Source organism: Streptomyces sp. NPDC049879, from assembly GCF_044461265.1.
Classification (GTDB): Bacteria; Actinomycetota; Actinomycetes; order Streptomycetales; family Streptomycetaceae; genus Streptomyces.
Genome location: NZ_JBITKT010000005.1, coordinates 110,351 through 167,085, shown reverse-complemented (window position 1 = coordinate 167,085; position 56,735 = coordinate 110,351). Strand labels below are relative to the sequence as shown.

At 73.2% G+C, this 56,735-nt stretch carries 53 protein-coding genes and 2 tRNA genes (2 of these 55 running past the window's edge); 17 read left to right on the top strand and 38 right to left on the bottom strand.

Features of this window, described 5'->3' with window-relative positions; genetic code table 11:
- From ACIBPC_RS18705 to ACIBPC_RS18665, 9 genes are all read right to left on the bottom strand, one after another.
- A protein-coding gene (locus tag ACIBPC_RS18705; protein ID WP_398846568.1) for a putative RNA methyltransferase crosses the window boundary here: on the bottom strand, positions 1-806 show its 5' portion. Its footprint begins 25 nt before the window's first position; only the first 806 of its 831 coding nucleotides appear in the window; it begins with the start codon at positions 804-806; its stop codon lies off the left edge, out of view.
- Between the two features lie 254 nt (positions 807-1,060).
- The gene (locus ACIBPC_RS18700) at positions 1,061-1,759 is read right to left on the bottom strand and encodes a VanZ family protein (RefSeq protein ID WP_362958524.1); all 699 of its coding nucleotides are present in this window, start codon (positions 1,757-1,759) and stop codon (positions 1,061-1,063) included.
- 324 nt (positions 1,760-2,083) lie between these two features.
- Positions 2,084-2,767: a pyridoxal 5'-phosphate synthase gene (locus tag ACIBPC_RS18695; RefSeq protein WP_362958521.1), complete on the bottom strand. Its 684-nt coding sequence runs from the start codon at positions 2,765-2,767 to the stop codon at positions 2,084-2,086.
- Positions 2,757-3,440, bottom strand: a complete 684-nt coding sequence (locus ACIBPC_RS18690) for a response regulator (RefSeq protein WP_398845958.1) — start codon at positions 3,438-3,440, stop codon at positions 2,757-2,759. Before ACIBPC_RS18690 ends, ACIBPC_RS18695 begins: the two co-directional genes overlap by 11 nt.
- Complete coding sequence (locus tag ACIBPC_RS18685) at positions 3,437-4,546, bottom strand: sensor histidine kinase (RefSeq protein ID WP_398845955.1); 1,110 nt, start codon at positions 4,544-4,546, stop codon at positions 3,437-3,439. Before ACIBPC_RS18685 ends, ACIBPC_RS18690 begins: the two co-directional genes overlap by 4 nt.
- 246 nt (positions 4,547-4,792) lie before the next feature.
- Positions 4,793-5,698 (bottom strand): endonuclease/exonuclease/phosphatase family protein, encoded by a 906-nt coding sequence (locus ACIBPC_RS18680; RefSeq protein ID WP_398845952.1) that lies wholly within the window; start codon positions 5,696-5,698, stop codon positions 4,793-4,795.
- Between the two features lie 251 nt (positions 5,699-5,949).
- Positions 5,950-6,600, bottom strand: a complete 651-nt coding sequence (locus ACIBPC_RS18675; protein ID WP_398845949.1) for a hypothetical protein — start codon at positions 6,598-6,600, stop codon at positions 5,950-5,952.
- A 299-nt stretch (positions 6,601-6,899) separates the two neighbouring features.
- Complete coding sequence (locus tag ACIBPC_RS18670; RefSeq protein WP_398845946.1) at positions 6,900-8,213, bottom strand: SGNH/GDSL hydrolase family protein; 1,314 nt, start codon at positions 8,211-8,213, stop codon at positions 6,900-6,902.
- Between the two features lie 69 nt (positions 8,214-8,282).
- Positions 8,283-9,611, bottom strand: a complete 1,329-nt coding sequence (locus tag ACIBPC_RS18665; RefSeq protein ID WP_398845944.1) for an SGNH/GDSL hydrolase family protein — start codon at positions 9,609-9,611, stop codon at positions 8,283-8,285.
- A 305-nt stretch (positions 9,612-9,916) separates the two neighbouring features.
- Here ACIBPC_RS18665 and ACIBPC_RS18660 point away from each other — a divergent pair, with 305 nt between their 5' ends.
- Positions 9,917-10,861 carry an alpha/beta hydrolase gene (locus ACIBPC_RS18660; RefSeq protein ID WP_398845941.1) on the top strand — a complete coding sequence of 315 codons (945 nt, stop codon included), beginning with the start codon at positions 9,917-9,919 and terminating at the stop codon, positions 10,859-10,861.
- A gap of 7 nt (positions 10,862-10,868) precedes the next feature.
- Here ACIBPC_RS18660 and ACIBPC_RS18655 read toward each other — a convergent pair whose 3' ends face one another.
- The gene (locus ACIBPC_RS18655; protein WP_398845939.1) at positions 10,869-12,005 is read right to left on the bottom strand and encodes a PucR family transcriptional regulator; all 1,137 of its coding nucleotides are present in this window, start codon (positions 12,003-12,005) and stop codon (positions 10,869-10,871) included.
- A 27-nt stretch (positions 12,006-12,032) separates the two neighbouring features.
- Here ACIBPC_RS18655 and ACIBPC_RS18650 point away from each other — a divergent pair, with 27 nt between their 5' ends.
- Positions 12,033-13,364 carry a PHB depolymerase family esterase gene (locus ACIBPC_RS18650; RefSeq protein WP_398845936.1) on the top strand — a complete coding sequence of 444 codons (1,332 nt, stop codon included), beginning with the start codon at positions 12,033-12,035 and terminating at the stop codon, positions 13,362-13,364.
- Positions 13,365-13,412: 48 nt separating this feature from the next.
- Here the strand turns inward: ACIBPC_RS18650 and ACIBPC_RS18645 are convergent, their stop codons facing one another.
- The 13 genes from ACIBPC_RS18645 to galU all read right to left on the bottom strand — a co-directional run bounded on the left by ACIBPC_RS18645 (position 13,413) and on the right by galU (position 24,472).
- A complete protein-coding gene (locus ACIBPC_RS18645; RefSeq protein WP_398845934.1) occupies positions 13,413-14,873 on the bottom strand; it encodes a DHA2 family efflux MFS transporter permease subunit in 1,461 nt (486 codons plus the stop codon).
- Between the two features lie 28 nt (positions 14,874-14,901).
- A complete protein-coding gene (locus ACIBPC_RS18640) occupies positions 14,902-15,750 on the bottom strand; it encodes a DsbA family oxidoreductase (protein ID WP_398845932.1) in 849 nt (282 codons plus the stop codon).
- Between the two features lie 636 nt (positions 15,751-16,386).
- Positions 16,387-16,878 carry a DUF4411 family protein gene (locus ACIBPC_RS18635; protein WP_398845930.1) on the bottom strand — a complete coding sequence of 164 codons (492 nt, stop codon included), beginning with the start codon at positions 16,876-16,878 and terminating at the stop codon, positions 16,387-16,389.
- Positions 16,878-18,032: an ImmA/IrrE family metallo-endopeptidase gene (locus ACIBPC_RS18630; RefSeq protein ID WP_398845927.1), complete on the bottom strand. Its 1,155-nt coding sequence runs from the start codon at positions 18,030-18,032 to the stop codon at positions 16,878-16,880. The genes ACIBPC_RS18635 and ACIBPC_RS18630 overlap by 1 nt, the downstream gene beginning before the upstream one ends.
- 827 nt (positions 18,033-18,859) lie before the next feature.
- Positions 18,860-19,195, bottom strand: coding sequence for a hypothetical protein (locus tag ACIBPC_RS18625; protein WP_398845924.1), 336 nt, complete (start codon positions 19,193-19,195; stop codon positions 18,860-18,862).
- The gene (locus ACIBPC_RS18620; protein WP_398845922.1) at positions 19,192-19,329 is read right to left on the bottom strand and encodes a hypothetical protein; all 138 of its coding nucleotides are present in this window, start codon (positions 19,327-19,329) and stop codon (positions 19,192-19,194) included. The genes ACIBPC_RS18625 and ACIBPC_RS18620 overlap by 4 nt, the downstream gene beginning before the upstream one ends.
- 168 nt (positions 19,330-19,497) lie before the next feature.
- Positions 19,498-19,571, bottom strand: a tRNA-Ala gene (locus ACIBPC_RS18615).
- A 48-nt stretch (positions 19,572-19,619) separates the two neighbouring features.
- Positions 19,620-20,546 (bottom strand): hypothetical protein, encoded by a 927-nt coding sequence (locus ACIBPC_RS18610; protein ID WP_362958482.1) that lies wholly within the window; start codon positions 20,544-20,546, stop codon positions 19,620-19,622.
- Between the two features lie 139 nt (positions 20,547-20,685).
- Entirely contained in the window at positions 20,686-21,309 is a 624-nt protein-coding gene (locus tag ACIBPC_RS18605) for a GNAT family protein (RefSeq protein WP_362958479.1), read from the bottom strand.
- Positions 21,306-21,794, bottom strand: coding sequence for a MogA/MoaB family molybdenum cofactor biosynthesis protein (locus ACIBPC_RS18600; protein ID WP_362958477.1), 489 nt, complete (start codon positions 21,792-21,794; stop codon positions 21,306-21,308). Before ACIBPC_RS18600 ends, ACIBPC_RS18605 begins: the two co-directional genes overlap by 4 nt.
- Positions 21,791-22,270 (bottom strand): cyclic pyranopterin monophosphate synthase MoaC, encoded by a 480-nt coding sequence (gene moaC / locus ACIBPC_RS18595; RefSeq protein WP_398845918.1) that lies wholly within the window; start codon positions 22,268-22,270, stop codon positions 21,791-21,793. The genes ACIBPC_RS18600 and moaC overlap by 4 nt, the downstream gene beginning before the upstream one ends.
- A 23-nt stretch (positions 22,271-22,293) precedes the next feature.
- Complete coding sequence (glp, locus tag ACIBPC_RS18590; protein ID WP_398845916.1) at positions 22,294-23,568, bottom strand: gephyrin-like molybdotransferase Glp; 1,275 nt, start codon at positions 23,566-23,568, stop codon at positions 22,294-22,296.
- Entirely contained in the window at positions 23,561-24,472 is a 912-nt protein-coding gene (gene galU / locus ACIBPC_RS18585; RefSeq protein ID WP_362958468.1) for a UTP--glucose-1-phosphate uridylyltransferase GalU, read from the bottom strand. The genes glp and galU overlap by 8 nt, the downstream gene beginning before the upstream one ends.
- 131 nt (positions 24,473-24,603) lie before the next feature.
- On the opposite strand from galU, the gene ACIBPC_RS18580 reads away from it, so the two are divergent.
- The gene (locus ACIBPC_RS18580) at positions 24,604-25,233 is read left to right on the top strand and encodes a 5-formyltetrahydrofolate cyclo-ligase (protein WP_362958465.1); all 630 of its coding nucleotides are present in this window, start codon (positions 24,604-24,606) and stop codon (positions 25,231-25,233) included.
- A 56-nt stretch (positions 25,234-25,289) separates the two neighbouring features.
- On the opposite strand, the gene ACIBPC_RS18575 is transcribed toward ACIBPC_RS18580, so the two are convergent.
- Complete coding sequence (locus tag ACIBPC_RS18575) at positions 25,290-27,998, bottom strand: penicillin acylase family protein (protein ID WP_362958462.1); 2,709 nt, start codon at positions 27,996-27,998, stop codon at positions 25,290-25,292.
- A 149-nt stretch (positions 27,999-28,147) separates the two neighbouring features.
- Between ACIBPC_RS18575 and ACIBPC_RS18570 the strand changes: the two genes are divergently transcribed.
- From ACIBPC_RS18570 to mscL, 5 genes are all read left to right on the top strand, one after another.
- Complete coding sequence (locus ACIBPC_RS18570) at positions 28,148-29,701, top strand: potassium/proton antiporter (protein ID WP_398846567.1); 1,554 nt, start codon at positions 28,148-28,150, stop codon at positions 29,699-29,701.
- 111 nt (positions 29,702-29,812) lie between these two features.
- Complete coding sequence (locus ACIBPC_RS18565; protein WP_362958459.1) at positions 29,813-30,157, top strand: FmdB family zinc ribbon protein; 345 nt, start codon at positions 29,813-29,815, stop codon at positions 30,155-30,157.
- Complete coding sequence (locus ACIBPC_RS18560; protein WP_362958456.1) at positions 30,154-30,993, top strand: S-methyl-5'-thioadenosine phosphorylase; 840 nt, start codon at positions 30,154-30,156, stop codon at positions 30,991-30,993. The genes ACIBPC_RS18565 and ACIBPC_RS18560 overlap by 4 nt, the downstream gene beginning before the upstream one ends.
- Positions 30,994-31,161: 168 nt before the next feature.
- On the top strand, positions 31,162-31,800 hold the full coding sequence (locus ACIBPC_RS18555; protein ID WP_398845912.1) for an RcpC/CpaB family pilus assembly protein: 639 nt from the start codon (positions 31,162-31,164) through the stop codon (positions 31,798-31,800).
- Between the two features lie 135 nt (positions 31,801-31,935).
- Positions 31,936-32,439, top strand: coding sequence for a large conductance mechanosensitive channel protein MscL (mscL, locus tag ACIBPC_RS18550; RefSeq protein WP_362958671.1), 504 nt, complete (start codon positions 31,936-31,938; stop codon positions 32,437-32,439).
- Between the two features lie 97 nt (positions 32,440-32,536).
- On the opposite strand, the gene ACIBPC_RS18545 is transcribed toward mscL, so the two are convergent.
- The 4 genes from ACIBPC_RS18545 to ACIBPC_RS18530 all read right to left on the bottom strand — a co-directional run bounded on the left by ACIBPC_RS18545 (position 32,537) and on the right by ACIBPC_RS18530 (position 36,997).
- Positions 32,537-33,214 (bottom strand): AMP-binding protein, encoded by a 678-nt coding sequence (locus ACIBPC_RS18545; protein ID WP_398845909.1) that lies wholly within the window; start codon positions 33,212-33,214, stop codon positions 32,537-32,539.
- Between the two features lie 199 nt (positions 33,215-33,413).
- Positions 33,414-34,940: an MFS transporter gene (locus ACIBPC_RS18540; protein WP_398845907.1), complete on the bottom strand. Its 1,527-nt coding sequence runs from the start codon at positions 34,938-34,940 to the stop codon at positions 33,414-33,416.
- A 176-nt stretch (positions 34,941-35,116) separates the two neighbouring features.
- Positions 35,117-35,782: a TetR/AcrR family transcriptional regulator gene (locus ACIBPC_RS18535; RefSeq protein WP_398845904.1), complete on the bottom strand. Its 666-nt coding sequence runs from the start codon at positions 35,780-35,782 to the stop codon at positions 35,117-35,119.
- 204 nt (positions 35,783-35,986) lie between these two features.
- Positions 35,987-36,997 carry a sigma-70 family RNA polymerase sigma factor gene (locus ACIBPC_RS18530; RefSeq protein WP_362958444.1) on the bottom strand — a complete coding sequence of 337 codons (1,011 nt, stop codon included), beginning with the start codon at positions 36,995-36,997 and terminating at the stop codon, positions 35,987-35,989.
- A gap of 472 nt (positions 36,998-37,469) precedes the next feature.
- Here ACIBPC_RS18530 and ACIBPC_RS18525 point away from each other — a divergent pair, with 472 nt between their 5' ends.
- The 7 genes from ACIBPC_RS18525 (at position 37,470) to ACIBPC_RS18495 (ending at position 45,643) form a co-directional block, all read left to right on the top strand.
- Positions 37,470-38,927 carry an FtsW/RodA/SpoVE family cell cycle protein gene (locus ACIBPC_RS18525; RefSeq protein ID WP_398845902.1) on the top strand — a complete coding sequence of 486 codons (1,458 nt, stop codon included), beginning with the start codon at positions 37,470-37,472 and terminating at the stop codon, positions 38,925-38,927.
- Positions 38,928-38,994: 67 nt separating this feature from the next.
- Positions 38,995-40,191: a M20 family metallopeptidase gene (locus tag ACIBPC_RS18520; protein WP_398845900.1), complete on the top strand. Its 1,197-nt coding sequence runs from the start codon at positions 38,995-38,997 to the stop codon at positions 40,189-40,191.
- A 153-nt stretch (positions 40,192-40,344) separates the two neighbouring features.
- A complete protein-coding gene (gene egtA, locus ACIBPC_RS18515) occupies positions 40,345-41,676 on the top strand; it encodes an ergothioneine biosynthesis glutamate--cysteine ligase EgtA (protein WP_398845897.1) in 1,332 nt (443 codons plus the stop codon).
- 72 nt (positions 41,677-41,748) lie between these two features.
- Positions 41,749-43,134: an ergothioneine biosynthesis protein EgtB gene (gene egtB, locus ACIBPC_RS18510; RefSeq protein ID WP_398845894.1), complete on the top strand. Its 1,386-nt coding sequence runs from the start codon at positions 41,749-41,751 to the stop codon at positions 43,132-43,134.
- Positions 43,134-43,880, top strand: coding sequence for an ergothioneine biosynthesis protein EgtC (egtC, locus tag ACIBPC_RS18505; RefSeq protein WP_398845892.1), 747 nt, complete (start codon positions 43,134-43,136; stop codon positions 43,878-43,880). Before egtB ends, egtC begins: the two co-directional genes overlap by 1 nt.
- Before the next feature lie 10 nt (positions 43,881-43,890).
- Positions 43,891-44,874, top strand: coding sequence for an L-histidine N(alpha)-methyltransferase (gene egtD / locus ACIBPC_RS18500; RefSeq protein WP_362958430.1), 984 nt, complete (start codon positions 43,891-43,893; stop codon positions 44,872-44,874).
- A gap of 67 nt (positions 44,875-44,941) precedes the next feature.
- The gene (locus ACIBPC_RS18495; RefSeq protein ID WP_398845888.1) at positions 44,942-45,643 is read left to right on the top strand and encodes a dienelactone hydrolase family protein; all 702 of its coding nucleotides are present in this window, start codon (positions 44,942-44,944) and stop codon (positions 45,641-45,643) included.
- On the opposite strand, the gene ACIBPC_RS18490 is transcribed toward ACIBPC_RS18495, so the two are convergent.
- The 7 genes from ACIBPC_RS18490 to ACIBPC_RS18460 form a co-directional block, all read right to left on the bottom strand.
- Complete coding sequence (locus ACIBPC_RS18490; protein WP_398846565.1) at positions 45,584-46,486, bottom strand: ABC transporter ATP-binding protein; 903 nt, start codon at positions 46,484-46,486, stop codon at positions 45,584-45,586. The two genes, ACIBPC_RS18495 and ACIBPC_RS18490, sit on opposite strands and share 60 nt — an antisense overlap.
- A gap of 11 nt (positions 46,487-46,497) precedes the next feature.
- A complete protein-coding gene (locus tag ACIBPC_RS18485; RefSeq protein WP_398845885.1) occupies positions 46,498-47,610 on the bottom strand; it encodes a FecCD family ABC transporter permease in 1,113 nt (370 codons plus the stop codon).
- Between the two features lies 1 nt (position 47,611).
- A complete protein-coding gene (locus tag ACIBPC_RS18480; RefSeq protein WP_398845883.1) occupies positions 47,612-48,640 on the bottom strand; it encodes a FecCD family ABC transporter permease in 1,029 nt (342 codons plus the stop codon).
- 145 nt (positions 48,641-48,785) lie between these two features.
- Positions 48,786-49,880, bottom strand: coding sequence for an iron-siderophore ABC transporter substrate-binding protein (locus tag ACIBPC_RS18475; protein WP_398845880.1), 1,095 nt, complete (start codon positions 49,878-49,880; stop codon positions 48,786-48,788).
- Between the two features lie 67 nt (positions 49,881-49,947).
- Complete coding sequence (locus ACIBPC_RS18470; RefSeq protein ID WP_398846563.1) at positions 49,948-51,687, bottom strand: ABC transporter ATP-binding protein; 1,740 nt, start codon at positions 51,685-51,687, stop codon at positions 49,948-49,950.
- Positions 51,688-51,692: 5 nt separating this feature from the next.
- Positions 51,693-53,249 carry an ABC transporter transmembrane domain-containing protein gene (locus tag ACIBPC_RS18465; RefSeq protein WP_398846561.1) on the bottom strand — a complete coding sequence of 519 codons (1,557 nt, stop codon included), beginning with the start codon at positions 53,247-53,249 and terminating at the stop codon, positions 51,693-51,695.
- A gap of 220 nt (positions 53,250-53,469) precedes the next feature.
- Positions 53,470-54,384 carry an AraC family transcriptional regulator gene (locus ACIBPC_RS18460; RefSeq protein ID WP_398845877.1) on the bottom strand — a complete coding sequence of 305 codons (915 nt, stop codon included), beginning with the start codon at positions 54,382-54,384 and terminating at the stop codon, positions 53,470-53,472.
- 142 nt (positions 54,385-54,526) lie between these two features.
- Between ACIBPC_RS18460 and ACIBPC_RS18455 the strand changes: the two genes are divergently transcribed.
- Positions 54,527-54,937 carry an organic hydroperoxide resistance protein gene (locus tag ACIBPC_RS18455; RefSeq protein ID WP_398845875.1) on the top strand — a complete coding sequence of 137 codons (411 nt, stop codon included), beginning with the start codon at positions 54,527-54,529 and terminating at the stop codon, positions 54,935-54,937.
- Positions 54,938-55,061: 124 nt separating this feature from the next.
- Here the strand turns inward: ACIBPC_RS18455 and ACIBPC_RS18450 are convergent.
- A tRNA-Arg gene (locus ACIBPC_RS18450) sits at positions 55,062-55,134 on the bottom strand.
- 29 nt (positions 55,135-55,163) lie between these two features.
- Entirely contained in the window at positions 55,164-56,183 is a 1,020-nt protein-coding gene (locus ACIBPC_RS18445) for an LLM class flavin-dependent oxidoreductase (protein WP_398845873.1), read from the bottom strand.
- A 232-nt stretch (positions 56,184-56,415) separates the two neighbouring features.
- Here ACIBPC_RS18445 and ACIBPC_RS18440 point away from each other — a divergent pair, with 232 nt between their 5' ends.
- Positions 56,416-56,544, top strand: a complete 129-nt coding sequence (locus ACIBPC_RS18440) for an LPFR motif small protein (RefSeq protein WP_362958407.1) — start codon at positions 56,416-56,418, stop codon at positions 56,542-56,544.
- An 89-nt stretch (positions 56,545-56,633) separates the two neighbouring features.
- Here the strand turns inward: ACIBPC_RS18440 and ACIBPC_RS18435 are convergent, their stop codons facing one another.
- Positions 56,634-56,735 carry the 3' end of a GNAT family N-acetyltransferase gene (locus ACIBPC_RS18435; protein WP_362958404.1) on the bottom strand. The gene runs 471 nt beyond the window's last position, so only the last 102 of its 573 coding nucleotides appear in the window; its start codon lies off the right edge, out of view; it ends in the stop codon at positions 56,634-56,636.

The window sequence follows — 56,735 nt, the reverse complement described above, 5'->3', positions numbered from 1 at the left end:
ATGCGGAACGACACGGTGACCCGGCACGGCTCGCCCAGCCCGGCCACGCGCGCCCGCAACTCGTCCGCGCCGACATGCCGGGCGGTCGGGCCCATCCCCACCAGCTGCGCCACCTCCTCCGCGCCCAGGTCGAGCACGTGGTCGTGCTCCTCGTGGCCCTCCCGCGCGAAGTGGGCCCCCAGGGAGTGCCGCAGCCGCTCGTCCTTGGCGCCGTCCACCGACAGCAGGCCGAGCGAACGCCGCAGGTCGGCGAGGTGACGCCCCGTCGGCGTGACGACGACCAGGGCCCCGCCGGGCGACAGCACGCGGCGGAACTCCGGCCCGTTGCGCGGCGCGAACACGTTCAGCACCACGTCCACCGCGCCCGTACGCACCGGCAGCGGCTGCCACACGTCCCAGCTCGCCGCCACCGCGCGCGGGTGCGCGCGCGCCGCGCGGCGCAGCGCCGGGACCGACGTGTCCAGCCCCAGGCCCGCCGTGCCGTCCGGCAGGGCGCGCAGCACGGCGGCGAGGTGGTGCCCGGTCCCGGCGCCCGCGTCCAGCAGGACGCCGCCCGGCGGGCAGAGGGCGGCCGTGCGGGCGGCCAGCGCGTCGGTGAGCGGCGCGAAGTGGCGCGCGCCGAGGAAGCGTTCGCGCGCCGCCACCATGTCCGCCGTGTCGGCGGTCGCGGCGGGTCTGCCGCCCGCAAGCAGCGGCGCGTAGCCCTGCCGGGCAAGGTCGAACGTGTGCTGCCGCGCGCAGCGCAGGGTGCGGCCGGTCAGCGTGAGGGCCCCACCGCAGGGCGGGCAGCACAGGACGCGCAGCATCCGCTGCCACGGCGGCGGCACGGGGGCGACGGGATGGGCAGGGGAGACGGGGGAGCCACTGAGGGGTACGTCGGACATGCGGGGTCCTCGGCAGCCGTGACGGCCGCGGGTCGGGATCGGTGGAACCGCTCGGGTGCGCACGCCGAGAACAGCGACGGCCTCCTGGAGGTCACGCCGCTGTTCCCGTCCTCCCCGTCAGAGGAACGTGTGCGGTCCGCCGTGGCATGCCATCCCGCCACGCTACCGCCGCGAGGTCAGGGGTACCGCTCGTCGGCGACCGGCTGCTCCACGGGACGGCGCCGCGTCCAGCGGTGCCACCAGTGCGTCCGGCGCGGGTAGAGCGCGTGGCTCAGGCGCCGGCCCACGATGAGGAAGCCGATCAGGGCCCCGAGCGTGTTGAGGATGACGTCGTCGATGTCGAACGCCCTGCCCTCCACGATCAGGCCCTGCGCCGTCTCCACCATCACCATCACCAGCGCGGTGAACAGCGCGACCCGCAGCAGCCCCCGGATCCGTGGGAAGAGGACCGGGAGCAGGAAGCCGAAGGGGACGCCGAGCAGCACGTTGCCGCCGATCTGCTGCAGGGTGTCGGACCAGTCGGGCTGGTCGAGGTAGGTGCGGATCGAGGCGCCGGGACGCAGGTTGGTGTGGATCAGGTCGGACGAGTCGGGCGACGGCACCAGCGTCACGCGTGCCAGCGCGACGGCGAAGGCGACCATCAGCACCAGTGCCAGCGTCATCACCAGCACGCGCGCCACGGCGGCGCCGAAGGTGCGGCGCTGGAACAGGGGAACGCGTGGCGCGGGCGGCTCCTCGGGCGGGAGGGGCTCGTCCGGGTAGGTCGTGTCGGAAGGGATGTCGTCGTGTGTGTAGGGACGCGTGTCGTCGGGCGCGCCGACAGGCTCGGGGAGCCTGCCCCTGCGCACCGTGCGGAACCGCGTGACAAAGGCCATCGTTACCCCCTCGGTGGGTGGACTCCCGCACGCTCCGGCTACCCCGAGCCGCACACCGCACGCCGGGACTCCACGCACCTGTCGGGTGACTTTTTGACGGCCAGTCAGCGCACCGCCCGTCCGCGCCGTCCGACGCACACCGGGGCCGCCGCCGCTGGCCCGCGCACGCTTCGTCCGCTCCCTCCGAGAGGCGCCGACCGGCCGGTCAGCGGCGCGCCCATGCGCCCTGCGGCCGGCAGGCGGGCGCGACGACGCGGCGGTGCCGTGGGGGAGCGGGCGACCCGCACCCCGGGTCAGTGGGCTGGGCCAGGGCGGTCCGCGCCGTCACGGCCACAGCAACGTGCGTGACCAGCCCGCCGGATCGCCGCCCGCGCCCCGGTCGTACCGGAGGCGTACATGCCCCCGGCCCTTCTCGCCCTGCCAGAACTCCACGGCGTCGGCGCGCAGCCGCCACACGGTGTGCCCGGGAGCCACCTCCTCCGGGTCCGCCTCCACCCGCCGCCGCGCGCCCGCCAGGGCCCGGCCGAAGTCGTCGGCCGACGCGAGGGGTTCGCTCTGCCGCGCCACCAGCCCGGCCGCGCGCGAGAGTGGCGAACGGCTCAGGAACTCCCGCGCCGCCACCTCGCCCGACGCCCGCTCCACCGACCCGCGCACCCGCACCTGCCTGCCCTGAACCGGCCAGTAGAACGTCATGGCGGCGGCGGGCACCGCCGCCAGCTGCCGCCCCTTCGGACTGTCCGCGTCGCTCGCGAACACCCAGCGGCCGTCCGGATCGACGTCCCGCAGCGCGACGATCCGCGCGTCCGGCAGACCGTCCCCGTCCGTGGTGGACAGCGTCACCGCGCCCGCGTCCAGCACTCCGGCGTCCGCCGCCTCCGCGAGCCAGGCCGCGAACAGCGCCCTGGGCTCCGCGGGAGCGCCCGCCGGGTCGAACGGCGGCAGGTCCCGCGCCATCACGGGGTGCGCGGCCAGCAGCTCCCGTACGGCGTTCTCCGCTTCACTTCCCATGAGGCACCACCAGTCCCGACTCGTAGGCGGCGACCACGGCCTGAGCCCGGTCGCGCAGCCCCAGCTTGTTCAGCACGCGGCTGACGTGCGTCTTCACCGTCTCCTCCGCGACGACCAGTTCGGCGGCGATCTCCGCGTTGGACAGCCCGCGCGCGATCAGCGCGAGGACTTCCCGTTCCCGTGCCGTCAGGCCGGTCAGGGACGGCGGCACCCGGTCGCCGCCGCGACCGGCGGGCGGGTGTGTCGCGTAATCCTCGATCAGTCGCCGGGTCACCGAGGGCGCGAGCAGCGCGTCGCCCGCCGCGATCACCCGGACGGCGTGCACCAGTTCCCCGGCGGTGGCGTCCTTCAGCAGGAACCCGGACGCCCCCGCACGCAGCGCCTCGAACACGTACTCGTCCAGGTCGAAGGTCGTCAGCATCAGCACGCGCGGCAGCGGTGCTTCCCGCACCTCCAGGATGCGGCGCGTCGCCTCCAGACCGTCCATCCGCGGCATACGGACGTCCATCAGCACGAGATCCGGCCGCAGCGCGCGGACCGCCGCGACGGCCGCCTCGCCGTCCCCGGCCTCGCCCACCACCCGCAGGCCGGGGTGCGCGTCCAGCAGGGCGCCGAAGCCCTGCCTGACCAGAGCCTGGTCGTCCGCGATCAACACGGTCACCTCGTCCGTCACGGCCGCGCCCGTTCGAACAGCGGCAGCGACGCCGCGACCCGGTAGCCGCCGCTTTCCGTGGCGGACGCGGCGAACGTCCCTCCCAGCGCCGTCGCCCGCTCCGCCATCCCCTGCAGTCCATGCCCGACACCCTGCCCGTCAGGCGCACTCCGACCGTCCTGCGGCGCCTCGTTCACGATCCGCACCCGCAGCGCGTCGTCACGCATCTCCACGTCCACCTTCACCGGCGCGCCCGGCGCATGCCTGCGCGCGTTGGACAGCGACTCCTGCACGATCCTGTACGCGCCGAGCCCCACCGTCGCCGGAACCACCGCGGCCTCCGGCGCCGAGTACGCGACCCGGGCCCCGGCCGCCCGGCTCTCCTCCACCAGCGACGCCACATCCGGCAGCCCCGGCTGCGGCGCCCGCTGCGCCGGGTCCTCCCCGCGCAGCACCGTCAGCAGACGCCGCATCTCGCCCATCGACTCCCGCGCCGCGCCCGCGACCGCCGTGAACTCCTCACGCTCCGGCTCCCCCAGCTCCGGCAGCCGGTACGGCGCCGTCTCGGCGCGCACCGCGATCAGCGACATGTGGTGGGCCACCACATCGTGCAGCTCCCGGGCTATCCTCGCGCGCTCTTCCAGCACCGCACTCCTGGCCTTCTCCACCTCGGTGAGCTCCTGAGCCACCACCAGCTCACGCCGCGCCACCGCACGGGCCCGCGCCATGTCCGCACCCGCGAGGACCACGACGAACAACGCGGTCACGGCGAGCGCGTCCGTCGGCCCGTCGCACCAGACCCAGAGCATGGGCAGGCACAGCGAACCCATCGCCCACAGCATCCGGCGCGGCCCCCGCAGGGCGGCGGCGCCCATGACCAGCAGCAGCACCAACGTCTGCTCGGACAGTGTGGGCAGCAATGTCCCACGCCCCACCAGCAACGGCGCGACCCAGGCGTGGACGTACGCCCATCGCCAGGCCGCGAAGGGATACCGCAGCATCAGCAGGGCCGGCAGGATCGTGACGGCGTCGTACAACAGGCCGGTCAGCGGCATCGTGTCCGTCTCGGTCGGCCCCGCGAACATCATCGCGACGAGCCAGACGACAAGGATTCCCGATCCGGCCACGACGCCGAGCCATCCGGAACCCCGCTTCACCGCACCCGCCGGACGCGGGGCCCGAGCGACCAGCGCCCACCGGAATCCATCTCCCACCGTGGCCAACAGGCCTGTCATGGTCTTCCACATGGTCACGGAGCGTATGGGCGCCCACAGCCCCCGGACATCCCGCCACAGAGCCATCCTCCGCCCCTTCCCTGGCTCCACGGAGCCACGTCTCCCGCCGACGGGCCCCTCGTCCGCCCCTCACGCCCCTCAGTCCGTGAGGGCCAGTTCGGCGACGACCGCCCGGTGGTCGCTGCCCTCCACGGCTGCCTCGTGCACCGACACGGCTGCGAGTCCCGGCCCGTGCAGCACGTGGTCCAGCTGTATGAGCGGCGGGTACCAGCGGCCCTCCGGCCAGGTCGGTGCCCAGCCCTGCCCCAGCTCGTCGTGCACGTCCGCCAGCCCGGCCGCCAGCAGGTCCCGCATCGGGCCGTGGTCGAGCGTGGCGTTGAAGTCGCCCAGGAACACGGTGTCCTCGCTCCCGCGCGCCGCCTCCTCCCGGAGCGCCGTCATGTCGGCGTCCCAGCGCCCCGGATCGCCCAGGGGGTAGTAGGTGTGCACGGCGACCAGCCGCACCGTCCGGCCGCCCACCTGTACGTCGGCCCCTGTCTGCGGCCAGGTGGTGTCCAGCGGCAGCAGCCCGCCGTCCGACAGCGGCAGCCGGGAGTAGAGCGACGAGTCGGCCTCCGGGCGCAGCTCCCGGTAGGGCATGAGGCCGGCCATCCCCGCGCTGTCCAGGGCGCGGGCCGTCTCCGCCGACAGCTCGGCCACGGAGAGCACGTCCACCCGTTCCGTCCTGACGAGATCGACCAGCGCGGCCGGGTCCACCGCCCCCGCGTGGGCGCTGCTCGTCGCCACGCGCAGCCGGGGCGCGTCCGCCGGTATCTCCGCGCCTCCGCCCAGGTAGCGCGGCAGCAGCAGGCACAGCTCGACCACCACGAGGGCCCCCGCCACGCCGGACAGCCACCGCGCCCGCAGGGCCAGCGCCACCCCCAGCGGGACCAGACTGCCCACGGCCACCCAGGGGAACACCGCCATCACGAGGGCGAGATACGAGCCTCCGTCCAGCCTGGCCAGCCGGACCAGGACCACCGCCCCCACAAGGGCGATCACCACAGCACACACCCCCCGCGCCACCGCGCGGACCCGCGCCCGCCTCCCGGCCTCCGCCTCTTCCGGCGCCTCATCGTGTTCCGCCACCACACCCACACCTCCACCCCCCTGCCGTGCACTTACCGCCCCCGATCCTCCCTCCCCGATGACCTCCTTCGCGCGGCCCCCCGCCTTCCGAAGGGCTGGCGGGGGGCGCACCGCACCGCACGGACACCGGTCCGGCGACGCCACCACCGCCACCTCGACCCCACTCCCTACACCCCGCCACCCCCGCCCGCGCCGACCGCGACCGGTTCGCGGCGCCCGACCGGCGGTCCGCCCCGTTCGCCGCCACCCCGGTCCACCGGTGTGTCCCACGGACCTGCCCCGAGCCGTACGACCTCCGCCCGGGGATACCTGCCGTCCGCACGCGGCACCAGCCCCGCGCGTTCCGCCCGTACCTCGAACAGGCCCACCGACCAGCCGAGAAGCCGCGCGGCCTCCACCGCCGTCGCGCTGGCCCCGGTCCAGGCCAGCCGTTCCTCCACCACCGCGCCCACCCGCTCGCGCGGCAGCTCCTCCAGGTCCCGCACCGCGTAGACCGGATTGCCCCGGTAGCGCCCCACCGGGCGCAGCAGCCCGCGCGCGACCAGCTCCAGGATGTCCGCACACGCCACGTCCAGCCCGCTGTGGACGGCGAGATGGCGCGCCGCGTTCACCGTGCCGACGCCCGGACGGTCGCCCACCGCGACCCGGATCTCCTCCGCCCGCTCGGGCAGCGTCTTCGCCAGTGCCTCCGACCAGCGGCCCTCCGCCAGATCCGGCGCCGGTACCAGCCCACGCTCCCTCGCGTACGCGATCTGCCACGCCGCCAGCCCGAGCCACCTCGCCAGCTGGACCGGCCCGAACTCCCGTGCCTTCGCCATCATCCCCACCCTCTCCGCATCAGTGCTGTCACTCTAAGTGATGCCACTGACAGTCGAGAATGTTGCACCAGGCGCAGAGCGCGACCGCCGCCACGACGAACCCGACCAAGGGAACGCCCGCCTACACCCCTGAACCGGCGGCGGCAGGACGGAACTTGGGCACCCGGTCGCAGCCGATCTCCGGATCGCCCGACCGGTGCTCCAGAATGAGCCGCATCCCGTCGGGACCCGTGACCTTGCAGACGACCCTCACGGACGGCACCACAGCCCTCCGCACCGGAGCCCGTCGAACGCGTCCGTCAGTCGCGGAACAGGGAGACGGGCACAGCCGCGGCCAGCAACGCGTAGCCCCCGGGCGTCAGATGCAGCCAGTCGCCGTCGTGGACCGTGTCCCGCAGCCGTTCCGGCCGGGCCGGGTCCCGCACCGCCGCGTCGAAGTCGAGCACCGCGTCGAACCGCCCGCTCCCGCGAATCCACGCGTTGACCTCCCGCCGCGCCACCTCCCGCAGCCCCGCCGGGTCGTCGTACGCCGCGTTGCCGCCGAACGGCGTGAGCGTCGCGCCGTACACCTCCACACCCCGCGCGTGCGCACGCGTCACGAACTGCCCGTACGCCGTCAGGAGATCCGCCGTCACCGCCTCCTGCGCCGCCGCGGTCGCCGCCGCCGTCCCGATGTCGTTGACCCCCTCGAAGACGATCAGCCGCGTGACGCCGCTGCGCGCGAACACGTCCCGGTCCAGGCGCGACACGGCGCTCGGCCCGAGCCCCTCCAGGAGCACCCGGTTGCCGCCCGCGCCCTGGTTGAGGACCGCCACGTCCTCGGTGTCCCGCCGCCCCCGCAGCCGTGCGGCGAGCCGGTCGGGCCACCGGTCGTTGCCGTTGGTCGTCGAACCCCGGCCGTCCGTCAGCGAGTCGCCCAGGACGGCGACCGCCCTGCTGCCGCGCGCCGCCCACGCCTCGACGGCGCTCAGGAAGTACCAGTGGTCCACCGGCGTCGCGCCCGGCAGGTCCTCGGCGGCGACGCGCTCACCCGCGACCAGGTGCGACGTGGTGCGCGACCCGGGATGCGAGGTCACCGACAACGACCGCTGCCCGTCGGCGAGATGCACGGTGACCGTCAGCTCCCCGCCGGGCGGCACCCGCACGTCGACCGGGTCCGACACGTACCGCGCCCCCACCGGCACCGTCACCGACGCCCGCCCGTCGAACGTCACCGGCAGTGTCGAACCCGGCACGACGGCCCGCGCCCCGGCCCTGCCCCCGGCGGGCAGCGCCACCGCCACCGAGGTCAGCGGCAGCGGCGCGCCGCCGAACTCGTTCGAGAACGACAGCCGCACCCGCCGCGCCCCGATCGTCAGATGAACGGTCTGCCGGAGCGTCGCGTCGGCGAGGACGCCGTCGCTGCCCGTGAACGGCGCGGGCGGCAGGTTGTGCGGCTCGGTGAGCTGCGGCATCGCCGTCCACGTGTCCACCCACCCCTCGCCGCCCGACCGCGCCGCCGCCGGTGTCGCGCCGAGGGCGGCCAGGCCCGTCACGGCGCCGGTGAGGCCGGTGAGCGCGGCGCGCCTGTTCACGCGTCCGTGCACGCGCCTGGTCTCGTTGTGTCCGTCCACCTGAGGAGTCCTTCGCGGTCGCGGTGCGCGGTCAGTTGTCGGTCCCGGTGGGTACGCCGCCGGTACGGCTCACAGCAGGTGCGCGGGGACCGCCCGCGCCATCGCCTCGTTGCCCAGGTCGTTCGGGTGCAGGTGGTCGCCGCTGTCGTAGCGGGCCGCGAGGCGGTCGGGCCGCGCGGGGTCGCGCAGCGCGGCGTCGAAGTCCACGACCGAGTCGAACGCGCCGGACGTCCTGATCCAGTCGTTCACCCGCTGCCGCACCCGCTCGTTCTCCGGCGTCCAGAAGCCCAGCGGGGTGTCGCGGAACGGCGTGATCGTCGCGCCGTGCACCCGTACGCCCCGGGCGTGCGCCCGGGAGATCAGCTGGCGGTAGCCGTCGATCAGGTCGGAGGCGGTGACGCGCTCCGACGTGGGCGCGACGGTCCCCGGATGCCCGATGTCGTTCACCCCCAGGTGCACGATGACGTCGCGCACGCCGGGCCGCGCCAGCACGTCGCGCGTGAAGCGCCGCAGGCCGCTCTCGCCGAAGTACGCGGCGTACGCCTCCGCGTCGGAGCCCGCCGGGGGGTTCGGGTCGCGCAGCAGGCGGTTCCCGCTGATCCCCGCGTTGAGCACAGCCGTCGCGTCCCGCCCGGGCGTGGCGCGCAGCCTGCGGGCGAGGAAGTCGGTCCACCGGTGGTTGGCGTTGACGGTCGTGCCCGCCGTGATGGAGTCGCCCAGCGCGACGACGGCCGACGCGCGGTCCCCGTGCCGTGTGGCGACGCTGACGCCCGACAGGAAGTACCACGACGCCGTGACGGCGCTCGGCGTGAAGTCGGCGGCCCCGGTGACGTTCCCGTCGCCCACGAAGTTCTCCTGCCCGGCGAACGCGTTGACCGTCCCGCCCTGCGTGCGCCGCGGCAGGTGCAGGCTGATCGCCAGGTCGGCGCCCGCCGGTACACGCAACCGCACCGGATCGCTCACCACCTCACCCCCGCCCGGCACGGCCAGCGACCCGCGCCCGCCGAACGTGAGGCGCCGGTCCGTGCCCGGCAGCACCCGCGGCCCCTCCTCCCCGTCCGCCCGCCGCGCGATCCTGGCCTCGCCCACGACGAGCGGCGCCGTGCCGAACGCGTTGGTCACCGTGACGCGCAGGGTGTCACCCGCCAGCGTCGTCCGCACGATCTGCCGCAGCGTCTGGTCCTCGAACGCGGTGCCGTCACTCGCCGGCACGGTTGTCACCGGCGACGCCCACGCCCCCACCCACTCCGTGCGCCCGCCCCACCCGGCGGCGCCCGCCGCCCCGGCGGTGGGCGCGGTGGTCAGCAGGCACAGGGCGGCGAGCAGCCCCGCCAGCGCGGCCATCGCCCTGCGGCGGCGCCGGTGGGCGGCGGACCCGCGGGGACGCGGAACGGACATCTTCACGAGGGGCTCCTCAGCGTCGGGGGCGACTGCACCCGGTCAGGCGCGGTGACCATAGGAACGGCCACCACCCGCGTCAAGAAGCCGCGTCAGCCCCGCCCCACCCACCCGTACGCCCAGTCCTGCGCGTACGGACGCCCCGCCCCAGGCCCCGGCCCCCCGGCCGCCCGCCACGCCCGCGAACAAGCCGCGCGCACGCGTCGGATCCCAGCCGCCGTATCCCCGACGCCCGTCTGATGACCCCCGCTCCCGCCCCATGGGACCGTTCGGTGACGCGCCCGCCACACCGGAGGGAGGACAGCGTGCGCTATCCGCTCGACCCCGAACTCGCCGCCGCCGTCGCCATGATGCCGCCCGTCGACATCACCGACCTCGCCGCCGCACGCAGCGCCCAGGCCGCGGAACTGGCCGCCGCCCTCCCCACCGCCGACACCCGGGGCGTCGCGGTGCACGAGACACACGCCCCCGGACACGACGGCGCCCCGGACGTACCGTTACGCGTCTACCGCCCCCTCGGCGTCCCCGGCCCTCTGCCCGCGCTGTACAGCCTGCACGGCGGCGGCTTCGTCCTCGGCTCACCCGACGTCGACCACGACACCAACCTCCACTTCTGCCGCACGCTCCCCGCCGTCGTCGTCTCCGCGGACTACCGCCTCGCGCCCGAACACCCCTACCCGGCCGCCCTGTACGACGCCTACGCGGGCCTGCGCTGGACCGCCGCCCACGTCGCCCAGCTCTACGCCGCCCCCGGCCGGATCGGCGTGTGGGGCGACAGCGCGGGCGGCGGACTCGCCGCCGCCATCGCCCTGCTGGCCAGGGACGAGGGCGGCCCGCCCATCCGCCACCTGCACCTGCACAGCCCCGCCCTCGACGACCGCCTCGCCACCCCGAGCGCCGTCCGCTTCACGGACACCCCGGTCTGGCACCGCCGCAACGCGCAGCTCAGCTGGGACGCCTACCTCGGCCGCGGTGTCCCCGGCACCCCCGGCGTCCCCGCCTACGCCGCTCCCGCCCGCGCGACCGAACTGCGCGGACTGCCGCCCACGTTCATCGCCGTCATGGAGTTCGACCCGCTGCGGGACGAGGGCGTCGCGTTCGCCGCAGCACTGCAAGCGGCGGGCGTACCCGTCGAACTGCGCCGCTACCCCGGCACGTTCCACGGCAGCGCCGCCGTGACCCACTCCGCGATCGCCCAGCGCGTCACCTCCGAGGCCGTCACCGCCCTGCGCACCGGACTCGCGCCGTGACCGCCCGTCACCCCGCAGCCGACAACCGCCACGCGTACAGCGCCAACTGCGCCCGCAGCAGCCCGCCCGGCTCCCGCAGCCGCCACCCCAGCGCCCCCTCCACCACCGCCAGCCGCGCCGCCACCGAGCTGTGGTGCAGATGCAGCGCCGCCGCCGCCCGCCGCAACGACCCCGTACGACAGAACGCGGCGAGCGCCTCCACCCCGAGCGCCCCGCCGTCCCCTTCCGCCAGTTCTGCCAGGGCCCGCACCCCGGGCTCGGCCCGCAGCCGCGCGGCCGGCACCTCGGCGAGCAGCGCCAGCGGCCCCAGCTCCGCGTGGTCCACGACCACCTCGTCCACACCCCCGCCCGGCACCGCGAACCGCAACGCCGCCCGCGCCTGCCCCCACGACACCCCCGCGTGCACCGGCGCCACCAGACCGCCGACCCCCACCCGCACGTCCTGCTTACGCCCCACCCCGGGCGCCAGCGCACGGGCACGTTCCCCCGCCGCCTCCCGCAGCCCGTCCGCTGGTGACTCCCCGCCCCCCTGCGGCTGCACAAGGGCCGCAGCCAGCACGCCAACGGTGGCCACCCGTACCGTCGCCGGTGCACCGCCGCGCGCCAGCAGCGACACCGCCACCAGACCCGCGTCCGCCCCCGACGCGTCCGCCACCGCGACCACCCGCAGCGGCAGCGTCGGGTGCACCCCCAGCAGCCGCAGCGCCCGCGCCCGGTCCTCCACTGCCTCACGCTCCGACAGGACCAGCTCCACCAGCGCCGGGTCCGCCGCCTGCGGCGACGCGCCCCCGCGCCCCGGGCCCATCCGCGCCGCGATGGCCATCCACTCAAGGACCAGCGCGTCGAACGGGCCGGACCCGCCGTCCCGTTCCAGCCAGACCCGCCCGGCCGGGCGCAGCTCCACGCTGTCGGAGACACGGCCGGGCACGCCGGGGAGGGCGACCCCGTCGGGAGCGAACCGGGCCGTACGGCCGTCCGCCGTCTCGGCCCCGGCGGGGCACTGCGCCAGCCCCGCCGTCGAACGCACCAGCACCACAGGATCGACCGCGCCGCCGCTCAGCAGCGCCTGGTAGTGGGCGATGACCCGCACCGCGGCGGCGGCGTCCGCGTCGAGTGAGGACAGCCGCAGCAGCAGACCCTTCACAGCCCGCAGTCTAGAAAGGGCACCGAGATGTCCACCAGAGCCGCGTCACCCCCGTCCGACACGCCCCGCACCCGCCTGCGCAGGCTGTGCGCCGCGCTGCTGGCCGGGGTGCTTCCCCTGTTCGCCGCACTGCTGGTGAACGCGCCCTCCGCGTCCGCCGCCAGCCTGACCGAGGTGACCAACTTCGGCGCCAACCCGAGCAACCTGCGTATGCACCTCTACGTGCCGGACACCGTCCAGGACGAACCGCCGGTCCTGGTCGCCGTGCACTACTGCACCGGCACCGGCCCGGCGTTCTACTCGGGCACCGAGTTCGCCTCGCTCGCCGACCGCTACGGCTTCGTCGTCATCTACCCGTCGGCCACCCGCAGCGGGCAGTGCTTCGACGTCTCCTCCCCGCAGGCACTGCGGCGCGACGGCGGCAGCGACCCGGTGGGCATCGTGTCGATGGTCAGGTACGTACAGAACACCCTGGGCACCGACCCCGACCGCGTGTACGTCACCGGCGCGTCGTCCGGCGCGATGATGACGAACGTGCTGCTCGGCGACTACCCGGATGTGTTCAAGGCCGGCGCCGCGTTCATGGGCGTCCCCTTCGGCTGCTTCGCCACCACGGACGGCTCCGGCTGGAACAGCGCCTGCGCCAACGGCCAGGTGACGCGCACCCCGCAGCAGTGGGGCGACCTCGTACGCGCCGCCTACCCCGGCTACAACGGTCCGCGCCCCCGCATGCAGGTGTGGCACGGCACCACCGACACCACACTGCGGTACCCGAACTTCGCCGAGGAGATCAAGCAGTGGACCAACGTGCACGGCGTCAGCCAGACGCCGTCGCTGACGGACAGTCCGCAGCCGTCCTGGACCCGTACGCGCTACGGCGGCACGGGTGACCAGGCGCCCGTGGAGGCGATCAGCGTCAACGGCGTGGGCCACTCGCTGCCCACCGGCGGCATGGCCGCGCGGGCCATCACCTTCTTCGGCCTCGACGACCCCACCGACCCGGGCGGCCCCGGTGACCCGGGCGACCCCGAAGACCCGCCCGGCGACGCCGACTGCGCGGTGACCGTCACCACCAACACATGGAACACCGGCCTGACCGGCTCCCTCACCCTCACCAACACCGGCACCACCCCGGTCAACGGCTGGACGCTGACCTTCTCCCTCCCGGCTGGCCAGACCATCACCTCGGGCTGGAACGCCACCTTCACCGCCACCGGCGGAACCGTCAGCGCGCGCAACGTCGCCTACAACGCGGCCATCGCCCCCGGCGCCAGCGTGGACATCGGCTACCAGGCCACCCACACCGGCAACAGTGCGGGCCCGACGAACCTCGCCCTCAACGGCTCCCCCTGCTCCTGACCCGCGGCGCCCGCCCCGGCCCCACGCCGGGGCGGGCACCCGCGACTCCTACGCGGCGCCGGCCCGCCGCGGCGTACCACCCGGCGCGGCCAGGGCCGTGAGCGCGCCCGCCAGGGCCAGGACCCCGGCGACGGTGAACGCGAGGCCGTAGCCCGACGCGTACGCGTGCGGACCGGGCACTCCGCCCTCCGCGAGGCCGGTGACGCGGGCGGTGGCCACGGCCGCGAGCACCGCGAGGCCGACCGCGCCGCCCAGCTGGCGCGTCGCGTTGAGCAGCCCGGACGCCAGCCCGGCGCGCTCCGCTGGCACCCCGGCCACACCGGCGATGGCGGTGGCGGACATCGAGATCCCCTGGCCCAGGCCGAGCGCCAGCGTCGGACCGAGCACGCCGCCGGCGAAGGACGACTCCTCGGAGAGCCTCCCGAGCCAGAACAGGCCGGCGGCACTGAGGACCATCCCCAGCACCAGCGTCGTTCGGGGCCCCACCGCCCGGATCAGCGGCGCGCAGAACTGGGCGGCCACCATGATCGCCACAGCGAGCGGCAGATAGGCGAAGCCGGTGCGCAGCGGGCTGTAGTCGCGCACCTGGCTGAGGTAGAGCGTCAGGAAGTAGAACGTGCCGAACAGCGCGGCGCCACTGGTGAGCGCCACGACGTTCGCCGCACTCACCGAGCGGGACTTGAAGACATCGAGCGGCAGCAGGGGACTGGGCGCCCAGCGGTGCTCGATCAGCAGGAACAGCGCGAGGAGCACCACGCCCGCCACCAGCGGCCCGAGCGATGCGGCGGACGTCCAGCCCTTGGGCCCGCCCTGCACGATCCCCAGCACGGCGAGCAGGACAGCGGCCGTGACGGTGACGGCCCCCACCAGGTCGAGTTCACGCACCGCGCCGTGGTGGTGCCGCAGTTCGGTCACCACCCACGCGGCCCCGGCCAGCAGCACGAGCCCCACGGGCACGTTGACGAAGAAGATCCACCGCCACGACAGCGCGTCCGTGAGGACACCCCCGGCCAGCGCGCCGAACGCACCACCCGCACCGGACACGGCACCCCACGCACCGAACGCCCTGTGGCGGCTGCGCACATCGGTGAAGCTCGTCCCCAGCACGGCCAGGGTCGTCGGCGCGATCACAGCGGCGGCGAGCCCCTGCACGGCGCGCGCCGCGATCAGGACGCCCGCGCCGGGCGCGACACCAGCGGCGAGGCTGGCGACGGTGAACACCAGGACCCCGGCGAGCAGCACGCGGCGCCGCCCGAAGAAGTCGGCGACCCGCCCGCCCAGCAGCAGGAAGCCCGCGAACGCGACGGTGTACGCGTTGACGATCCACTGGAGGCTGTCGGCGGTGAAGCCGAGCCCGGACTCCCGCATGCTGGGCAGCGCGACGTTGACGACGGCGACGCTGGACGTCACCAGGAACTGTGCCAGGCAGCAGACGGCCAGCACGACACCCAGCCGCGCCTCCCGTCCGGGCGGGGCGGAGGTGGCGGGCTGCGCCAATTCGGTACTCATGGGACGGGGGACTCCTCGGAACGACGGGTCAGGCGGCGACGGCACGGCGCAGCAGGGCGAGCAGGGAATCGGCCGACTCGGCGCCGGACACCGCGTACCGCCCGTCCACCACGAACGACGGCACGCCCGACAGGCCCAACTCGGCGGCCCGCGCCTCGTCCTCACGGACCTCGCGCGTACGGTCGTCCGACGCCAGCAGGGCACGCGCCGCGTCCTCCGCGAACCCCGCCTCGCCCGCGAGCCGCACGAGCGTGGCGTGATCGGACAGCAGCGCGCCCTCACGGGTGTACGCGCGCATCAGACGTTCCTGCACGGCGTCGGCGAGCCCCTGGTCGGCGGCGAGATGGAGCAGCCGGTGGGCATCCAGGGTGTTGACCGGACGCGCGCGCTCCAGGTCGTACTCAAGCCCCTCGTCCGCCGCGGCCCGCGAGACATGCGCGAGCAACTGCGCGGCCCGCTCCGGCGGAATTCCCTGCCGCCGCAGCATGCGCTGCGCGATGGTCTCGTCAACACCACCAGGCGTAGCGGGGTCCAACTCATAACTACGCCACCGCACCCGCACGGCATCACGCCACTCGAACCGCTCCAAGGCCCCAGCGAGCCGCCGCTTGCCGATATAGCACCACGGGCAGATCAGATCCGACCACACCTCGACACTAATTTTTGTCACACGCCCCACCGTAGGCAGGAAACTTACCTCCGGTAAGTCCACACCTGAAGGTAAGCCCACAACCCCCACGTACGACTCCAGCCCAAGCCCACACACCCCCACCTCACCGTGACACACACCACACGCCTCACGGCGCCCCTGGGGGCCCGAGCACACTCCTGTCAGCGAGACCGTTGACAAAGTCGACGGCGAACCTCCGGGTCTCATCCGACACATCCGCGGCTTCACCGGCGTACCACCGGAACATCTCGATGTCCTGCTCAGCCGCACTCAACCAATGGACCAAGCGATGAAGGCGCCCCTCCGACTCGGCATCCGCCCCCATGCAGGTCTCCTGAGCTGAGATCGCCGACACGACAGAACCGGCCGGAAACAGCGCACGGTAAAGCCCGCGCGCATCATAAGAAAATCGTCCCATGGCCGAGCATCCGGCTTCGGCAATCGCCACCGAGACAGCCCCCGGTCCTCAGCAGCCATTCCAAGCGCCACAAAAATCGGCCAGGCACACATGAACAAGAGGCCCGGGCCGCCCCTGAGGCGGCACGGCCTCTTGCCTGCCGTTCTGCCTGGTGTAGTGAACCGGATTCAGCTGTGGGACGCTATCCAAGCTGGTTAGCGGTCCCGGGAGATCTGTTGCAGCTCCATCACCTGCATCATAGGCCGGTTCGGTCTCGCGGGCGAGTCTGCCCTCGGCCGAGCGGCCGTGTCCGGGGCTAAATGAGATAGAAACTGGGATGACGAGGTGAGGACTAGCTTTTCACCTCCACCAGTGGAATGAGGCTGTTTCGGGCGGCGAAAAGGCCCTCTGGCTCAGCCCTGATCGCGGCTCTCGGTAACTCGGCCTCATGGAAGTTGGAGGCTTAGCCTGGCGTTCACACTTCTGAGCATGGCAAAAGTGTTAGCGTATCTGACACCCATTGCCATGCAAGCATCGGGAATCATGATGCGTCGGCGCGCATCAGGTTTAGATTGTTCGTGGGTGACAAGTATGTGGTTGTGGGCTTTCGCGTAGGCGATGAGATAGAAGTCGGCGGTGTTGCCAATGAAGTCGTTAAGCGCCGACGGTGTGAAGTTGCCGGAGTGCGCCCAACTGGTCAAAGGTCCGAATTGGGTTGTGGCTGCGCTGTCTACCGGACGGAAGAAGCCTGGATGATCTTGTGCCCACGTGGCGAGCTCATCGCCACCAAGCACCAGCTCTTCGCGCACCGGAGCAATGCTACAAGCTAGCGCGTTTTCATGAGCGTGGTCGAGCCAGACCCAAAATCCAGGTGCGATATCAAAGGCGTAGTAGCGATTCTTGGCTTCGATGAGCACGTTGGAGTCCACCAGATACATCAGGCAACTCCAATCTCGGTTACAAGATTTTCAAATGTCTGATGCTTTCTGGTGCCCAGCAATCGGTATGCGTCCCGGAATGCGGTGCCACCCTCTAGTGTGTCTGCAATGACGGCGCGGGCAAATTTTCGGCTAAGCCTGATCGGTTGCGTATAGTAATAATTTCCGCCGCCGGAATCGCCTTGTCGATTCTGCATGACGGTGATGATTCGCTCTCGCTCGGTCGAATATCGATCTTGATAGTCATTCCAGTCGAGAAAACGCGCATCATGGAGCCGCTTGAGGACGACTAGAGTGCTGACGCGATATTTTCGCGCTAGGCGTTCCAATTCGGCTTCTGACGGATTACCCCGATAATCGCGCCGAATTTCGGTTAGCGGCACAAGAATCTCGGCGGCAACGCGGTTGCACCATAGTTCAGCGTTGCTGCTTGTCCGCCGGGCCATTGGGGCATCGGACAATGCGCTCTCGCCAAGCCAAATGTGAGCAAGCTCGTGCACCATCGTGAATATTTGAGCCGCCTTCGTGTCGGCGCCATTAATGAAAATCAGCGGTGCAAAAGAGTCGGCTAATGCGAAACCGCGGAATTCTTCCGGATTCAGCTTGCGGTGAGTGTCGGCCCCAACGATACCGTTGACCACCACTAGAACGCCGATGCTCTCGATCCGATCAATGAGTCGACGGAGTGCATCTTCCCACGAGCGGAATTCGCCACGCTCATTGATCTCGAATCGTAGCATTCGCCGAATTTGGGACGCTAGCACATCTGGCTGAAGCGAGGTGCTGGCTGCGCCCGTGAATCCCACCTCGGGGAGACCGTGCGTTGCTGCGTAATCCCGGTACCAGTCCTGGCGGGCTTGACATGAGTAGATAGTGTCAAGTAGATCGGCCGAAGGGCGCTCGATTACACGATTGTTGAATGTGCGCATGTCGGGGATCGGCACAGGTTCTTCCGGCGGGGCGGAAAGAAAGAAATTCCCTAGCGGGGCGTGTGTAGCATGGGCGAATTGTTCCAATTGCTTAAGAGTTGGTTTCGCGCCCGCAAGCCATTCGCTCAAGCGAGGTGCTCGCCTGGCGATGGTGTCCTCCGTCCACCCCGCGCGTTCCACGGCCCAAAGCAGCACGGCAGGCTCAACCCGCACCCGGACGACCACGCTACTCACCTCCCCCGCAGCTTAGGGTAACGGCGTGGTCCTCGAACTTGAACCCCCCGTGAGCCACCCGAGACGAATGAGCCGGTCGGGACGTTCTTCCGACAGTAGAAGATGGTCCGATTTGGCATCTATCCTCCGCTAGTTGTCTCGTCGTCTCTGACACGAGTCGCCGAAGACTTGGTGCCCGCTGGGGGCACCTTTACAAGGTCGGTTGGTGGGAGCTTGCTTGGGGCGAGAGGTCGGAAGGCTTACGCTCGCCGGCGGATCGGGCAGGTTTGAGGATCTGCCCGCAAGTGCCCGATGTGGGCCCGATTTTCGAGGCTCGTGCCAGGCTTGCTGCCTAGAGCCGCGGAACCGGTCGCCTCAGCCACGACGGACCCCCTTTCGCCGCCACCAGGCTGCGGCCTTTTGGTGCGCGGGCGACGGGGCCTGGGCCGTGGCGGGGCGGAGACAGGAGCGGCGGCCCGGGGGCCGCCGCTGCCGCGCGCCGCGCTTGCGCGGCGCCTTGATGTCGTAGAGAAAGTTGTTACTCGCGGGCCTCGCGGTGGCGTTGGGCGCGGGCCTTGTGGCGTTGGTGGTCGGTTTCGATCTCTCGGGCGATGGTTTCTGCGCAGTCGATGACCATGCGGCGCTTGGGGCGCGGGCCTGGGCGATGAGTTCGTGGTGGTCGGGGTGGTCGCCCTTGGGGGTCCATAGGCGGCGGTGGCTGTGGCGGTCAACGACGTCGTGGCAGTAGAGAACCGCCGAGTCCATGGCGCCGGAGATTTCGTAGCGGTAGCACTCCGCCACCTCCGCCGGGAGACGGAACGGTACGGGTTCCTGGTCGGTCATCGTGCCTGCCTGAAGGATCGGGTGCCGGGGGCGGGGAAGGCGGTCAGGACGTAGGTGAGGGCGCCGTCGTGGATCGTGTGGGCGTAGGTCTCGCTGAGGAACAGCGCGGTCAGCACGCGCTCTTGCGCCAGGTGGTCGGCGATCCAGCCATAGACCGGGCGCGCGATGGGTGGGTCGAGTTGGTGGGCTATGTGCTTCGCCCGCACGTGGAGCCAGCGCAGTGCCAGGCGGGCCGTGGTCGCCGAGTGCTGGTCCAGTAAGAAGGTTCGCTGGCCGTGGGCGTCGTGTGCGGTGGCCTCAGAGCGGAAGCCCTCGCGGGTCCTGCGTCTCATGCTGTGCGGAGTTTGGCGGTGATGCTGTGTCCGTGGTGGTCGCCGCTGACCCGTACCTCGTCCGCGTAGGTGACGACGAGCGCCAGGCCCCAGCCGCCGGTGGCATGGTCGTCGGGGCGGATTGTCCGGCACACGCACGTGCCGTCTGAGGCGACGGGCAAGGTGTTGCGGAAGCTTGGTAGGCAGCTTGGGACCCGTTGCTGTACTTCGCTGCTTGCACGCACGCAAGAGGCCCCGCCGACCGGAGTCGGCGGGGCCTCTTGTCTGCCGTTCTACCTGGTGTAGCGAACGGGCTTCAGCTGTGGACCTGAGGGGATTTGAACCCCTGACCCCCTCGTTGCGAACGAGATGCGCTACCAGGCTGCGCTACAGGCCCTTGCTGCGTGGAAAACTCTACAGCACTCCCGCGCCGGGCCGAAATCCGTCATTCGCCGGAGGCCCGGCGGTGGTCGTCGTCCGCGTACTGGTCGAAGAGCGGCGTCCGCTGCGGGCCCGGTGGCTGGGCCTTGGGCGGCGTGGTGGCCGGTGTGCCCGCCGTGGTCGAGCGGGCGGCGCTCCAGGTGTCCGGGGCGTCCATGTCCACGCCGCGCGCCGTACGGGGCGCCACCGGCGCGTTCACGTACGTCGGCAGCGGGACCGGCGCCGGGTCCCAGCTCTGCTGCTCCTCGGCCGCCGCGGTGGCCGCCGCGCGGCGCTGCTGGTCCACCCACTCAGCGTGGTCCGTCTGCTCGACGATCGCCTTCGACGGCTTCTCCGGCCGCGCCTGGGCGCTCGCCTGCGTGCGCTGCCGCAGCCGCCGCGCGGCCTCCTCGGCGCGCCTGCGGTCCACGGCCACCGCGTAACGCCGCCGCTCCTGCCTGCGGACGTGCACGATGTACGCGGCCAGCAGGACGGCCGGGATGCACGGCACCCACAGGTAGCCGCCGCCGGACAGCGCGTAGATCCCGCCGAGTGTGAAGGCGGCGAAGAGCACCATCGTCGTACGGCGCCGGCGGGCCAGGACGGTCGCGCGGGCCTGGACGGCGCCGGGCGCGGGTGTCGGCTCGGGCGGTTCGGCCACGGGTTCGGCGAACGAGCGGAGGTCCGCCGACGGGATGGCGGGGAGGGACGGGTCGGTCGCGGGTACGGCGGCGTCCCGGGGGGCGCCCGGTGCGTCGTCGCCGGTGCCGACCGCGGTGTCCACACCCGTAGAGGGGGCGCGTCTGCCGCGTGTCAGCAGCCGGATGGCGGTGCTGAAGCGTTCCGTCGGGCGGGCCTCGTTCAGCTCGTCCTGCCTGCGGAGCCACATCGGCACGAGGTACGCGGCCCAGGCGCCGACGATCACTGCGAAGATGAGGCCACTGCTGCTCACGGTGACACCGTAGAGGGGTTCCCCCGGGTGGAGCGGCTAAATAGGACGGTGTGTCGCACGATCAGGCCGTCATCTCGGGTGTTTCTTCGGATTGTTATCAACCATGACTCGAATGGGGTCTTTTATTCGAACGCGTGTCTTATTTCTGGGGGGCGTTACGGCTTTCGCGCCACCGGTTGAGCAGTCCGTCCTGCACCTCGTCCGCCGTCAGCGCGAAGACCAGGTGGTCGCGCCACGCGCCGTCGATGTGGAGATAGCGGGGCCGGACGCCCTCGGGGCGGAATCCGAGTTTCTCGACGACGCGGCGGCTCGGCCCGTTCTCCGGGCGGATGCAGATCTCCACGCGGTGCAGCCCGAGGTGGCGGAAGCAGTGGTCCGTCGCGAGCGCGACCGCCGTCGGCATGACGCCGCGCCCGGCGACGGCGCGGTCGATCCAGTACCCGATGTGGCCGGAACACATCGATCCCCAGGTGATTCCCGCGACCGTGAGCTGACCGACGAGCCGCCCGTCGTACGTCACGACGAACGGCAGCATCCGTCCCGCCTGCCCTTCCGCCCGCAGGTGACGCACCATCTGCCGGAACGTCGGCCTGCGCGGCGGCAGATGACCGGGGGGCGCCGGCGGGATGGTGGCCTCCCAGGGGCGCAGCCACTCGCGGTTGCGCTGGTTGACCTCGCGCCAGGCCGTCTGGTCGCGCAGCCTGATGGGGCGCAGGCCGACCGGTCCGTCCGCGAGCTGCACGGGCCAGAAGTGCGCGTTCACGGCCGTGGCCGGTGGTCGCCGCCGCGCAACTGGTCCACGGCGTGCCGCAGTATCGGGCGCAGCACGGCGAGGCCGTCGCGTACCCCGCCCGTGGAGCCGGGGAGGTTGACGATCAGGGTGCCGCCCGCCACGCCCGCCAGGCCGCGGGACAGCGCGGCGGTCGGGACGGCGGCCGCCCCGGCGGCGCGGATCGCCTCGGGGATGCCGGGGACCTCGCGGTCCAGCACGGCGCGGGTCATCTCGGGTGTGCGGTCGGTGGGGGAGACGCCGGTGCCGCCTGTGGTGAGGACGACGTCGTACCCCTCGGCGACGGCGGCGCGCAGGGCGTCGGCGACGGGTTCGCCGTCCGGGACGACGCGGGGGCCGTCGGTGGCGAAGCCCAGCTCGGTGAGGGCCGCCACGAGCAGCGGGCCGCCGGTGTCCGCGTACACGCCCGCGGCGGCGCGGTTGGAGGCGGTGAGGGCGAGCGCGCGGTAGGCGGTCATCGGGCGCGGCTCCAGTCCCCGGACTTGCCGCCGGACTTCTCCTCGACGCGGATGTCGGTGATCATGGCGGCCTTGTCGACGGCCTTCACCATGTCCACGAGGGTCAGCGCGGCGACGCCCACGGCGGTCAGTGCCTCCATCTCGACGCCGGTACGTCCCGTGGTGCGGACCGTGGCGGAGATCTCGACCGCGGTGTCCGTCACCTCAAGGTCCACGGTCACGCCGGACACGGGCAGCGGATGGCACAGGGGGATCAGGTCCGGGGTGCGCTTGGCCCCCATGATCCCGGCGATGCGGGCGGTGGCCAGTGCGTCGCCCTTGGGAACGCCCTCCCCGCGCAGCAGTTCCACCACCTCGGGCGCCACCAGGACGCGGCCGGTGGCGCGTGCGGTGCGGTCCGTGACGTCCTTGCCGGTCACGTCCACCATCCGGGCGGCTCCCGAGCCGTCGAGATGGGTGAGATGGGGGGTGTTCATGAGCAGTAACGGTACCCCTCTGCTCAGTTCAGCAGCAGCACCGTCAGCTCGGCACCGGCGGCCACGCGTGACACGTCCTCCGGGATCTCGATCAGCGCGTCCGCGCGGGCGAGGGCGGCCACCAGGTGCGAGCCACTGCCGCCGACGGGGCGTACGGAGCCCAGTCGTTCGCCCGCAGCGGGGGCGGTGTACGCGCCGCGCAGGAACTGGCGTCTGCCGGACGGCGACTCCAGCGTCCCGTCCGCCACGAGGCGCGCCGTGGTGCGCGGCCGGTGCAGGGCGTCGGGGGTGTGCCCGGCCATGGCGCGCAGCGCGGGGCGCACGAACAGCTCGAACGACACGTAGGCGCTCACCGGGTTTCCCGGCAGGGCGAACAGCGGCACGCGGCCGGGCCCCAGCAGACCGAATCCCTGGGGCTTGCCCGGCTGCATGGCGAGGCGCCGGAAGTCGACGGAGCCGGTGAGCGCCTCCTTCACCACGTCGTACGCGCCCACGCTGACGCCCCCACTGGTGACGACCGCGTCCGCGCGGGCCAGCTGGTCGTCGAGCGCGGCGCGCAGCGACGCCGGGTCGTCGGCGACGGCGGTGGCGCGGAAGGCGACGGCGCCCGCGTCCTGGGCGGCGGCCGTGAGGAGGTAGCTGTTCGAGTCGTGGATCTGTCCCGGCTCCAGGGGCCGGCCCGGCGGGACGAGTTCGCTGCCGGTGGACAGGACGACGACGCGCGGGCGCGGCCGTACGGTGGCGGTGGCGTGTCCTGTGGCGGCGAGCAGGCCGAGCTGCGGCGGGCCGAGGACGGTGCCCGCGGTGAGCGCGACGGTGCCGGGGCGCGCGTCGCTGCCGCGCGCCCGGATGTGCTGCCCGGCGTGCGCCGGGCGCAGGACGCGGACCTCGGGGCCGCCGGTGGACGGCATCGCGTCGGCGGGCCCGCCGCCGAGCCCGCCGTCGGTCCACTCCACGGGGACCACGGCCTGGGCGCCCGGCGGCAGCGGCGCGCCGGTCATGATGCGCGCCGCCTGCCCGGGGCCCACGGCGGCGGGCGCGCCGTGTCCCGCCGCGATGTCCCCGACGACGGTGAGGACGGCCGGGTACTCCGCGCTCGCGCCCTCCACGTCGGCGGTCCGCACCGCGTACCCGTCCATCGAGCTGTTGTCGAACGGGGGCAGCGGCGCGGGCACCGGCACGTCGTCGGCGAGGACGCAGCCGTGGGCGTCGAGGAGCGGGAGGGCGAGCGGCTCCAGGGGCCGTACGGCCGCCAGGATGTCGTTCAGGTGCTCTTCGACGGACCAGGTGTCAGTCAAGACGGGGCATCTCCTCGGCGACGTAGCCGCGCAGCCAGGACCTGAAGCCGGGGCCGAGGTCGGGGCGTTCGCAGGCGAGACGGACGATGGCCCGAAGATAGTCGCCCCGGTCGCCCGTGTCGTAACGGCGTCCCTTGAAGACGACGCCGTGGACCGGGCCGCCGAGGGCGGAGTCGCCGGTCATCGCCTGGAGGGCGTCGGTCAGCTGGAGTTCGCCGCCGCGTCCCGGCGGGGTCTTGGCCAGGACCTCGAAGACGCCGGGGTGCAGGACGTAGCGGCCGATGACCGCGAGGTTGCTGGGGGCGTCGGCGGTGTCGGGCTTCTCGACCAGGCCGGTGACGCGCATGACGCGGTCGGTGACGGGCTCGACGGCGGCGCAGCCGTAGAGGTGGATGTTCTCCGGGTCGACCTCCATCAGCGCGATGACGCTGCCGCCGTGCTCGGCCTGGCAGTCGATCATCATCGTCAGCAGGGGGTCGCGGGGGTCGATCAGGTCGTCGCCGAGGAGGACGGCGAACGGCTGGTCGCCGACGTGCGGGGCGGCGCACTGGATGGCGTGGCCGAGGCCCTTCGGGTCGCCCTGGCGGACGTAGTGCATGGTGGCGAGCGTGGTGGACGCCTGGACGCGGGAGAGGCGCTCGTCGTCACCCTTGCGGCGGAGGGCGTCCTCCAGCTCGTAATTCCGGTCGAAGTGGTCCTCGAGGGGCCGCTTGTTGCGTCCCGTGATCATGAGCACGTCGGTCAGACCGGCCGCCGTCGCCTCCTCCACCACATACTGGATGGCCGGCTGGTCGACGACCGGCAGCATTTCCTTGGGAGTGGCCTTGGTGGCGGGGAGAAACCGTGTGCCGAGCCCGGCGGCGGGAATGACAGCCTTGCTGATCCGGGGGCGTGGTGACGTCATGCCGGTCACTTTATCCATCTAGTGTGCGTGGACCGAGTACTTTGCGGATGAACGTCGCGTTATGAGCAGGTTTGGGCGGCATCTGATTGCGTGGAAATCGGGACCGTGTGTGAAGGGAGCGGGTGGGGATCATGGATGAGAGGGCCCTGCTGAAACGGGAGGTCAGGCGGGATCTGCTCGCCGTGCGCGCTGCGATGGCGGACGACGAGATCGCCCAGGCGGCCCGCGCGCTCGCGCGGCGTGTCCTCGAACTGCCCGAGGTGTCGGGCGCGTCCACGGTCGCCGCGTACGTCTCGGTCGGCAGCGAGCCGGGCACGGCGGAGCTGCTCACGGCGCTCGCCGAGCGCGGCGTACGCGTCCTGCTGCCGGTGCTGCTCCCGGACGACGACCTCGACTGGGCCGTGTACGAGGGCCGCGACCGGCTCGTGGAGGCCGAGCACGCCGGGCGCATCCGGCTGCTCCAGCCGGGCGGCCCGCGCCTGGGCCCCGACGCCGTGACCCGCGCGGACACCGTCCTGCTGCCCGGTCTGGCGGTGGACCGGCGCGGCGTCCGCATGGGCCGTGGCGGCGGCAGCTTCGACCGGGCGCTCGCCCGCCTGGCGGCGGCGGGCACGCGTCCGGCGCTCGTGGCCCTGGTGTACGGGCACGAGGTGGTCGCCGAGCTGCCGCGTGAGCCGCACGACCAGCTCGTCCACGCGGCGGTCACCCCGGAGGAGGTCCTCCGCTTCCCCGGCGGGCGGTCCGGGGACGCGGCGGGCTGAGCCGCCGGGGCGCTCACCGGGGGAACGGGCGGGCCCGCCCCCCGGTTCCCGGCATGTCACTCCCCGCCGGGGACCAGCTCCAGCGTGTGCTCGGACCGCTCGCCCACCGCGTCCCGCCCGTACGCCCACGGCAGGTACTCGCCGCGCGCCCACAGCTCGGTCTGGTCGGTGTAGTTGTCGTGGTACGCGTGCCCCGAGGCGCCCGTCAGGTTGATCCACAGGGACTCGTCGAAGTCGTCCAGGCTGACGATCATCCGCATGGACGGCACCCAGGTGATGTCGTAGCCGCCCGCCGCGTTCCAGCCGCTGGCGTCCACCGCGTCGGTGCCGCCCGAGAGGTTCCACGGGCCGCGGTTGAGCAGCCACTGCACCGGGCCCGGGCCCTCCGTGCCGAGCGTCTGGTTGTTCAGCATCAGGCGGTGCAGGCGGCCCCAGCTCCAGGTGCTGACGTCCTTGCCCAGCTCGGCGGTCAGCTCCCAGCGGGCGTCGCGCAGGGCGCGGGCGAGCAGTTCGTCGCGGTTCTCCGCGGCGGGCTGGTCGACGGTCCCGGGAGCGGACCACCAGGCGCTGTCGGGGTCCTCCAGCAGGCCGCGCACGACCTCGAACCACCGGTCGCCGCCGTCCGGCTGCGCGGTCTCGGGCGACCGCTCGCCGCACTCGACGACCGTCCGCGGGCGGCCCGTCAGGTCGTCGAGCGGCTGCGACTCGTCGGCCGGCGCGACGCGCAGGCACTGGCCCTCGACGCGCAGCTCCTTCGGCAGCTTCTCGCCGAAGGCCAGATTGAGCAGGTTGCGCCACACGGCGTTGAAGTACGCGGCGCCGGGGGAGTCCGCGTCCTGGCTGAAGTCCCAGCCCTCCAGCAGCTCCTGCGCCTCGCGCACGTACGGGTCCGACACCTCGATGTCGAGGAGGTAGGGGACCAGCTCCTCCGCCATCGCGTTCTGGTTGTCGAGCTGGATCTCCTGCATGTCGCCGAGGGAGACCTTGCCGCCGTCGGCGATCTTCTCCGCGATCAGCTCGCCGATGCGGTTGCTGCGGGTGCCGTAGCTCCAGTCCTCGGTGAGGAAGACGTCGTTCGCGTCGTCGGCGGGGTCGATGACGGCCTGGTTGGCGGTGACGATGTAGCCGCGCTCGGGGTTCATCTCCCAGGGGAGGTCGTCCTGCGGGACGTACTCGTCGCGCCAGTCGTACGCGGAGTCCCAGCCGGGCGCCGGGTAGCGGCCGTCGCCCCGGCCGCGTACGGGGATGTCGCCCGGGGCCTGGTAGCCGATGTTGTCCTCGGTGTCGGCGTAGATCATGTTCTGGGAGGGGGCGGCGAAGTCGCGGGCGGCGGCGCGGAAGTCCTCGAAGTCGGTGGCGCGGTCGAGCGCGAAGACGGCGTCCATCGTGTTGGACGGCTGCAGCGCGGTCCAGGTGAGGGAGACGGCGTACCCGTCGCCGCGGTCGGGGGCGGACTGGTCGACCGGCGCGCTGTCGCCCACCTGGGCCAGCTCGTCGAGGCGGTCGGAGATGATCGGCCCGTTCTCCGTGGACCTGATCGTGATCTCGCGCGACTCGCCGCCCGCCACCTTCAGCGTCTCGGAGCGCGTCTCATAGGGGACCTGTTCACCATCGCGCAGATAGTTGCCGTCGCTGAGCTTCTCCAGGCGCAGATCGGTCACGTCCGCGCCCAGATTGGTCATGCCCCAGGCGATCGACTGGTTGTGGCCGATGATCACACCGGGCATGCCGGAGAACGTGAAACCGGACACGTCGTACGGGCACTCCGCGCTCAGCTCGGTGCAGTGCAGGCCCATCTGGTACCAGATGCCGGGCAGCGACGGCGAGAGGTGCGGGTCGTTCGCCAGCAGGGGCGCGCCGGTCGTCGTGTACGTGCCCGAGACGACCCACGAGTTCGAGCCGATGCCGCTGCCCTCGGGGCCGAGCAGGCCGGGCAGTTCGCTCAGCGTCTGCGACAGCGCGCCCAGCTGCGTCGACGCGCCGTCGAGCGCCTCCTCCGCGCCCATGGTGCCCAGCTCGCCGTCCAGGGGCGGGAAGTCCCCGGTGTTGTCGCCCGGCTCGGAGACGATCGGCGTGGCGGTGTCGTACGGGTAGTCCGGGTACAGGTCCTCGATCTCCTCGGGGGAGAGCCGCTGGCCCATCAGCGCCCGGTCGATCTCGTCCTGCATGTTGCCGCGCAGGTCCCACGCCATGGCCTTGAGCCAGGCGATCGAGTCCACGGGGGTCCACGCCTCCGGCTCGTAGTCGTTCACGAAACCCAGCGCGGCGTACTCCACGGACAGCTCCGCCCCGCTGTGCGTCGCCAGGTAGCCGTTGACGCCCGCCGAGAACGCCTCCAGGTACGCCCGGGTGTCCTCCGACAGCTCCTGGTCCCACTCCTGCTGCGCGATCGCGTGCCAGCCGAGGGTGCGCAGGAACGCGTCGGTCTCCAGCTGGTCCTCGCCGAACATCTCCGACAGCCGCCCGGCGGTCATGTGGCGCCGCACGTCCATCTCGTAGAACCGGTCCTGCGCCTGGACGTACCCCTGCGCGCGGAACAGGTCCTCCGGGGTGCTCGCGTAGATCTGCGGGATGCCGTTCGCGTCGCGCTCCACGGTGACCGGCGCGGACAGTCCGTCGAGCGCGAGTTCCCCCGAGACCTGCGGGTAGGAGGCTCGCACGGTACTGACACTCCAGTAGGCGCCGTAGCCGAGACCGGCCAGGAGCATGACGACGAGCGCGATCACGAGCAGACGACCGCGTCGCCTGGGCTTCTTGGCGGGCATTTCTGTCCTTCGCAGGGCAGCTGAGCGATGGGAAGCAACCATAGACATACGGCCACTGAGGTGAGCCTACGGGGAGTCAGCCGCCCGATTCGCCGCGATCATATGATGGTAAATTCGCGGCACATGGCGCGAATTACCCCATTTCCCCGCTGTCAGCGCTCCGAGGAGAGGACCCGCCCCTGACCGTCGACCACCTCAACGAACTGCTGCTGGCCGCCACCCTCGTCCTGCTGGTCGCCGTCACCGCCGTCCGCCTCACGTCCCGCAGCGGCCTCCCGTCGCTGCTGCTCTACCTCGCGATCGGCGTCGCCCTCGGCTCGGACGGCATCGGCGTCGAGTTCAGCGACGTCGAGCTGACCCAGGTGATCGGCTACGCCGCCCTCGTCGTCATCCTCGCCGAGGGCGGCCTCGGCACGCGCTGGCAGGACATCAGGCCCGCCCTCCCCGTCGCCGCCGTCCTCGCGACCGCCGGCGTCGGCGTCAGCGTCGGGATCACGGCCGCCGCGGCCCACTACCTCGTGGGGCTCGGCTGGCAGTCGGCGCTCGTGATGGGCGCCGTCGTCTCCTCGACGGACGCCGCCGCCATCTTCTCCGTGCTGCGCCGCGTACCCCTCCCCAGGAGACTGTCCGGCGTACTGGAGGCGGAGTCCGGGTTCAACGACGCCCCGGTCGTCATCCTGGTGGTCGGCTTCTCCGAGCTGGGCTCCCACAGCGCCGCGGAACAGTGGTACGTCCTCCCCGCCGAGATGGTGATCGAGCTGGCCATCGGACTGGCCGTCGGCCTCCTCGTCGGCAAGGCCGGTGCCTACGGACTGCGCGCCGTCGCACTGCCCGCCGCCGGGCTGTACCCGATCGCCGTGCTCTCGCTGACCGTCCTCGCCTACGCCTCGGCGGCCCTGCTCCACGGCAGCGGCTTCCTGGCCGTCTACATCTGCGCCGTGCTCCTGGGGAACGCGGGCCTGCCCCACCGGCCCGCCACACGGGGGTTCGCCGACGCGGTGGCGTGGCTTGCGCAGATCGGGCTCTTCGTCCTGCTGGGCCTGCTGGTCAACCCGGACACCCTCGGGGACGACCTCGTCCCCGCGCTGATCGTAGGGGGAGTCCTCACCCTGCTCGCCCGCCCGCTGTCCGTCCTGCTGTGCCTCCTGCCCTTCCGCCGCCCCTGGCGCGAGCAGGTGCTGCTGTCCTGGGCCGGACTGCGCGGCGCGGTGCCCATCGTGCTGGCGATCATCCCCGTCGTCGCGGACGTGCCGGACAGCGACCGGATCTTCAGCATCGTCTTCGTGCTGGTCGTCGTCTTCACGCTGCTCCAGGGGCCCACACTGCCCTGGGTCGCCCGGCGGCTGCGGCTGGGGGACGGCGAGAAGACCGTGGACGTGGACATCGAGTCCGCCCCGCTGGAACGGCTGCGCGGGCACCTGCTCTCGGTCACGATCCCGCAGCGATCCCGCATGCACGGCGTGGAGGTCGCCGAACTGCGGCTGCCGCCCCAGGCCGCCGTCACGCTGGTGGTGCGCGACGGCCGCAGCTTCGTGCCCGGCCAGGACACCGTGCTGCGCCACGGGGACGAACTGCTGGTCGTGGCGACGGACGCCGTCCGTGACGCCGTGGAACGCCGCCTGATCGCGGTCGGGCGCGGCGGCAAACTGGCGGGCTGGCTGTCCGCCCCCGACGCCGTCGCACCCCCGCCGCGCATCGAGTGACGGCGCCGGCGGGGAGCCGCGCGGAGGGGCGGCAGTGGACTTGGAGGGCCGGAATGTTGCACGATGGAGAGTGGTTAGCACTCCAGAGGGATGAGTGCCAGGAGGATGAACGTGCCGACGTATCAGTATCAGTGCACCGCGTGCAACGAGGGTCTCGAAGTGGTGCAGAAGTTCACCGACGACGCCCTGACGGTGTGCCCCTCGTGCCAGGGGCGGCTGAAGAAGGTCTTCTCCGCCGTCGGCATCGTCTTCAAGGGCTCCGGCTTCTACCGCAACGACAGCCGCAACGCGACGTCGTCCAGCAGCCCGGCCTCCTCGTCGCAGACGAAGTCCGACAAGCCGGAGAAGAAGGCCGACCCGGCGGGCGGCTCGTCGTCCGCCTCCGGCGGCTCCGGCTCGTCCGGGTCGTCGTCCTCGACCGCCACGAGCGCGGGCAGCGCGGCCTCCGCCGCATGAGCCTGCCCGCGGCCGACATCGGCGTCATCGGCGGGTCCGGGTTCTACTCGTTCCTCGACGACGTGACCGAGGTCACCGTCGAGACGCCCTACGGCCCGCCGAGCGACTCCCTGGTCGTCGGCGAGCTGGCCGGGCGCCGCGTCGCGTTCCTCCCGCGCCACGGCAGGGGGCATCACCTGCCGCCCGCCAGGATCAACTACCGGGCGAACCTGTGGGCGCTGCGCTCCCTGGGTGTCCGGCAGGTCCTCGGGCCGTGCGCGGTGGGCGGTCTGCGGGCCGAGTACGGGCCCGGCACGCTGCTGATCCCCGACCAGCTGGTGGACCGCACCAAGAGCCGGGTGCAGACGTTCTACGACGGCGAGCCCCTGCCCGACGGCGGCCGGTCGAACGTCGTGCACATGACCTTCGCCGACCCGTACTGCCCGGTGGGCCGCTCCGCCGCGCTCGCCGCCGCCCGCGCCCACGACTGGGACGCGGTGGACGGCGGCACGATGTGCGTGATCGAGGGGCCCAGGTTCTCCACGAGGGCCGAGTCGCTCTGGCACGCGGCCCAGGGCTGGTCGGTCGTGGGCATGACGGGTCACCCCGAGGCGGTCCTCGCCCGTGAGCTGGAGCTGTGCTACACGTCCCTCACGCTGGTCACGGACCTGGACGCGGGCGCGGACGTGGGCGAGGGCGTCTCGCACGCGGAGGTGCTGGAGGTCTTCGCCCAGAACATCGGGCGGCTGCGCGGGGTGCTGTTCGACGTGATCGGCAAGCTGCCGGAGACCGGCGAGCGGGACTGCCTGTGCGCCGACGCCCTGATGGGGCAGGACCCGGGGATCGCGCTGCCGTGACCGCGCGTCCCGCCGTACGGTGGGACCGGGCCCGTGCTTGATGCACGGGCCTTTTCGCTGCTCTGAGATGGGCTGCGGGGTCCCTCGTACGGGTGATGAGGTTTTCCACAGCCCCTGCATCGTCCACAGGCTCCGGCACGATTCCGGCGGAACGGGCACGGTGTGGCCATGCGTGCACTCCAGCGGCCCACCGCCACCGACACCATCCTCCCCGGCATCGACCCCTCCGACGGCACCGGCTTCGGCGACGACACCCCCGCCGGGCCCTCTCCCGCAGTGCGGCGACCTCCTGGTTCTCCCCTTCCGGCCGGTACGGGCGTGCCCGCCTTCGCGCCGGTGAGACCCCGTGGCGGGCGGCACCGGCTGCGGCGCCTGCTGCACGGGCGGCGGCGCCTGGCGGCCCTCGCCCTGGCCGCGGCGGCGGGTGTCCTCGCGCTCCTCGTCCCGGGCACTGACGTACGAGCCGCGCCTCCCGCGCCCGTACCGCCGCCCCCGGCCGCCAGGGAGGGCCCTGACGACCGCAGGGTCTCGGTGCCCGTCCGTGTCGCCGACCCGGCGGTGGCCCGGCTCGTCGGGCCCGGCGACCGGGTGGACGTGCTCGCGGCCTCCGACGCCGCTGGTCAGACGCCGGGACCGGCCACCGTGGTGGCGCGCCGCGCCCTGGTCGCGGAGGTCCCCGAGGCCGCGCCCGGGGACATCGGTGCCGGGCCAGGGGGCACCCTCCTCGTCCTTTCGGTGACCCCCGGCACGGCCGCGGACCTGGCGGGCGCGGCGGCCGCGGCCCAGCTGGCGGTGGCCCGGTGGTGAACGTGTCGCTGACGCCCGATTGGACAGGTGTCCGCGTACTGATGCAGCGTGTCCGGCGCAGTGGACGCGGAATGGCAGGAAGGGACAGCGGTGAGCGACGAGAACAAGGGCCTGGCGGCCGGGGCCCGCGAGGTGATGGGCGGATTCCGGGACTTCCTGATGCGCGGGAACGTGGTCGAACTCGCCGTCGCCGTGGTGATCGGAGCGGCGTTCACGGGGATCGTGAACGCCGTGGTGGAGGGCGTCATCAACCCGGTGATCGGCGCCTTCGGGACCCAGAACCTCGACGACTACACCTTGTGTCTGCGCGGGAACTGCGCGCCGAACGAGGCGGGTCAGATCGACGGGGTGGCCATCCACTGGGGGTCGGTCGTCAGCGCTTCGCTGACCTTCCTGATCACGGCGGCCGTCGTCTACTTCCTGATGATCCTGCCCATGAACCGCTTCCTCGCCCGGCGGCGGGCCAAGGCGCCGGTGGAGACCCCGGCCGAGCCGCCCGTCGAGACGGAGCTGGAACTGCTCGCCCAGATCCGGGACGAGCTGATCGCCCAGCGGTCGGGCGGCGCCACGGTGGGAGCGCAGCGCACGGCACCCGGGCAGGGCGCGTCGCTGGACAAGCCGTCCGACGGGCGGCCGTAGCGGGACGCGCGTACCTGACGGCGGCGGGGGCGCCGCGGAAGCCGCGGAGCCCCTGGCTCTGCCCGGGACGGTGCGCGTCCTGGGTGGCGCGCCGGGCTCAGAGGTGGTGCGGGGGCTTCTCGCTGAGGAAGCGGACCAGGTCCCCGGCGCTGTCGTCGCGCAGTCCCTCGCCCCAGCCCTCGTCGGTGTCGTCGGCCGCCCGCCGCTCCAGCGGGTCGTCGAAGACGAGGGCCTCGGGCGGTGCCGCGTCCTCGGACCGGCGGGGGGAGGGGGCGCTGCTCATACGGCCAGGATACGGCGGCGCCGCTTCCGCCCCCTCGGCCAGCGCCTCGTGCCACCACCGGTCGCGGCCGGGCGTCCAGGGCACCGGCCGGGCGTGCTGCGGGACGACCAGGACGGTGTGGATGTCCGGGCACTGCGTGAGGAGACGGTCCAGCGCCGCCTTCACCGGGTACACCTGTCCGTCCGCCTGGCAGGCGTCGGCGGCGATCGCCACCCGGGCGCCGGAGTCGCGGACGCGGTCCCGGGCGAAGGCGGACTGCTTGGTGACGGGCAGGGAGACGCGGCGGGCCCCCAGCTGGATGATCCCCACCGTCACGGCGATGGATTCGAGCCCCATGGGCAGCTGCACGGCCACGGCGTCACCGGCGCCCACGCCCAGGCGGGCCAGCGTCCCGGCCACGCGACCGCCCTGCCAGAGCAGCTGGGCGTGGCTGACCACATCGGCCGGGCCCGATCCGTCCCACGGGCCTTCGTGTCGTTCTCCTCCGGACATGGGGGCAGCCTGCCCGCGCGGTATTGACGTCCTATAAACGTTCGCTGGACGGGGCGGCGCGGGTCGGTTCGGAGGGGCGGGGTGGGCGGGGAGGGTGGGGGGCGGGGGAGGGGCCCGGACAGCCCGAGGCCCCCGCGGCGGGGAGCCGTGGGGGCCTCGGGAAGGGACGAGGCGTTGTCGCCTCGGTCTCACGGGTGGATCAGTGCACGAGCACCGGGACGGCGTGCTCCTCCTCGGTGACGTCGTCGCCCTCGGCGGCGCGCCGTGCGCCGTGGCCCTTGCTGTTGATCAGCACGGCGGCGGTCACCGCGGCGGCCACCAGGATGCCGAACGCCCACCAGATCGCGGACGTGTAGCCGTGCACCATCGAGGCGAACTCGAGCGTCTGCGGGTCGGTCGCCGTCGCACGGTGCGCCACCGCGTAGGAGGCGGTCGCGCTGGCCGCGACGGTGTTCAGCGCGGCGGTGCCGATGGCGCCGCCGACCTGCTGGGACACGTTGACCATCGCCGAGGCGACACCGGCGTCCGTCGGCAGGATGCGCTCGGTGGCCAGGCTCATGGCCGGCATGAACGAGGTGCCCATGCCCAGGCCCAGCAGGATCTCGGCGGGCAGGACGACCGAGACGTAGGCGCTGTCCGGTTCGAGGCGGGTGAGGATCAGCATGCCCAGGGACGCGACCAGCAGGCCGGGCACCATCAGCGCGCGGGGCGGGACCCGCATCACCAGGCGCGCGCCGATCTGCGTGGAGCCGATGATCATGCCCGCCACCATCGGCAGGAACGCCACACCGGTCCGCACCGGCGAGTAGCCGCGGACGATCTGGAGGTAGTAGGTCAGGAACAGGAAGAGACCGAACATACCGATGATCGCCAGGCCGAGGGACAGGTAGGCGCCGCCCCGGTTCCGGTCGGAGATCACGCGCAGCGGCAGCAGCGGCGAACGCACCCGCGACTCGACGAACACGAACAGCGTCAGCAGCACACCGGACGCGACGAAGCTGGCGACGGTGAACGTCTCGCCCCAGCTCTCCTGCTCGGCGCGGCCGAAGCCGTAGACCAGCGCGACCAGGCCGAGCGAGGCCAGCAGGACACCGGGGACGTCCAGCCGGGAGCGGTTGCGGGCGCTCTCGGGCTCGTTGACCGTCAGGATCGCGCCCACGGCGGCCACGGCGGCGAACGGGATGTTCACGAAGAAGGTCCAGCGCCAGTCCATGTAGTCGGTCAGCACGCCGCCGAGGAGCAGGCCCACGGCCGCGCCGGCACCGGCGATGGCACCGAAGACGCCGAACGCCTTGGCGCGCTCCTTGGCCTCGGTGAACAGGACCGTCAGCAGGGACAGCGACGCGGGCGCCAGCAGGGCGCCGAAGACACCCTGGAGGGCGCGGGAGCCGAACATCATGGCCTCGTTCTGCGCGGCGCCGCCCAGCGCGGAGGCCAGGGCGAAGCCGATCAGGCCGATGACGAAGGCGCGCCTGCGTCCCCACATGTCGGAGACGCGGCCGCCGAAGAGCAGCAGACCACCGAACGCCAGCGCGTAGGCCGTGATGACCCACTGCCGGTTGGCGTCGGATATGCCCAGGTCGGCCTGGGCGGAGGGCAGCGCGATGTTCACGATCGTGCCGTCGAGCACGACCATCAGCTGCGCCAGCGCGATGAAGATCAGGGCCTTCCAGCGCTTGGGATCGAGGGTGCTGTGAGCGGGGCTCACGGCCGTTTCCGGTGGCATAGGGGCGAGTACCTCACGAAGCGTAATGGTTGAATACGTGACGAATCAGGAGAAAACGAAAAACGACGGCAGAGCGAAGCGGGCGGGGCGCGGCGCGGGCCGCGCGGGGTGGGAAGGCGACTCGGCGGCGAGTCAGACGGTGGTGGCGGTGGCCGGGACGACGGCGTCCCGCCCAGTCAGTGGCGGCGGCTGCTCCGGCAGATCTCTTCCTTGAGGTCGGCCAGGGAGCGGCTCTCGCCCGGCAGGGTCCCGGGCGCCGGCGCGCGCAGCCCGTCCACGAAGATCTGGAGGTGCCGCAGCAGCAGCATCTCGTCGTCCTGGTCGGTTCCCGGGACGGGCGAGGTGAGCCGGGCGACGCCGACGAGGATGTCCCCCGAGCCGACGTCCGGCCGCAGCTGCCCCGAGGCGTGCGCCCGGTCCACGAGCCGCTGGACGGTCTCGTGCATACGGGCGTTGCTCGCGACGAGCTGCGGATCGCGCGGGTCGACGTCGCCCCCGAGCATCGGGCACAGGCCGCCGACCCGTTCCCCGGCGGCGTTGAGCACCAGCCTGTGGAGGGCCTCGAAGGGGTCGGAATCGGCCTCCAGCGCCGCGCGGGCTTCGTCGATGATGCGGTGGTTCACGTCCAGGAGCACCGCGATCAGCAGCGCCTCCCGGTCGGGGAAGTGCCGGTACAGGGTGGCATTGCCCACGCCGGCCCGTCGAGCGATTTCGTCGAGCCTGGCGTCCGTCCCGTACAGGACGAAGGCCTCCCGCGCGGCGGCGAGGATGCGCTCGCGGTTGCGCAGCGCGTCGGCGCGCAGCCGTGTGCCCGTGGTGGTCGCGGTGGCCGTGCCGCCCATGGGCCGCTCCTCTCCGGTCGGGGGCGCCGTCCGGCGCCGGGTCCGCAATCGGGGACTGGCTCCCCGCTTGCGGCGGACAATGTCCCAAACGGATACGGGGTCCCCGGTTATTTCCCGGCGCCCGTGTGTCCTGTGTCACAGCCCCGCGGACGCGGGCAGCGCAAAGCCCCGGCGCCCTCCGGCGCCGGGGCCCTGGCGGCCCGGTCAGGCCGCCGCGTCGAACCCGGAGTCGCTGGCCATCCGCTTCAGTTCGAGCAGCGCGTGCTTCTCGATCTGCCGGATGCGCTCACGGGTGAGGCCGTGCTGCTTGCCCACCTCGGTGAGCGTGCGCTCGCGGCCGTCCTCGATGCCGTACCGCGCCCTGATGATGGCGGCGGTCCGCTGGTCGAGGCGGCCGATGAGGTCTTCGAGACCCTCGCGGCGCATCATCACGAGGACGGACTGCTCGGGGGACGCCGCCGAGGTGTCCTCCAGCAGGTCGCCGAACTGGGTCTCGCCCTCGTCGTCCACCGACATGTTGAGGCTCACCGGGTCGCGCGCCCAGTCGAGCACGTCCTGTACGCGCTCGGCGCTGGAGCCCAGCTCCTTGGCGATCTCCGCGGGCTCCGGCTCGCGCCCGTTCTCGCGGTTGAACTCCCGCTGCACGCGCCGGATGCGGCCCAGCTCCTCCACCAGGTGGACGGGCAGGCGGATGGTCCGGGACTGGTCGGCTATCGACCGCGTGATCGCCTGGCGGATCCACCAGGTCGCGTACGTCGAGAACTTGAAGCCCTTGGTGTAGTCGAACTTCTCCACGGCCCGGACCAGGCCCGCGTTGCCCTCCTGGATCAGGTCGAGCAACGGCAGCCCGCTGCGCGGGTACCGGCGGGCGACGGCCACGACGAGCCGCAGGTTGGACCGGATGAAGGTGTCCTTGGCGCGCTCGCCCGCCACGGCGATGCGCCGCAGCTCCTCGGGTGTGGCCGAGGCGACCGCACTGTCCGCCGGGGCCTCCTCCTCGCCGTCGAGGATGCGCTCGGCGTACAGCCCGGCTTCGATCGCGAGGGAGAGCTCCACCTCCTTCGCGGCGTCGAGCAGCGGTGTACGGGCGATCTCGTCGAGGTACATCCCGACGAGGTCGCGCTCCGTGGCATCGCTGCCTGCGCTGGACCGGACACTGCCCGTCGTCTCGACACTGTCGGTGTCCGAGCGCCGGGCGACGGCACGGGTTGCCATACGTGCACTCCCTTGCGAAGTGGTCGAAACCTCTGGCTGGCTTCTCGTGGGTTGGTCGTGAGGTCTTCTCGTGATCCGGACGGGAACGCCCCCTCGCCTTCCGCGTCCATAACGAATCAACGACGGGAATACGGACAGAATTCCCAACCGGCGCAACTTTTTCCGGGTGATGCAGTACCCTGCTCCCCCTCGCGGCGCACGGTCATCCTCTCCACATCCCTCAAGACGAACGAGATCCTGTCTTAGTTGCTTCCGGGTACCCGCCACTCCAACCCGTCATTCGACGCGCTCCCCAAGGCGTCGGAGCACGCCCCGCGGCCGTCCGCCACGCGCCCCGCGCCCGTTCCCCGCCGCACGCCCGTCGCGGGGGCTCCCTGGTGACGCCCGTCCGCGCCACGGGTAGGTTGCCGCTCAGGGCCGGCCCGCCGTACGGCGTGTCCGAGCGGGGGAGCCCGGTGGGGTGGGGAGAGCGATGCGCGGGTACGGCGGGTACGGCCGGCTGGACGACCGGTGGGTCAGGCGCTGGACCGCGCGCCGCAGGAACACCGAGCTGGCGCTCGTCCTCTTCGCCGTGGCCATCGCGACGGGCGGCCACGCCGCCGCCGGGCTGGCCATGGAGGAGCGGATACCCACCGGCCTGCCCGCGTACGCCGCCGTGCTGGGGGCCGCCGCGCTCGTCGCCCACCTCGCCATACGCCGCTTCGCCCGGTACGCGGACCCGCTGTTCCTGCCGGTCACGGTGCTGCTCGTCGGTCTGGGCCTCGTCCTGATCGACCGCCTCGACCACGACTACGCGCTGCACCACCCCCCGTCCGACTACCAGTCGCTGCCCCTCGCGCCCGCCCAGGCGACCTGGGCCCTGATCGGCGTCGGCGTCCTGATCGCGACGCTGGTCGTGGTCCACCACCACCGGATACTGCAGCGGTACGTGTACAGCGGCATGGCCGTCGCGATGGCGCTGCTGATGGCCCCCGCCCTGTTCGGCGCGGACGAGTACGGCGCCAAGCGCTGGATCACGGTCGGCTCGCTGTCCGTGCAGCCGGGCGAGTTCGTCAAGGTGATGATCGTCGTCTTCTTCGCCGGCTACCTGACGGCGACGGGCGACGCGCTCGCCCTCGTCGGCCGCCGCGTCCTCGGCCTGGCGCTGCCCCGGGGGCGCAACGCGGGGCCGGTGCTGCTGGTCTGGGCGGTGAGCCTCGTCGTGCTGTTCTACGAACGCGACCTCGGCACGTCGCTCATCTTCTTCGGCGTCTTCATCGTGATGCTGTACGTCGCCACGCGGCGCACCGGCTGGGTCGTCCTCGGCGCGCTGATGGCCGTGGTCGGCACGGTCGTCGTCGCCACCACGCAGCCGCACGTCAAGGGCCGGGTGCAGGCGTGGCTCGACCCGATGGCCATCTTCCTGCCGCCCGAGCAGCGGCCGCCCGGCCTGATCTCGGACCAACTGGCCCAGTCCCTCTTCAGCTTCGGCGCAGGCGGCCTGACCGGGACGGGCCTGGGCCAGGGGCACTCGTACCAGATCGGGTTCGCGGGCCGCAGCGACTACATCCTGGCGACCGTCGGCGAGGAACTGGGCCTCGCCGGTACGACGCTGGTCGTGCTGCTGTACGTGCTGCTGATCCAGCGGGGGTTCGCCGCCGCGCTCGCCGCCACCGACCCGTTCGGCAAACTCCTCGCCGCCGGGCTCTCCACGGTCGTGGCGCTGCAGGTCTTCATCGTCGGAGGCGGCGTCACCGGCCTGATCCCCCTGACGGGCAAGGCACTTCCGTTCCTCGCGCAGGGCGGCTCCTCCATGGTGGCGAACTGCCTGCTGGTCGCGCTGCTGATCAGGATCAGCGACAGCGCCGGGCGGGCGGCGACACAGCCGAAGGGGAACGCTACGATCCTGACGCCGGTCGTCCGCGACCCGGTACGACCCGAAATCCTCTGAGACGCCCGCCTCGACCACCCCCCGACGCTCCACCCGTTCCCCCGCGAACACGGAAGATGAGGCCCCGGTGAACCTCCGCGAAGACGCCCTGTCCCTGTCCGACGACCTCATACGCCTGCGCCGAGCCCTGCACGCCGTGCCCGAGGTCGGCCTCGACCTGCCGCGCACCCAGGAGACGGTGCTCGGCGCGCTCGACGGCCTGCCGCTCGAACTGTCCACCGGCCAGGGCCTCAGCTCCGTCACCGGCGTCCTGCGGGGCGCGCTGCCGGGGCCGACCGTGCTGCTGCGCGGCGACATGGACGCGCTGCCCGTCACCGAGCGCACCGGCCTGCCGTTCGCCGCGCAGGGCGAGCGCATGCACGCCTGCGGCCACGACCTGCACACCGCGATGCTCGCGGGGGCGGCCACCCTCCTGTCGGCGCACCGCGACCGGCTCGCGGGGAACGTCCTGTTCATGTTCCAGCCGGGCGAGGAGGGCTGGGACGGCGCCGGGCAGATGCTCGACGAGGGCGTCCTCGACGCGGCGGGCGACCGGCCGGTGGCCGCCTACGCGCTCCACGTCATGTCGAACGACACCCCGCGCGGCGTGTTCACCGCGCGCGGCGGCCCCGCGATGGCGTCCTCCAACGTCCTGGAGGTCACGGTGCGCGGCGCCGGCGGGCACGGCTCGGCCCCGCACCGCGCGAAGGACCCGATCCCGGCGGCGTGCGAGATGGTGACGGCGCTCCAGACGTTCGTCACCCGCGCGTTCGACGTCTTCGACCCGGTCGTGCTGACGGTGGGCCGCTTCCATGCGGGCACGGCGACGAACATCATCCCGGACACCGCGTCCTTCGCCGCCACCATCCGCTGCTTCTCCGAGGAGGCGAAGGACAGGCTCCGCGAGGGGACGCTCGCCGTCGTCCGCGGCATCGCGGCGGCGCACGGCCTGGAGGTGGAGGCCGACTTCTCCGAGCAGTACCCGGTCACGGTGAACGACGCCGCCGAGGCCGCGTTCGCCGCCGACACCGTGCGCGAACTGCACGGCGAGGAGCACTACCGGCCGATGGAGAACCCGATCCTCGGCTCGGAGGACTTCTCCCGCGTCATCGCGGAGGTGCCGGGCGCCATGCTCTTCCTGGGCGCCACCCTGGAGGGCCGCGAGCCGGAGACCGCGCCGGGCAACCACTCGCCGCTGGCCGCGTTCGACGAGTCCGTGCTCCCGGACGGCGCCGCGCTCTACGCCGAGCTGGCCGTCCGCCGCCTGACCGCGTCCGCCGCCTGACGCCCGCGCCGCCCGGCCGCCCGCCTTCCCGCGGGCGCGCCGGGCGGCCGCCACCCGCCCGGCCGCCCGCCGCACGACGGGCGGCCCCCGCCGCCGTAGCGTGAACCCATCGGCCCGCACAAACGGGACAGAACGGGCGCGCGGAGGTGGCGGATGCTGGACGAACGCGATCCCGGCGCGCCCGTGCTCCCACGCCCCGGACCCGGCGGGCCCGCGCCCGGCGACGGCGGCTCCCTGTCCGAGCGCGACGCCGAGGCCCACGTCGGCCGGGTCTGCTTCACGACGGGCCAGCCGCGCCGCGTCGGCGTCGAGCTGGAGTGGCTCGTCCGCGACGCCCGCGACCCGCGCAGGGCCGTCCCGCCCGCCCTCCTCGACGCCGCGCTCGCCCCGCTGGCCGCGCCCGGCGCCCTGCCGGGCGGCAGCCGCCTGACGCGCGAGCCCGGCGGCCAGACCGAGCTGAGCAGCCGGCCGGCGCCCGACCTCGCCACCTGCGTACGGGACGCCGCCGCCGACTGCGCCCGGCTGCGCGAGGCACTGGCGGACGCGGGCCTCGCCCCCGTCGACAGCGGCCTCGAACCCCTCCGCGCCCAGCCCCGCGTGCTCGACCACCCGCGCTACCGCGCCATGGAGGACTACTTCGACCGGTACGGCGCGGCGGGGCGGGTCATGATGCGCGCCACCGCCTCCGTGCAGGTCTGCGTGGACGCGGGCGACGACACGGACGGCCCGGCCGGGTACCGCCACCGCTGGCGGCTCGCCCACCGGCTCGGCCCGGTGCTCGTCGCCGCGTTCGCCAACTCGCCGCTGTGGCGCGGCCGCCCGACCGGCTGGCGGTCCACCCGGCAGGCCGTCTGGGGCAGGATCGACCCCAGCCGTACCCGCCCGGCGCTGACCGGGACGCCGGGACGCGGCGCCGGGGACGGCGACCCCCGCGCCGCCTGGACCAGGTATGCGCTCGACGCGCCGCTCCTGTGCGTCCGCCGGTCGCCGCCCGCCGCGTGGTCCGCGCCGCCCGGCCGCTCGTTCCGCTCCTGGCTGCGCGCGCCGCACGGCGAACGCCCCGGCCTCGCCGACCTCGACTACCACCTGGGCACGCTCTTCCCGCCGGTCAGGCCGCGCGGCTGGCTGGAACTGCGGATGATCGACGCCCAGCCGGGCGACGGCTGGACGGTGCCGCTGGCCGTCGTGCGCGCCCTGCTGGACGACCCGGCCGGGGCGGAGGCCGCCCACCGCGCGACGGAGCCGCTCACCGGCGGCGGCCCGCTGCCGGGCCCTGAGCTGTGGCTGCGTGCCGCGCACCGGGGGCCGTCCGACCCGCTCCTCGGGCCCGCCGTACGCGCCTGCCTCGCCGCCGCCGAGTCCGTGCTGGCGCGCGATCCCGCCGACGCGTCGCTGCGCCGCGCCGTCGCCGCCTTCGCCGAGCGGTACGCCGCACGCGGCCGGTGCCCGGCGGACGACCAGCTCGACGACGCAGCCCGCTCCTGACCGCCCGCCGTCACCGCCGTCCCCGCTTTCCCCGCCCTTCCCGCCCCCGTTCCGCCGCCAGGAGAGCCACCGATGACCGAGGACACCCTTACGCCGGAGCCGCCCGCCGCGCCCACGGCCGCCACCGCCGCCGGTACGGCCCCCGCCACGGCGCCGGAACCGCCGGGCAGTCCCGCGCCCCACGCCCGCTCCGCCCTGGAAGCCGCCAGGCGGCGCACCCTCGCCCTCACCGACTGCCTGCCGGACGACGAACTCCTCGCCCAGCACTCCCCGCTGATGTCCCCCCTGGTCTGGGACCTCGCCCACATCGGCAACCAGGAGGACATCTGGCTCGTCCGCGCAGCGGGCGGCCTGCCCGCGCTGCGCGCCGACCTCGACCCGCACTACGACGCCTTCCGCACCCCGCGCGCCGACCGGCCCGCCCTGCCCCTGCTGCCCCCCGGACCTGCCCGTCGCTACCTCGCCGACGTCCGCGAACGGGCCCTGGACGTTCTCGCGTCGGCGCCGCCCGGCGAGGACTTCCTCTTCCGCATGGTCGCGCAGCACGAGCAGCAGCACGACGAGACGATGCTCGCCACGCACCAGCTGCGGCGCGGCCGGGCCGTCCTCGACGCCCCCGCGCCACGGCCCGCCCCCGCGGGCGCGGACCGGCTCCCGCGCGAGGTCCTCGTCCCCGGCGGTCCGTTCACCATGGGCGTCGACGCGGCCGACGACCCCTGGGCGCTCGACAACGAACGCCCGGCCCACACCGTCCATATTGCCCCCTTCTGGCTGGACACCGTTCCCGTCACCAACGCCGCCTACCAGGACTTCATCGCGGACGGCGGCTACGACGACCCGCGCTGGTGGCACCCCGACGGCTGGTTCCACCGGCAGCGCGCCCAACTGACCGCGCCAGCCTTCTGGCGGCGCGACGGCGGACTGTGGCTGCGCCGCCGCTTCGGCCACGCCGAACCGGTACCGCCGGACGAACCCGTCTGCCACGTCTCCTGGTACGAGGCCGACGCCTACGCGCGGTGGGCGGGGCGGCGGCTGCCCACCGAGGCCGAGTGGGAGAAGGCCGCACGCCACGACCCGGCCACCGGCCGCTCCCTCCGCCACCCCTGGGGCGACACCCCGCCGGGACCCGAGCACGCCAACCTCGGGCAGCGCCACCTCCAGCCCGCACCCGCCGGCTCGTACCCCCAGGGCGCCGCGCCCTGCGGAGCCAGACAACTCCTGGGCGATGTCTGGGAGTGGACCGCCGACGACTTCGGACCCCACCCCGGCTTCGCCGCGCACCCCTACCGCGAGTACAGCGAGGTGTTCTTCGGCACGTCCTACAAGGTGCTGCGCGGCGGCTCGTTCGGCACGGACCCGGTGGCCTGCCGGGGGACGTTCCGCAACTGGGACTTCCCCGTCAGGCGGCAGATCTTCGCCGGCTTCCGGACCTGCCGCGACACAGGGGCCGGCCGCTGATGTGCCGCCACCTCGCCTATCTGGGCCCGCCACGCTCCCTGGCCGAGCTGATCACCGCCCCGCCGCACAGCCTCTACGAACAATCCTGGTCACCCCGCCTCCAAGACCACGGCACGGTCAACGCGGACGGCTTCGGCATCGGCTGGTACCCGCCAGGACCTGGCGCCGCCGCCACCCCGGTCCGCTATCGCCGCTCCATCCCCATCTGGGCCGACATCAACCTCCCCGATCTCCTCCCCGTCCTGCACAGCGGCGCCGTCGTCGCCGCCGTCCGCGACGCCACGGCGGGCACCAGCCGCGACGAGGCCGCCAGCGCCCCGTTCGCCCTCGGCCCCTGGCTGTTCAGCCACAACGGGTCGGTGGACGAATGGGAGTCACTCCCCGCCGACATCGGCGAACCCCTCACCGCCGCCGAACTGCTCAGCCTCGAAGCCCGCAGCGACGCCGCGCTCCTGTGGCTCATGGTGGCGCGCCGTCTCCGTTCGGGCCACGCGCCCGCGGACGCGCTCGCCGACGTCGTACGCCGCACCCACGGCGTCCGCCCGGACGCCCGTCTCAACCTCCTCCTCACCGACGGCGGCAACCTCACCGCCGTACGCCTCGGCGCGTCCCTCTGGTACCACGCCGCCGCCGACCGGGTCACCGTCGCATCCGAACCCGTCCCCGGCAGGCCCGACTGGCACGAGGTCCCCGACCACTCCCTGCTCACCACCCATCACAGCACGGTCAGCATAAAAGCCCTGTGAGAGGACGAACATGACACCTCCGTACTCCCTCGACGACCGCCTCCCCGCCGACCACTACGCCGCCGCCCTCCGCGAGGACGTCGCGGCCGGACTCACCGCCAGCCCCAAGTCGCTGTCGCCGAAGTGGTTCTACGACGCCAGGGGCAGCGTCCTCTTCGACCGCATCACCCGCCTTCCCGAGTACTACCTGACCCGCGCCGAACGCATGGCCCTGCGCGCCCACGCCGCCGACATCGCCGAGCAGACCGGCGCCCGCACCGTCGTCGAACTCGGCTCCGGCTCCTCCGAGAAGACCCGCATCCTCCTCGACGCCCTCGCCGCCGCCGGAACCCTCGAACGCTACGTCCCCATCGACGTCAGCAGCACCGCGCTCGGCGAGGCAGGACAGGCGCTCTCCCGCGACTACCCCACCCTCGCGGTCACCGCCGTCCTCGCCGACTTCGAGCACGACCTCGCCCTCCCGCCCCCCGGCGAGACGGGCCCGCGCCTCGTCGCGTTCCTCGGCTCCACGCTCGGCAACCTCGACACCGAGCAGCGCACCGCGTTCCTCTCCCGGCTGCGCTCCGCGCTCACCGGCGGCGACGCGCTGCTCCTCGGCGTCGACCTGGTCAAGGACCCGGCGAGGATGATCCGCGCCTACGACGATCAGCAGGGCGTCACCGCCGAGTTCGACAAGAACCTCCTCACGGTCCTCAACCGCGAGCTGAACGCCGACTTCCAGCCCGGCGCGTTCGACCACCGCGCCGTGTGGAACGCGGAGCAGGAGCGGATGGAGATGCGCCTGCGCGCCCGCGTCGCGACCTCGGCGAAGATCCCGCCCCTCGACCTGGCCGTCGACTTCGCGCGCGGCGAGGACCTGCGCACGGAGATCTCCGTCAAGTTCCGCCGCGAGCCGCTGACGGCCGAGCTGGCGGCGGCCGGGTTCGCCGTGGAGCAGTGGTGGACCGATCCCCAGGAGCGGTTCGCCGTCGTCCTGGCCCTGCCCACCGCCTGACGCCGCGGCCCGCCCGAGGGCGCCGCGCCGCACCGCCCGGCGCCCTCCGCCGCACTACGCTCGCGCCATGCCCGCCCCACAGCACGCCCGGCAGAACGCAGCCTTCCCCAGCGCAGGCACCACCGCCCACGGCTACCTCGCCCGGCCCGGCTCCGGCACCGGACCCGGCCTGATCGTCATCCAGGAGTGGTGGGGCCTGACCGACCACATCGCCGACGTCACCGACCGGTTCGCGCGGGAGGGCTTCGTCGCGCTCGCCCCCGACCTGTACGGCGGACGCGTGGCGCACGACACCGACGAGGCCCGGCGCATGATCGCCGACCTGCCGCCCGAGCGCGCCGTCCCGCTCCTCGCGGGCGCCGTCGACCACCTGCTCGGCCTGCCGGAGACCACCGGCGGGCGGGTGGGCGCGGTCGGCTTCTGCATGGGTGGCACGTTCGTCCTGCACCTGGCCGCGGCGGACGAACGGGTCGCCGCCGCCGTCCCGTTCTACGGCTTCCCCGAGCCCGCGCCCGACTTCACCGGCATGACCGCCGCCGTCCTCGGCCACTACGGCGAGCACGACGACTCGATCCCCCCGGACGCCGTCACCGCACTGCACACCACACTCAAGCGCCGGACCGGCCGCACCCCGACGCTCTACTCGTACCCGGCCGGCCACGCGTTCTTCAACGACGAACGCCCGGAGGCGTACGACGCGCCGTCCGCGTCACTGGCCTGGACCCGCACCCTGGCCTTCCTGCGGGACCACCTTCCCACGGGCCACTGACAACGGCCCGCCGTGGTGGCGGCCCAGCGGGATCACCATCGGCGTGCCGCTCACCGGATCGGGCTCGACGCGGCAGCGGAGCCCGAAGACCTCCTCCACCGCCTCGGCCGTGATGACCTCGGCCGGGTCGCCCTCGCCCACGACGCGCCCGCCCTTCATCGCGACCAGGTGGTCGGCGTACCGGCAGGCCTGGTTGAGGTCGTGCAGCACCATCACGACCGTGCGGCCCTGCTCGCGGTTGAGGTCCGTGACCAGGTCGAGGACGTCGATCTGGTGCGCGAGGTCGAGGTACGTCGTCGGCTCGTCGAGCAGCAGCACGTCGGTCCCCTGCGCGACGGCCATGGCGATCCAGGCGCGCTGCCGCTGCCCGCCGGACAGTTCGTCCACCGTGCGGTCCGCCAGCTCGGTCATCCCGGTGGCGGCCAGCGCGTCGTGCACGGCGCGCTCGTCGCCGCCCGACCACTGGCGCCACCACGTCTGGTGCGGCGAACGGCCCCGACTGACCAGGTCCACGACGGTGAGCCCCTCCGGCGCCACCGGCCCCTGCGGCAGGATGCCGAGCCGCTGGGCCAGTTCGCGGGTGGGGATGGACGACAGGGCGCGGCCGTCCAGGTGCACGGCCCCGGCGCGGGGCGCCAGCAGCCGGGCGAGGGCGCGCAGCAGCGTGGATTTGCCGCACGCGTTGGCGCCGACGATGGCGGTGACGCGGCCCGGTGGAATGGCCAGGTCTATGTGCTCGGCCACCAGCCGTTCGCCGTACGCGAGCCGTAGCGCGTCGGCGCGCAGGTCGGGTCCGGGGGACTGTCGCGTGTCCGGGGCGGTGCCGGGCACGTCGCGGTGCAGGGTCTTCACGGTCAGCCTCCTGAACCCGCGCGGTTGACACGGATGAGCAGCCAGAGCAGGAACGGCGCCCCCAGCACGCCGGTGACGACACCGACCGGCAGTTCCGTGCCGGGCAGTACTTCGCGTGCAGCGAGGTCGGACAGTACGACGACCAGGGCGCCGGTGAGTGCGGAAGCGATCAGTGGCGGCCACGCCGTACGGGTGAGGCGCTGGGCGATCTGCGGCGCGGCCAGCGCGACGAACGCGATGGGCCCGCCCGTCGCCGTACCGAACGCGACCAGGCCCACGGCCGTCAGCAGCAGCGCCACGCGCACCGGCTGCACCGGGGTGCCCAGGGCGGTGGCGACGTCGTCGCCGAGCTGCAGCGTGAGGCTCCAGCGGCTGAGCAGCAGCGCGGCGGGCACCAGCACGGCCATGGCCCAGGCGAGGGGCTGGACGTGCTCCCACGTGCGCCCGTTCAGATTGCCGAAGAGCCAGCCGAGCGCGGACTGCGCCTCCAGGGCGCGGCCGCGGGCGAGGAGGTAGTCGGTGGCGCTGGTGCAGATCCACGAGATGCCGATGCCGACGAGGATGATCCGGTAGCCGGTGGTGCCGCGCTGCCAGGACAGCGCCCAGATCAGCAGGGCCGTGGCCAGCGCGCCGAGGATGCCGAGGGTCTGCGTGCCCAGCGCGCCGCCCCAGCCGAGGACGGCGCTCGCGACGACGGCGGTGCCCGCGCCCTGGGTGATGCCGATCATGTCGGGGCTGGCGAGCGGGTTGCGGGTCATCGTCTGGAGGATCGCGCCGGAGATGCCGAACGCGGCGCCGACCAGGACGCCCGCCAGCGCGCGCGGCATGCGGAACTCCTGGACGATCAGGAGCGTTCCACCGTCACCCGACCCCGCGACCGCCCGCAGGACATCGGCGAAGGGAATGGTGAGGTCACCGACGGACATGGTCCAGCAGAACGCGAGGAACACCGCCGCGGCCAAGGCGCCGCAGACGGCGAGCTGACGTATCCGGACGTACCCGGAGACCGGCGGCGCCGTGAGGCGGAACGTCCGGCGTGCCGAGACACGTTCCCGCCGCGGCGCGGTCTCCGCGGCCGCCGTCGTCGTCCCCGTTTCCGTTCCCGTACCCGTCATGTCACACCTCCGCCAGGCGCTGGCGGCGGACCAGGGCGATGAAGAACGGGCCGCCGATGAAGGCCACCAGCACCCCGGCCTGCACCTCCGCCGGCCGCGCGATGAGCCGCCCCACGACGTCGGCGACGAGGAGCAGGCAGGGCGCCAGCGCCGCCGAGACCGGCAGCAGCCAGCGCTGGTCGGGCCCGATGCCGGCCCGCTGCGTGAGGACGCGCGCCATGTGCGGCACCGCGAGGCCGAGGAAGACGACGGGCCCGATGAGCGCGACGGCGGTTCCGGTCAGCAGCGTGATCGCCACGACGCCCGCCAGCCGGATGAGGCCGACGCGGCGGCCGAGCGCCGCCGCCATGTCGTCGCCCAGGGCGAGGCTGTTCAGCGACGGCGAGCAGAGCAGGGCGAGGACGATCCCGGCGACGAGGAAGGGAGCCACCTGCTGCAGCGCGGCCGAGTTGTCGTCGGCCAGGGAGCCCGCCGACCAGAAGCGGAAACGGTTCAGCGCCTCGGGCTTCACGAGCACCATCGCGCTCGTCAGGGACGAGAGCAGCCCGGTGATCGCGACCCCCGCGAGCGCCAGCTTCACGGGCGTCATCCCCGCGCGCCCCGAACCGCCCAGCAGGTACACGGCGACCGTGGCCGCCAGCGCCCCGGCGAACGCGAACCAGATGTACGCGTTCGGCGCGCCGATCCCCAGCATCGCCGTGGACAGCACGATGGCGAACGAGGCTCCCGCGCTCACCCCCAGGATGCCCGGGTCGGCGAGCGGGTTGCGCGTCAGCGCCTGCATGAGCCCCCCGGCGAGCCCCAGCGCCGCGCCCGTGGCGAGCGCCAGCACCGTACGGGGCACGCGCGCGTCCCACACGATGTCGTCCACGCGCGGGTCCGGCGCGTCACCGAGCAGCGTGCGCAGCACGTCGCCCGGCGGTATCTCCCGCGAGCCGAACATCAGCGACAGCAGGCAGACCACCAGCAGCGCGCCGACCAGCGCGAACACCAGCAGAAGAGGGCGCAGTCCCTTGCCGCGACCGCTCACCGTTCTCTCTCCACTGGCTTCCTCAGCTCACCGTCGGCGTCCTTAGGTTAGGCAAACCTTAACTCACGCTCCCGGCGGCCCGTCCGGCCGCTCCCACCCGGGGGCGGGGCGGCCGGACAGGGTCTCGCGCCGATCGCGCCACCGGTCATTCCGCGGGGGTCTCGACCGCCGTCGCCGGGTCGCCGTCCACGGCCGCCGACAGCAGCGGCGCGAGGTGCTCGACGGTGTACGGCAGGCTCAGCACCGTGCCGAAGGAGAACGCGGCGCCCAGGTCCGACGTCTCGTTCACGAAGATCTCGCGGCCCTCCGTGACGACGTCGAGGTCGCCGTAGAGCGCGTCGCTGTGCACCTCGTCCGGGGCCGTCTCGGTGTCGCCGACGAGCCACACCGCGACGGACTGGTCGAACAGGTCGGTGCGCTCCCGGCTGATGGTGGCGCCGAAGTCGTCACCGATCACGTCGTCCAGCTCCTGCGGTACGGAGAAGCCGAGCCCGGCGAGCAGCTGCGAGCGCGGGTCGCTGCTGCCGAACGCGTAGTTGCCCTCCCACGGGGTCGCCACGACGCCGGTCTGCCCGTCGAACTCGGGGTGCGCCTCCCTGGTCTCGGCGAACGTCGCCTCGACGCCCTCGATCAGCTCGTCCGCGCGCTCGGGCTGTCCCAGCGCCGTGCCGATGATCCGCGTCTGGTCCTCCCAGGCCACGCCCCAGTCGGGGACGCCCTCGGGAGCCGTCACCACGGGGGCTATCTGGCTCAGATTGTCGTACTGATCCTGGGTGAGGCCGGAGTACACGGCGAGGATCAGGTCGGGCTGCAGCTCCGCGATCGCCTCGACCTGCGGCCCGGTGCCCGGGTCCGTCAGCATCTCCGGCCGGTCGGCGTCGCCCAGGGCCTCCTCGGCCCACGGGCCGATGGCGGCGTCGTGCAGGCTCAGCCAGTCCGTCGTGCCGACGGGGACCTTGCCGAGCGCCAGCACGGCGTCCTGGTCCGTCAGGCCGACGGTCACGATCCGCTCGGGCTCCTCCTCGATGGTCGTCTCGCCGAAACGCCCGTCGAGGGTCACGGGGAACGCGCCGGCCTCGGCCGACCCCTGCGACCCGGAGTCCCCGGACCCTTCCGAGCCGCCGGACGCGCCGGAGTCGTCCGTGTCGTCCGAGCCGCCGCACGCGGTGGCGGCGGTGAGCAGCAGGGCGGCGAACGCGGCGACGGCGGCGGACTGCCGCCGACGTGGGGAGTGGCGCATGGTGGTACCTCTGGTCTTTCTCGGGTGGATCTTCCGGAAGGGGATCGGGGGGACGGGGAGGGGGTCGTCAGGGGGCGACGGCGCGTGAGCTGGACCAGGTGTTCCACAACCCGGCGTACACCCCGCCCGCCGCGCACAGCTCGTCGTGCGTGCCGCACTCGACCAGCCGTCCCCCGTCGAGCACGGCGATCCGGTCGGCGGCCCGCGCCTGCGTGAGCCGGTGCGCGACGATCAGCGCCGTGCGCCCCTCAAGCGCGCGGTCGGCGGCGCGCTCTAGGGCGCGCGCCCCCGCGCTGCCCGCCTCGGCGGTGGCCTCGTCCAGCACGGCGACCGGCGGATCGGCCAGGACGAGCCGCGCCAGCGCGAGCTGCTGGGCCTGCGTCGCGGTGAGCCGGTGGCCCCCCTCGCCGACGACCGTCCCGAGCCCGCCGGGCAGCGCCTCGGCCCACTCCAGCGCGCCCACGCGGTCGAGCGCCGCCCGCAGCGCCGCCTCGTCCGCGTCCGGCCGCGCCAGCAGCAGGTCCTCGGCCAGTGTCCCGGCGAAGACGTGCACCTCCTGGCTGACCAGCCCCACCGCGCCGCCGACCCGTACGGAGCCGCCCCCCGCGTCGTGGATGCCCGCGACGATCCGCGCCAGTGTCGTCTTGCCCGCGCCGCTCGCCCCGACGAGCGCGACCCGTTCGCCGGGCCTGACCGCCAGGTCCACGCCGTGCAGCACGGGATGCTCTGGCCGGTACGCGTACGTGAGCCCGCTGACCGTGATCTCCCCCGGCAGCGCCTCGCGTGCCACGGGGGCCTCGGCAGGCACCGGCAGGTCCGAGACGCCGACCAGCCGCGCCAGCCCCGCCTGGGCGGACTGGGCGTCGTCCATCAGGACGAGGGCGGCGTTGACGGGGTTGAAGAGACTGTGGAAGTACAGGGCCGCGGCGGTGGCGGTGCCGATGGACACGGACCCGTCCCGCACCAGCCAGAAACCGGTCAGCAGCACGGCCGTCAGCCCCACGTACTCCGCGATGTGCAGCCGCGCGTAGAAACGCAGCACCAGCCGTACGCCGCGCAGCGTCACGGCCACAGCGGCGGAGGACCGTGCGGCGACCGCTTCCATGTGCCGCCGCTCCATGCGGAACGCGCGCACGGTCGCGGCGCCGCCGATGGTCTCCAGCAACTGCTGCTGCTGCGCACCGGTCGTGATGCGCTGCTCGGCGTAGAGCGGGACGGCGCGGCGCACGTACCACCGCGCGGTGTGGGCCTGTACGGGCACGGCCAGCAGGGCGGCCACCAGGAAGCGCCAGTCCAGCAGGGCCAGCGCGCCGAAGGTGAGGACGATGGTGAGGAGCGAACGGGCCAGCTCCGGCATGGCGTGCCGCACGGCCTGGGCGACGACGGCGATGTCACCGGTGACGCGGGCGGTGAGGTCGCCGGTACCGGCCCGTTCGACCTGGGTGAGCGGCAGGTGCAGCGCGCGCTCGACGAACCGTTCGCGCAGTCCGGCGAGCACGGTCTCGCCCAGGCGGGCGATCAGGGACAGTCCCAGCGCCGTACCGATGCCCTGCGCCAGCGCGACGGCCGCGAGCAGCAGCACGGGCACCGTCAGCACGCCCGCGCCGCGCCGTTCCGCGACCAGGTCCACGATGTGGCCGAGCAGCGGCTGCGTCAGCAGTCCGACGGCGGTGGCGGCGGCCATGGTGCCGAACGCGGCGACCGCCGCCCCCGTACGGCCGCGCAGCAGGTCGCGTACAGCGGCGCGGGTGCGGGAAGCAGACGCGACGGGCAGCAACTCGCGCTCAGGGGTGCCGCCGGGGTCCATGGCACTCACGACAGCACCGCCGCTCGGTAGGAGAAATGCCGCTGCACCAGCTCTTCATGCGACGCGACGTCCACCGTCCGGCCGCCGTCCACCCACATCACCCGGTCGGTGACGGCGAGCAGCGCGGGGCTCGTGGTGATCAGCATCGTCGTGCGTCCCGGCTCGCGCGTACGGAGCGCGCGCAGTCCGTTCGCTATACGGGCCTCGGTCACGGCGTCCACGGCCGTGGTCGGGTCGTGCAGCACCAGCACCGGGGAATCGGCGGCCAGTGCGCGCGCCAGGGCGACGCGCTGCCGCTGCCCGCCGGACAGGAACTGTCCCCGTTCCCCGACGGGCTGGCCCGCGCCGAGTTCGTCCGCCCCGGCCGCCGCCATGGCGTCCGCCAGGTCGGCGCCCTCCGGGGCGCCCGCCGCGATGTTCTCGGCCACCGTCCCGTCGAACAGGTCGGCGTCGTGCGCCGCGACGAGCAGCACCTCCCGCACCCCGGCGGGGTCCAGGGCGTCCACGGGCACGCCGTCCAGCTCCACGCCCCCCGCCTCGGGTTCGGTCTCCCGGCCCAGGCAGCGCACCAGCGCCAGCGCGTGCGCCGGGTCGGTCACCGCCACGCCGAGCACCTCGCCGGGCAGCGGCGTCAGGTCGAAACCGTGCAGCCCGCCCGTGTGCAGGTCGCGCAGCCGCAGCACGCCCCCGTACGGGCGGCCGGGCGCCGGCCCGCCCACCGCGACGGCCGTCGGCGCCGCCAGCACCTCGGCGACCCGGGCGGCCGACGCGCGGCCCTGCGCCAGCTCGGCGTTCACCCAGGCCAGCGTCTGGAGCGGCGAGATCAGGAACAGCGCCAGGCCCACGGCCGCCACCAGCTCCCCGAGCCCGACGGAACCCTCCGCGCCGAGCCGCCCGCCGACGAGCGCCACGACGGCGATGAACACGCCGATCAGCCCCGTCGTCAGGCCGTTCTGCCACGCCTCGGCGCGGGCCGCCCGCAGCGTCGCGCCGAGCGAGGCGCGGCTCGTCTGCCGGTAGCGGCCCACGGCGGCGGGCACGGCGCCGATGCCCTTGAGCACCCGCAGGCCCGCCACCAGGTCGGCGGCCACACCGGACGCGTGCGCGGCGCGCTCCTGCTCGGCGGCGCTGCGGCGTTCCAGGGGCTTGCTCAGGAAGTGGCCGAGCACGAGGATGACCGGGACGCCGAGCAGGACGAGCAGTCCGAGCGCGGCGGAGATGCGCAGCAGCACGACCGCGCCCACCAGCAGGCCCATGGCCGCGCCGATCCCGAGGGTCGCCGCCATGCACACGGCGCCGACGCGGCGGGTGTCCTCCGTCGCGACGCTGGCGAGCACGCCGGGCAGCCGCCCCTCGTCGGCGCCGCCCCCGGGGTGCAGCACGCGGTCCACGAGGCGCACCCGCAGCGCGTGCGCCGCCCGTTCGGCAGCGCGCTCCCCGGCGCGCGCGCCGAGGCGGAAGCTCAGCGACAGGCCGACGTAGACGGCCGCGAGCACGAGGAGCCAGCGCAGCATCCCCCCGCCGTCACCATCGGCGACGGCCCGGTCGACGACGACGCCGATGAGAACGGGGACGAACGCCTCGGCCGCCTGGTGCCCCGCACCGAGCACAGCGGCGACCACGACATCCCGCCGCTGCCCCCGCACAGCACCCCACAGCACACGCCGCCCCGACACCTCCCCACGCCACATCGGCTCTGACTCCTCACCCGACCCAAAATTTAGGCAAGGCTACCCTAAGTGTTCGCCGCCTTCGAGACCGCCCCCCTCCCGGCGGACCCGACTACCCCCGCGCCTGCCTGCGGTACTGGCCGGGGGCCAGGCCGTACTCGCGCTTGAACGCCTTGGCGAAGGCGAATTCGGAGGTGTATCCGGTGCGCTGCGCGATGGTCTGCACCGACGCGTCGCCGTCGCGCAGCAGCCGCGCCGCCAGGGTCATCCGCCACCACGTCAGGTAGCCGAGCGGCGGTCTGCCGACCAGCGAGGTGAACCGGCGGGAGAAGGCAGCGCGCGACAGTCCGGCCTTCGCGCCCAGCGCCTCGACCGTCCACTGCCCGGCGGGCTCCTGGTGGATGTGGCGCAGTGCCGTGGCGACCGCCGGGTCCCGCAGCGTCGCGGCCCACCCGGTGGCCGGGCCGTCGTCGGTCTGCTCGTCGAACCAGGCCCGCAGGATGTACAGCAGCATGATGTCCAGCAGGGCCGACACGACCGCGTCGGTGCCGTGGCCGGGGTGGGCGATCTCGTCGCCGAGCAGGCCGACGGCCGCACGGAGCGGCGTGCGGTGGCCGAGGCGCGCCGGGAGGTGGATGACCTCGGGCAGTTCCTCGAACAGGGGATGGGGTCGGGTCCGGTCGAGTGTGTACGCGCCGCACAGCAGGACCGCCGTGGGGCCCGCGCCGTGGTCGGCGCTCGGCACCAACTCCGGCAGGGAGGCCGAGGGCGCACCCGTCAGGGACGTCGACGGGCTGTCTGCCAGCGCGTGCCCGCAGCCGTGCGGAAGGCACACCACGTCGCCCACGCCCAGGGCGATCGCGTCGCCCGCCGGAGGGATCAGCCAGCACGTTCCTGTGAGTACGACGTGGAACCCGGCCCCGGAGAACGGCTCTGCCCGTACTCCCCACGGCGCGTGCTTGCGGATCTCGGTGGAATGCGGGCGCCCCATGCGCATGACGCCGATCGCGTCGCTGAGCACGTCCATTGCCCGATCGTATCGCTGGACCGCCGCCCACAAGACGATCGGACAGGAATGGGAGACGGTGAGGCATGGGAAGCGGTTACCGGCCTTCCTACGCTGAGCAGGCCGAACGGATCGACCGATCGGCCTACCGGAAGGGCAGGACATGACCCTGTACACCGCGGCAGCGACCGCGACCGGCCGCGACGGCCGCGCCGTCAGCTCGGACGGCAAGCTGGACGTCGGGCTGGCCCTCCAGCGCGAGTTGGGCGGCACCGGCGACGGCACCAACCCGGAGCAGCTCTTCGCGGCGGGCTACGCCGCCTGCTTCGCCTCCTCCCTGCGACTGGTAGCCCAGCGGAAGCGGATCGACGTCCCGGGCATGTCGGTCACCGCCGAAGTCGGCCTCGCCCCCAACGGCCAGGGCGGTTTCCAGCTCGACGTCACCCTGCGGACGAAGCTGCCGGACGGCCTCCCGCCGGAAGTCGCTCACGACCTCGTCGAGACCACACACCAGGTCTGCCCGTACTCCAACGCGACACGCGACAACATCCCGGTCACCCTCCTCACCGCCTGACCGGACAACCACGGGACAGCCCTGCGGAGATGAGCGCGCGACACAGCCTCAGCACAGCGAAAGGCCCCTCCGTCCACTCGACCGAAGGAGCCCGTACGTGTCTCTGACCTGCTCGCGTTCTCTGTGCCCCCGGCAGGATTCGAACCTGCGACACCCGCTTTAGGAGAGCGGTGCTCTATCCCCTGAGCTACGAGGGCGTGGGACGGGGATAGCTTAGCGGATCGGGTCAGTGCGGGGGGTGCCAGCCGAGGGTGGGGGCCAGGTGGGTGGCGATGTCGGTCAGGATCTGGACGTAGTCGGCGTGGTCGAAGGTGAAGGGGAGGGGGAAGACCACCTCCTCGACCTGCTGGAAGGCCGGGTTGGCGTGGAGCTGTTCGGCGATGTGGGCGGAAGGGCCGACGAGGTCGGGGGCGTACATCATCCGGCGGGGGCCGTGGGTCGTGGTGGTGCGGGGGAGGCGCTGGGCGGCGTACGCCTCGTACTTCGCGCGCTGTTCCGGCGAGGCCGTGTCGGTCGGGATCACCACGAGGCCCTGGGAGACGCGGGCGCGGTCGCCGGCCGGGTGGTGGGCGCGGAAGCGGCGGATGTGGGAGAGCTGGATCGCGGCGAAGTCCTCGGACTCCTCGGCCTTGACGACGTTGCTGGTCAGCAGGTTCATGCCCTGCTCGCCCGCCCACTGGGCCGAGCCGAGGCTGCCGCCGCCGTACCACATGCGGTCGGCGAGGCCGGGGGAGTGGGGCTGGACGCGGGCGGAGAAGACCTCGATGCCCTCGGTGCCGCTGAAGTCGCTGGCCGGGGCGCCGCGTACGAGGTCGAGGAGGCGCCGTACGCGCCGGTGGCTGAAATCCTCGGCGTCGGCCGTGTCCGGGTAGAGCGCGTCCCGTACGCGGTCGAAGTGCATCGGCGGGCCGACGCTGACGCCCGGGTTGAGGCGTCCGCCGGACAGTACGTCGACGGTCGCCAGGTCCTCGGCGAGCCGCAGCGGGTTCTCCCAGCCGAGGGGGATGACGGCCGTGCCCAGCGCGATGCGGGTCGTGCGCTGGGTCGCGGCGGCGAGGACGGCGACGGGGGAGGAGATGCCGTGCTGGAGGTGGCGGTGGCGGACCCAGGCGCTGTCGAAGCCGAGCCGCTCGCCCAGTTCGATGATGCTGAGCACCGACTCGTGGCCGCCGCGCGGATGGGCGGGGTCGAAGAGGCCGATCGTCAGGAATCCCAGGCGGCGCAGGGGTCGGGAGGGGGGCGGCACGGGGGCTCCTCGGTCGTCCGTCGGGCGGCGCCCGGCCCGGCGCCGGGCCGGCTCGATTCTGGCAGCCGAATGTTGCGGGAACGCGTGCGGGGACGACGAGTTGGCAGGTGGTGGGCGGGGCGGGCGAAAAAGTGGGTTTCCTGGCGCGAGTTCGCGGAACCCGTAGAACAACGGAGAAAGCAAGCCCCATCCGGCCGATGCAGTCGCCGGGTGACCACCTTGGAGGTCAACCATGCTGAAGGCCATCGGAGATGTGTTCCGCCAGATCGGTGGCGCCATCGCCACCGTCGTCACACTGCCGTTCCGCGCGGTGGGTCGGCTGTTCGGCGGCGCGTCGAGCTCGGCCCACGGGAACCACTGAGTCTCCGTACACACTGTGAACCCGCCCCGGTGGCGATCGACCCGTCACCGGGGCGGTGACGTGCCCGCGCGCGGGAGGCCGGCCAGTCCTCAGGGCCCGACCGGCTCCCGCCATGCCGGGCGCACGACGGGCCCGGCGTCCGGCAGCGGGATCTCCGGTAGGGGCGAGAAGCCGTGCCGGACGTTGAGGCC

Coding starts and splice junctions, on each gene's coding strand:
- ACIBPC_RS18700 (WP_362958524.1), bottom strand. CDS start 1,759: ATGGCCTTTGTCACGCGGTTCCGCACGGTGCGCAGGGGCAGGCTCCCC.
- ACIBPC_RS18695 (WP_362958521.1), bottom strand. CDS start 2,767: ATGGGAAGTGAAGCGGAGAACGCCGTACGGGAGCTGCTGGCCGCGCAC.
- ACIBPC_RS18675 (WP_398845949.1), bottom strand. CDS start 6,600: ATGGCGAAGGCACGGGAGTTCGGGCCGGTCCAGCTGGCGAGGTGGCTC.
- ACIBPC_RS18665 (WP_398845944.1), bottom strand. CDS start 9,611: ATGTCCGTTCCGCGTCCCCGCGGGTCCGCCGCCCACCGGCGCCGCCGC.
- ACIBPC_RS18650 (WP_398845936.1), top strand. CDS start 12,033: ATGTCCACCAGAGCCGCGTCACCCCCGTCCGACACGCCCCGCACCCGC.
- ACIBPC_RS18645 (WP_398845934.1), bottom strand. CDS start 14,873: ATGAGTACCGAATTGGCGCAGCCCGCCACCTCCGCCCCGCCCGGACGG.
- ACIBPC_RS18640 (WP_398845932.1), bottom strand. CDS start 15,750: ATGAGACCCGGAGGTTCGCCGTCGACTTTGTCAACGGTCTCGCTGACA.
- ACIBPC_RS18635 (WP_398845930.1), bottom strand. CDS start 16,878: ATGTATCTGGTGGACTCCAACGTGCTCATCGAAGCCAAGAATCGCTAC.
- ACIBPC_RS18625 (WP_398845924.1), bottom strand. CDS start 19,195: ATGAGACGCAGGACCCGCGAGGGCTTCCGCTCTGAGGCCACCGCACAC.
- ACIBPC_RS18600 (WP_362958477.1), bottom strand. CDS start 21,794: ATGACCGCCTACCGCGCGCTCGCCCTCACCGCCTCCAACCGCGCCGCC.
- moaC (WP_398845918.1), bottom strand. CDS start 22,270: ATGAACACCCCCCATCTCACCCATCTCGACGGCTCGGGAGCCGCCCGG.
- galU (WP_362958468.1), bottom strand. CDS start 24,472: ATGACGTCACCACGCCCCCGGATCAGCAAGGCTGTCATTCCCGCCGCC.
- ACIBPC_RS18580 (WP_362958465.1), top strand. CDS start 24,604: ATGGATGAGAGGGCCCTGCTGAAACGGGAGGTCAGGCGGGATCTGCTC.
- ACIBPC_RS18575 (WP_362958462.1), bottom strand. CDS start 27,998: ATGCCCGCCAAGAAGCCCAGGCGACGCGGTCGTCTGCTCGTGATCGCG.
- ACIBPC_RS18560 (WP_362958456.1), top strand. CDS start 30,154: ATGAGCCTGCCCGCGGCCGACATCGGCGTCATCGGCGGGTCCGGGTTC.
- ACIBPC_RS18555 (WP_398845912.1), top strand. CDS start 31,162: ATGCGTGCACTCCAGCGGCCCACCGCCACCGACACCATCCTCCCCGGC.
- mscL (WP_362958671.1), top strand. CDS start 31,936: ATGGGCGGATTCCGGGACTTCCTGATGCGCGGGAACGTGGTCGAACTC.
- ACIBPC_RS18545 (WP_398845909.1), bottom strand. CDS start 33,214: ATGTCCGGAGGAGAACGACACGAAGGCCCGTGGGACGGATCGGGCCCG.
- ACIBPC_RS18540 (WP_398845907.1), bottom strand. CDS start 34,940: ATGCCACCGGAAACGGCCGTGAGCCCCGCTCACAGCACCCTCGATCCC.
- ACIBPC_RS18535 (WP_398845904.1), bottom strand. CDS start 35,782: ATGGGCGGCACGGCCACCGCGACCACCACGGGCACACGGCTGCGCGCC.
- ACIBPC_RS18530 (WP_362958444.1), bottom strand. CDS start 36,997: ATGGCAACCCGTGCCGTCGCCCGGCGCTCGGACACCGACAGTGTCGAG.
- ACIBPC_RS18525 (WP_398845902.1), top strand. CDS start 37,470: ATGCGCGGGTACGGCGGGTACGGCCGGCTGGACGACCGGTGGGTCAGG.
- egtA (WP_398845897.1), top strand. CDS start 40,345: ATGCTGGACGAACGCGATCCCGGCGCGCCCGTGCTCCCACGCCCCGGA.
- egtB (WP_398845894.1), top strand. CDS start 41,749: ATGACCGAGGACACCCTTACGCCGGAGCCGCCCGCCGCGCCCACGGCC.
- egtC (WP_398845892.1), top strand. CDS start 43,134: ATGTGCCGCCACCTCGCCTATCTGGGCCCGCCACGCTCCCTGGCCGAG.
- egtD (WP_362958430.1), top strand. CDS start 43,891: ATGACACCTCCGTACTCCCTCGACGACCGCCTCCCCGCCGACCACTAC.
- ACIBPC_RS18495 (WP_398845888.1), top strand. CDS start 44,942: ATGCCCGCCCCACAGCACGCCCGGCAGAACGCAGCCTTCCCCAGCGCA.
- ACIBPC_RS18485 (WP_398845885.1), bottom strand. CDS start 47,610: ATGACGGGTACGGGAACGGAAACGGGGACGACGACGGCGGCCGCGGAG.
- ACIBPC_RS18475 (WP_398845880.1), bottom strand. CDS start 49,880: ATGCGCCACTCCCCACGTCGGCGGCAGTCCGCCGCCGTCGCCGCGTTC.
- ACIBPC_RS18470 (WP_398846563.1), bottom strand. CDS start 51,687: ATGGACCCCGGCGGCACCCCTGAGCGCGAGTTGCTGCCCGTCGCGTCT.
- ACIBPC_RS18460 (WP_398845877.1), bottom strand. CDS start 54,384: ATGGACGTGCTCAGCGACGCGATCGGCGTCATGCGCATGGGGCGCCCG.
- ACIBPC_RS18455 (WP_398845875.1), top strand. CDS start 54,527: ATGACCCTGTACACCGCGGCAGCGACCGCGACCGGCCGCGACGGCCGC.
- ACIBPC_RS18440 (WP_362958407.1), top strand. CDS start 56,416: ATGCTGAAGGCCATCGGAGATGTGTTCCGCCAGATCGGTGGCGCCATC.